The sequence below is a fragment of the Allobosea sp. RAF48 genome (genome assembly GCF_052114025.1).
Taxonomy (GTDB): domain Bacteria; phylum Pseudomonadota; class Alphaproteobacteria; order Rhizobiales; family Beijerinckiaceae; genus Allobosea.
In genome coordinates, this window is sequence record NZ_JBFRDZ010000010.1 from 57,182 (window position 1) to 114,852 (window position 57,671).

Annotated in this window: 51 protein-coding genes and 1 pseudogene (2 of these 52 running past the window's edge); 38 read left to right on the forward strand and 14 right to left on the reverse strand. The window is 65.4% G+C overall.

Annotated elements, in window-relative coordinates; genetic code table 11:
* The 11 genes from AB4Z10_RS18520 to AB4Z10_RS18570 form a co-directional block, all read left to right on the forward strand.
* Positions 1 to 201 carry the 3' end of a polysaccharide deacetylase family protein gene (locus AB4Z10_RS18520; protein ID WP_441471858.1) on the forward strand. 744 nt of this gene lie to the left of the window's left edge, so only the last 201 of its 945 coding nucleotides appear in the window; the start codon falls outside the window, past its left edge; the stop codon is at positions 199 to 201.
* A 3-nt stretch (positions 202 to 204) separates the two neighbouring features.
* Positions 205 to 2,250: a hydantoinase/oxoprolinase family protein gene (locus tag AB4Z10_RS18525; RefSeq protein WP_441471859.1), complete on the forward strand. Its 2,046-nt coding sequence runs from the start codon at positions 205 to 207 to the stop codon at positions 2,248 to 2,250.
* Positions 2,250 to 4,238 (forward strand): hydantoinase B/oxoprolinase family protein, encoded by a 1,989-nt coding sequence (locus AB4Z10_RS18530; RefSeq protein WP_441471860.1) that lies wholly within the window; start codon positions 2,250 to 2,252, stop codon positions 4,236 to 4,238. The genes AB4Z10_RS18525 and AB4Z10_RS18530 overlap by 1 nt, the downstream gene beginning before the upstream one ends.
* Positions 4,235 to 4,978, forward strand: coding sequence for an SDR family NAD(P)-dependent oxidoreductase (locus tag AB4Z10_RS18535; protein WP_441471861.1), 744 nt, complete (start codon positions 4,235 to 4,237; stop codon positions 4,976 to 4,978). Before AB4Z10_RS18530 ends, AB4Z10_RS18535 begins: the two co-directional genes overlap by 4 nt.
* Positions 4,979 to 5,001: 23 nt before the next feature.
* Entirely contained in the window at positions 5,002 to 6,570 is a 1,569-nt protein-coding gene (locus AB4Z10_RS18540; protein ID WP_441471862.1) for an ABC transporter substrate-binding protein, read from the forward strand.
* Positions 6,571 to 6,604: 34 nt separating this feature from the next.
* Entirely contained in the window at positions 6,605 to 7,609 is a 1,005-nt protein-coding gene (locus AB4Z10_RS18545; RefSeq protein ID WP_441471863.1) for an ABC transporter permease, read from the forward strand.
* On the forward strand, positions 7,609 to 8,448 hold the full coding sequence (locus AB4Z10_RS18550; RefSeq protein WP_441471864.1) for an ABC transporter permease: 840 nt from the start codon (positions 7,609 to 7,611) through the stop codon (positions 8,446 to 8,448). The genes AB4Z10_RS18545 and AB4Z10_RS18550 overlap by 1 nt, the downstream gene beginning before the upstream one ends.
* A 2-nt stretch (positions 8,449 to 8,450) precedes the next feature.
* Positions 8,451 to 9,455: an ABC transporter ATP-binding protein gene (locus tag AB4Z10_RS18555; RefSeq protein WP_441471865.1), complete on the forward strand. Its 1,005-nt coding sequence runs from the start codon at positions 8,451 to 8,453 to the stop codon at positions 9,453 to 9,455.
* A complete protein-coding gene (locus AB4Z10_RS18560; RefSeq protein ID WP_441471866.1) occupies positions 9,448 to 10,434 on the forward strand; it encodes an ABC transporter ATP-binding protein in 987 nt (328 codons plus the stop codon). Before AB4Z10_RS18555 ends, AB4Z10_RS18560 begins: the two co-directional genes overlap by 8 nt.
* A 71-nt stretch (positions 10,435 to 10,505) precedes the next feature.
* Positions 10,506 to 11,648, forward strand: coding sequence for an MFS transporter (locus tag AB4Z10_RS18565; RefSeq protein WP_441471867.1), 1,143 nt, complete (start codon positions 10,506 to 10,508; stop codon positions 11,646 to 11,648).
* Positions 11,649 to 11,914: 266 nt separating this feature from the next.
* Positions 11,915 to 13,129: a GGDEF domain-containing protein gene (locus AB4Z10_RS18570; protein ID WP_441471868.1), complete on the forward strand. Its 1,215-nt coding sequence runs from the start codon at positions 11,915 to 11,917 to the stop codon at positions 13,127 to 13,129.
* A 74-nt stretch (positions 13,130 to 13,203) separates the two neighbouring features.
* On the opposite strand, the gene AB4Z10_RS18575 is transcribed toward AB4Z10_RS18570, so the two are convergent.
* Positions 13,204 to 13,437, reverse strand: coding sequence for a glycine betaine ABC transporter substrate-binding protein (locus tag AB4Z10_RS18575; RefSeq protein ID WP_441471869.1), 234 nt, complete (start codon positions 13,435 to 13,437; stop codon positions 13,204 to 13,206).
* Positions 13,438 to 13,628: 191 nt separating this feature from the next.
* Here AB4Z10_RS18575 and AB4Z10_RS18580 point away from each other — a divergent pair, with 191 nt between their 5' ends.
* Positions 13,629 to 14,897, forward strand: coding sequence for a metallophosphoesterase family protein (locus AB4Z10_RS18580; RefSeq protein ID WP_441471870.1), 1,269 nt, complete (start codon positions 13,629 to 13,631; stop codon positions 14,895 to 14,897).
* 2 nt (positions 14,898 to 14,899) lie between these two features.
* Positions 14,900 to 18,400 carry an ATP-binding protein gene (locus AB4Z10_RS18585; protein ID WP_441471871.1) on the forward strand — a complete coding sequence of 1,167 codons (3,501 nt, stop codon included), beginning with the start codon at positions 14,900 to 14,902 and terminating at the stop codon, positions 18,398 to 18,400.
* 591 nt (positions 18,401 to 18,991) lie between these two features.
* Here the strand turns inward: AB4Z10_RS18585 and AB4Z10_RS18590 are convergent.
* On the reverse strand, positions 18,992 to 19,846 hold the full coding sequence (locus AB4Z10_RS18590; protein WP_441471872.1) for a LysR family transcriptional regulator: 855 nt from the start codon (positions 19,844 to 19,846) through the stop codon (positions 18,992 to 18,994).
* A 164-nt stretch (positions 19,847 to 20,010) separates the two neighbouring features.
* On the opposite strand from AB4Z10_RS18590, the gene AB4Z10_RS18595 reads away from it, so the two are divergent.
* Positions 20,011 to 21,540, forward strand: a complete 1,530-nt coding sequence (locus AB4Z10_RS18595) for an MFS transporter (RefSeq protein WP_441471873.1) — start codon at positions 20,011 to 20,013, stop codon at positions 21,538 to 21,540.
* A gap of 165 nt (positions 21,541 to 21,705) precedes the next feature.
* Here the strand turns inward: AB4Z10_RS18595 and AB4Z10_RS18600 are convergent, their stop codons facing one another.
* On the reverse strand, positions 21,706 to 21,996 hold the full coding sequence (locus AB4Z10_RS18600) for an ArsR/SmtB family transcription factor (RefSeq protein ID WP_441471874.1): 291 nt from the start codon (positions 21,994 to 21,996) through the stop codon (positions 21,706 to 21,708).
* 111 nt (positions 21,997 to 22,107) lie between these two features.
* On the opposite strand from AB4Z10_RS18600, the gene AB4Z10_RS18605 reads away from it, so the two are divergent.
* From AB4Z10_RS18605 to AB4Z10_RS18620, 4 genes are all read left to right on the forward strand, one after another.
* Positions 22,108 to 22,464 (forward strand): putative quinol monooxygenase, encoded by a 357-nt coding sequence (locus AB4Z10_RS18605; protein ID WP_441471875.1) that lies wholly within the window; start codon positions 22,108 to 22,110, stop codon positions 22,462 to 22,464.
* Between the two features lie 282 nt (positions 22,465 to 22,746).
* Complete coding sequence (locus AB4Z10_RS18610) at positions 22,747 to 23,067, forward strand: hypothetical protein (protein WP_441471876.1); 321 nt, start codon at positions 22,747 to 22,749, stop codon at positions 23,065 to 23,067.
* Between the two features lie 60 nt (positions 23,068 to 23,127).
* On the forward strand, positions 23,128 to 23,844 hold the full coding sequence (locus AB4Z10_RS18615) for a response regulator (protein WP_441471877.1): 717 nt from the start codon (positions 23,128 to 23,130) through the stop codon (positions 23,842 to 23,844).
* Entirely contained in the window at positions 23,841 to 25,184 is a 1,344-nt protein-coding gene (locus tag AB4Z10_RS18620) for an ATP-binding protein (protein ID WP_441471878.1), read from the forward strand. The genes AB4Z10_RS18615 and AB4Z10_RS18620 overlap by 4 nt, the downstream gene beginning before the upstream one ends.
* Positions 25,185 to 25,308: 124 nt before the next feature.
* Here AB4Z10_RS18620 and AB4Z10_RS18625 read toward each other — a convergent pair whose 3' ends face one another.
* A complete protein-coding gene (locus AB4Z10_RS18625) occupies positions 25,309 to 25,599 on the reverse strand; it encodes a hypothetical protein (RefSeq protein ID WP_441471879.1) in 291 nt (96 codons plus the stop codon).
* 378 nt (positions 25,600 to 25,977) lie between these two features.
* Between AB4Z10_RS18625 and AB4Z10_RS18630 the strand changes: the two genes are divergently transcribed.
* On the forward strand, positions 25,978 to 26,610 hold the full coding sequence (locus AB4Z10_RS18630) for an SGNH/GDSL hydrolase family protein (protein ID WP_441471880.1): 633 nt from the start codon (positions 25,978 to 25,980) through the stop codon (positions 26,608 to 26,610).
* 161 nt (positions 26,611 to 26,771) lie between these two features.
* Here the strand turns inward: AB4Z10_RS18630 and AB4Z10_RS18635 are convergent, their stop codons facing one another.
* Positions 26,772 to 27,641 carry a helix-turn-helix domain-containing protein gene (locus tag AB4Z10_RS18635; RefSeq protein WP_441471881.1) on the reverse strand — a complete coding sequence of 290 codons (870 nt, stop codon included), beginning with the start codon at positions 27,639 to 27,641 and terminating at the stop codon, positions 26,772 to 26,774.
* Between the two features lie 187 nt (positions 27,642 to 27,828).
* Here AB4Z10_RS18635 and AB4Z10_RS18640 point away from each other — a divergent pair, with 187 nt between their 5' ends.
* Genes AB4Z10_RS18640 through AB4Z10_RS18650 form a run of 3 tightly spaced genes read left to right on the forward strand, consistent with a single transcriptional unit; the run spans position 27,829 to position 31,151 of the window.
* The gene (locus AB4Z10_RS18640; RefSeq protein WP_441471882.1) at positions 27,829 to 29,529 is read left to right on the forward strand and encodes an FAD-dependent oxidoreductase; all 1,701 of its coding nucleotides are present in this window, start codon (positions 27,829 to 27,831) and stop codon (positions 29,527 to 29,529) included.
* Entirely contained in the window at positions 29,526 to 30,371 is an 846-nt protein-coding gene (locus tag AB4Z10_RS18645) for an SDR family NAD(P)-dependent oxidoreductase (protein WP_441471883.1), read from the forward strand. The genes AB4Z10_RS18640 and AB4Z10_RS18645 overlap by 4 nt, the downstream gene beginning before the upstream one ends.
* Positions 30,372 to 30,383: 12 nt before the next feature.
* Entirely contained in the window at positions 30,384 to 31,151 is a 768-nt protein-coding gene (locus AB4Z10_RS18650; protein ID WP_441471884.1) for an SDR family oxidoreductase, read from the forward strand.
* 15 nt (positions 31,152 to 31,166) lie between these two features.
* On the opposite strand, the gene AB4Z10_RS18655 is transcribed toward AB4Z10_RS18650, so the two are convergent.
* The 4 genes from AB4Z10_RS18655 to AB4Z10_RS18670 form a co-directional block, all read right to left on the reverse strand.
* Positions 31,167 to 31,997: a sugar phosphate isomerase/epimerase family protein gene (locus tag AB4Z10_RS18655; RefSeq protein WP_441471885.1), complete on the reverse strand. Its 831-nt coding sequence runs from the start codon at positions 31,995 to 31,997 to the stop codon at positions 31,167 to 31,169.
* 3 nt (positions 31,998 to 32,000) lie between these two features.
* Complete coding sequence (locus tag AB4Z10_RS18660; protein WP_441471886.1) at positions 32,001 to 32,900, reverse strand: NAD-dependent epimerase/dehydratase family protein; 900 nt, start codon at positions 32,898 to 32,900, stop codon at positions 32,001 to 32,003.
* 62 nt (positions 32,901 to 32,962) lie between these two features.
* Complete coding sequence (locus AB4Z10_RS18665; RefSeq protein ID WP_199087761.1) at positions 32,963 to 33,820, reverse strand: IclR family transcriptional regulator; 858 nt, start codon at positions 33,818 to 33,820, stop codon at positions 32,963 to 32,965.
* 4 nt (positions 33,821 to 33,824) lie between these two features.
* Positions 33,825 to 34,871 (reverse strand): Gfo/Idh/MocA family protein, encoded by a 1,047-nt coding sequence (locus AB4Z10_RS18670; RefSeq protein ID WP_441471887.1) that lies wholly within the window; start codon positions 34,869 to 34,871, stop codon positions 33,825 to 33,827.
* Between the two features lie 196 nt (positions 34,872 to 35,067).
* Between AB4Z10_RS18670 and AB4Z10_RS18675 the strand changes: the two genes are divergently transcribed.
* From AB4Z10_RS18675 to AB4Z10_RS18720, 10 genes and pseudogenes are all read left to right on the forward strand, one after another.
* Entirely contained in the window at positions 35,068 to 36,339 is a 1,272-nt protein-coding gene (locus tag AB4Z10_RS18675) for an ABC transporter substrate-binding protein (RefSeq protein WP_441471888.1), read from the forward strand.
* Between the two features lie 93 nt (positions 36,340 to 36,432).
* Entirely contained in the window at positions 36,433 to 37,302 is an 870-nt protein-coding gene (locus AB4Z10_RS18680) for a branched-chain amino acid ABC transporter permease (protein WP_441471889.1), read from the forward strand.
* Positions 37,299 to 39,821, forward strand: coding sequence for a branched-chain amino acid ABC transporter ATP-binding protein/permease (locus AB4Z10_RS18685; RefSeq protein WP_441471890.1), 2,523 nt, complete (start codon positions 37,299 to 37,301; stop codon positions 39,819 to 39,821). Before AB4Z10_RS18680 ends, AB4Z10_RS18685 begins: the two co-directional genes overlap by 4 nt.
* 23 nt (positions 39,822 to 39,844) lie before the next feature.
* Entirely contained in the window at positions 39,845 to 40,651 is an 807-nt protein-coding gene (locus AB4Z10_RS18690; RefSeq protein ID WP_441471891.1) for a shikimate dehydrogenase family protein, read from the forward strand.
* Between the two features lie 7 nt (positions 40,652 to 40,658).
* Positions 40,659 to 42,410 carry an FAD-dependent oxidoreductase gene (locus tag AB4Z10_RS18695; RefSeq protein ID WP_441471892.1) on the forward strand — a complete coding sequence of 584 codons (1,752 nt, stop codon included), beginning with the start codon at positions 40,659 to 40,661 and terminating at the stop codon, positions 42,408 to 42,410.
* Positions 42,410 to 44,128, forward strand: coding sequence for an FAD-dependent oxidoreductase (locus tag AB4Z10_RS18700; RefSeq protein ID WP_441471893.1), 1,719 nt, complete (start codon positions 42,410 to 42,412; stop codon positions 44,126 to 44,128). The genes AB4Z10_RS18695 and AB4Z10_RS18700 overlap by 1 nt, the downstream gene beginning before the upstream one ends.
* A gap of 14 nt (positions 44,129 to 44,142) precedes the next feature.
* Positions 44,143 to 44,757: an NIPSNAP family protein gene (locus AB4Z10_RS18705; protein ID WP_441471894.1), complete on the forward strand. Its 615-nt coding sequence runs from the start codon at positions 44,143 to 44,145 to the stop codon at positions 44,755 to 44,757.
* A 15-nt stretch (positions 44,758 to 44,772) separates the two neighbouring features.
* On the forward strand, positions 44,773 to 45,627 hold the full coding sequence (locus AB4Z10_RS18710; RefSeq protein ID WP_441471895.1) for a sugar phosphate isomerase/epimerase family protein: 855 nt from the start codon (positions 44,773 to 44,775) through the stop codon (positions 45,625 to 45,627).
* Positions 45,624 to 46,331, forward strand: coding sequence for an SDR family oxidoreductase (locus tag AB4Z10_RS18715; protein ID WP_441471896.1), 708 nt, complete (start codon positions 45,624 to 45,626; stop codon positions 46,329 to 46,331). Before AB4Z10_RS18710 ends, AB4Z10_RS18715 begins: the two co-directional genes overlap by 4 nt.
* A 314-nt stretch (positions 46,332 to 46,645) precedes the next feature.
* A pseudogene (locus AB4Z10_RS18720) lies at positions 46,646 to 46,921 on the forward strand (3'-5' exonuclease); the annotation flags it as partial.
* A 74-nt stretch (positions 46,922 to 46,995) separates the two neighbouring features.
* Here the strand turns inward: AB4Z10_RS18720 and AB4Z10_RS18725 are convergent.
* From AB4Z10_RS18725 to AB4Z10_RS18740, 4 genes are all read right to left on the reverse strand, one after another.
* On the reverse strand, positions 46,996 to 47,694 hold the full coding sequence (locus tag AB4Z10_RS18725; protein WP_441471897.1) for a hypothetical protein: 699 nt from the start codon (positions 47,692 to 47,694) through the stop codon (positions 46,996 to 46,998).
* 658 nt (positions 47,695 to 48,352) lie between these two features.
* The gene (locus AB4Z10_RS18730; protein WP_441471898.1) at positions 48,353 to 48,625 is read right to left on the reverse strand and encodes an NrsF family protein; all 273 of its coding nucleotides are present in this window, start codon (positions 48,623 to 48,625) and stop codon (positions 48,353 to 48,355) included.
* A complete protein-coding gene (locus tag AB4Z10_RS18735) occupies positions 48,601 to 48,822 on the reverse strand; it encodes a hypothetical protein (RefSeq protein ID WP_441471899.1) in 222 nt (73 codons plus the stop codon). Before AB4Z10_RS18735 ends, AB4Z10_RS18730 begins: the two co-directional genes overlap by 25 nt.
* 309 nt (positions 48,823 to 49,131) lie before the next feature.
* The gene (locus AB4Z10_RS18740) at positions 49,132 to 50,190 is read right to left on the reverse strand and encodes a GNAT family N-acetyltransferase (protein WP_441471900.1); all 1,059 of its coding nucleotides are present in this window, start codon (positions 50,188 to 50,190) and stop codon (positions 49,132 to 49,134) included.
* Positions 50,191 to 50,241: 51 nt separating this feature from the next.
* Here AB4Z10_RS18740 and argE point away from each other — a divergent pair, with 51 nt between their 5' ends.
* The 6 genes from argE to AB4Z10_RS18770 all read left to right on the forward strand — a co-directional run bounded on the left by argE (position 50,242) and on the right by AB4Z10_RS18770 (position 56,832).
* Positions 50,242 to 51,375 carry an acetylornithine deacetylase gene (argE, locus tag AB4Z10_RS18745; RefSeq protein WP_441471901.1) on the forward strand — a complete coding sequence of 378 codons (1,134 nt, stop codon included), beginning with the start codon at positions 50,242 to 50,244 and terminating at the stop codon, positions 51,373 to 51,375.
* A 24-nt stretch (positions 51,376 to 51,399) separates the two neighbouring features.
* Positions 51,400 to 52,323: a 2-hydroxyacid dehydrogenase gene (locus AB4Z10_RS18750; protein WP_441471902.1), complete on the forward strand. Its 924-nt coding sequence runs from the start codon at positions 51,400 to 51,402 to the stop codon at positions 52,321 to 52,323.
* 31 nt (positions 52,324 to 52,354) lie between these two features.
* Positions 52,355 to 52,708 (forward strand): cupin domain-containing protein, encoded by a 354-nt coding sequence (locus AB4Z10_RS18755; RefSeq protein ID WP_441471903.1) that lies wholly within the window; start codon positions 52,355 to 52,357, stop codon positions 52,706 to 52,708.
* Positions 52,709 to 52,840: 132 nt separating this feature from the next.
* Positions 52,841 to 54,304, forward strand: a complete 1,464-nt coding sequence (locus AB4Z10_RS18760) for an aldehyde dehydrogenase family protein (RefSeq protein WP_441471904.1) — start codon at positions 52,841 to 52,843, stop codon at positions 54,302 to 54,304.
* A 10-nt stretch (positions 54,305 to 54,314) separates the two neighbouring features.
* On the forward strand, positions 54,315 to 55,358 hold the full coding sequence (locus tag AB4Z10_RS18765) for a tartrate dehydrogenase (RefSeq protein WP_441471905.1): 1,044 nt from the start codon (positions 54,315 to 54,317) through the stop codon (positions 55,356 to 55,358).
* Positions 55,359 to 55,377: 19 nt separating this feature from the next.
* Positions 55,378 to 56,832, forward strand: coding sequence for an NAD-dependent succinate-semialdehyde dehydrogenase (locus AB4Z10_RS18770; protein ID WP_441471970.1), 1,455 nt, complete (start codon positions 55,378 to 55,380; stop codon positions 56,830 to 56,832).
* 64 nt (positions 56,833 to 56,896) lie between these two features.
* On the opposite strand, the gene AB4Z10_RS18775 is transcribed toward AB4Z10_RS18770, so the two are convergent.
* On the reverse strand, positions 56,897 to 57,671 hold the 3' portion of the coding sequence (locus tag AB4Z10_RS18775; RefSeq protein WP_441471906.1) for an NAD(P)/FAD-dependent oxidoreductase. Its footprint extends 503 nt past the window's final position; 775 of the gene's 1,278 nt are visible here — the last part of the coding sequence; its start codon lies beyond the right edge, outside the window; the stop codon is at positions 56,897 to 56,899.

The following is a 57,671-nucleotide window of genomic DNA, read 5'->3' on the forward strand; positions in this document are numbered from 1 at the left end:
GAGGGCGGGTTATTCCAGCTGACGATGCACCCGCACATCATCGGTCACCGCTCACGGATTTTCATTCTCGACGAAGTGATCAGGGCGGCGAAAGCAAAAGGCTCCGTCTGGTTCGCGACGCACGAAGAGATTTGCCGCTATTGCGCAGATGAAGCCGGTCTTAGCGCTCCTGTTCCGTCAGCCACCAACGGCCGGAGCTGACAGATGGCCTATCGCATTGGCGTCGACATCGGCGGCACCTTCACCGATTTCAGCGTGCTCGACGAAGCGACGCTGAATCTGCGGACGCTCAAGGTTCTGTCGCGCCCGGACGCTCCTGGAGCTGAGGTCCTTCAGGGGCTGGATGAGATCGAAAAGCGCTTCGGCATCGCGCCTTCGCAGGTCAGCTACTTCACCCATGGCTCTACAGTCGGCGTGAACAGCATCATTCAGGGCAAGGGCGCGAAGCTTGGACTGATCGTCACCGAAGGTTTTCGCGACGTCCTGGAGCTCGCGCGCCTGAAGATCCCGGATCCTTATGATCTGTTCTCGCGCCGACCGGTTCCTTTGGTGCCGAGAGAACGCGTGTTGCCGTTGCCGGAGCGCATCAATGCGGATGGCGTTGCAGAGGTCATTCCGGATCCGGCCGCGATCGCCACCGTTCTAGGTCGACTGGAGGCAAGCGGGGCCGAGGCGATCGTGATCGCCTTGCTGCACAGCTACAAGAACCCTGCACATGAAAGGCTGGTCAAAGCCGAAATCGAACGCCTGCGACCTGACTTGCCGGTTTTCTGCTCCGCCGACATCTGGCCAATTGTCCGAGAGTACGAGCGCACCATCACGGCCTGCATCCATGGCTCGGTGCAGCCTCGGGTGTCCCATTACATCGGCCGCCTCGAGGATGCTCTGATCGAGAGGGGGGTCGTTCCCGCCCCGATGATTACCAAGTCGAACGGCGGCGTCATGACCGCCGCGGCTGGCAAGGTGCGCAGCATCGAGATGCTGCTGTCCGGCACGGCTGCCGGTGTGATCGGTGCAGGCTTCACGGCCAAGCTGGCTGGCTTCTCCAGAGTCATGAGTCTCGACATCGGCGGCACAAGCGCCGATGTCGCGCTGCTCAAGGACGGGATGCCTGACTTCCGCTCCGGCGAACTCGTCGGGGAGTATCCGATCTATCTTCCGACAGTGTCGGTGTCCTCGATTGGAGCCGGGGGAGGCTCGATTGCCTCCGTGGACACGTTGGGTGTTTTGCGCGTCGGGCCTGAAAGCGCGGGATCGACACCTGGACCGGCCTGCTACGGCCGTGGTGGCGAGCGGGCAACGATCACCGATGCCTTCGCGACCATCGGCGTTCTGGGCGCTGGCGAGCTCGGATATGGCGCCGTCAACGTTGACCGATCCCGAGCGCTTGCGGCGCTTGAACCAATTGCCAGAGGCCTCGACCGCTCGTCGGAACGCGCGGCTGAAGCCATCATCCAGCTTGCTGTCGCCAACATGTACCGGGAAACCAGCCGGCTGTTCTCGCAGGTTGGCGAAGAGCCGAGCGGCTATGCGCTTCTGGCATTCGGTGGCGCTGGTCCCATGCTCGGCTGCCTACTGGCCGATGCCATGGGCATGCGGTCCGTCATCATCCCTCAAACACCAGGTGTGCTGGCCGCCCTTGGAGGCCTGCTTGCAGATCTGCGTTCGGATTTCGTGCGTGTGGTCTTCCTCGATGTCGGACCGCGCTCGTTCGACAGCTTGCGCCAGGCGATGGATGAGCTCGCCAGTGAAGCCCGCGCCTGGCTCTTCGAAGGGCAGGGCTATGCCGGCGAGGCCGCGCTGTCGATCACGGCCGACATGCGTTACCGCGGCCAATCCTATGAGATCGAGACGCCCTTGGAGGAGGCCTGGGTCGTCGACGGCGACCATGCCGCGATTGCTGCGGCGTTCCATAAGCGTCACGCCGAAATCTATGATCACTCGGACGATGCGGCAGATGTTCAGATCGTTGCGCTCCGTGTGGTCATTGCAGGGGGCACACCAAAGCCCGAGTTCGCAGAACAGGGGCTGAAGCTGCAGCAGGTGCAGCCCAGGACGCGGGTTCCGATCGTCCATCAAGGATCGACGATCGAGGCCGGTCTCTTTGATCGAAACGACCTGTCCCCGGGCGCGTCCTTCGCCGGCCCGGCCGTGATTTTGCAAGACGACACGACGACCTGGGCCCCGCCCGGTTTCGAGGGCCATGTCGATGGCTTCGGCAATCTGATCTTGAAGCGGAGTGCGATCTGATGGCGGCGCTAGATCCTGTCACGCTGCAGGTCCTGAAGAGCCATTTCGAGGCTGCGGCCGAAAGCATGGCATTCACGCTTCTGCGGACGGCGCATTCCGCCTTCGTCAAGGAGACGGAAGATTTTACCAGCGGACTGACGACGCCTTGTGGGCAAACCTTCGCCAGCCCGAAAGACCTCGGCGCGACCTGGTTCATCGGCCTCGACTACAAGGGCGCGATCGACGCTATCACGGATTACAAGCCTGGTGACATCTGCATCACCAACGACCCGTATTCCGGCTATGTCTGCACCCACGCTCCCGATATCCATCTCTGGATGCCGGTGTTCCATGAAGATCGGCTCGTCTGCTTCGCAGTGGGCCATATCCACAATACCGATATGGGCGGTGCGGTGCCGGCTTCGCTATCTCGCGCGCTGACGGAGGTGCAGCAGGAGGGAATTCGGATCCCGCCCATGAAGCTAGTCGAAGCTGGGGCGATGAACGAGAGCGTGCTGCGCATCATGCTGCGCAATGTCCGCATGCCCGATCAGAACTGGGGCGACCTCAAAGCCCAGATCGCCTCGCTGAAGACCGGCGAGCGCAAGATCCGCGATGCGATCGCCCGCTTCGGCGTCGAGACTGTCTGTGCCGCGACCTATGGCGTACTGGATCTGGCTGAGAGACAGGCGCGCCAGCTCTTCGCCTCGATTCAGGATGGGGATTACGAATTCACCGATTACATCGACGAGGATAGCCCCGGCGGCGTTCCATGTCGGCTGAAGCTGTCGGTCAGGGTTCGGGGCGACGAAGCGACCTTCGACTTCACAGGCAGCGACCCGCAGCTTCAGTCGGCGCTGAATATGCCGACTGGCGGCCTGCCGCGCCATATCCTGCCGCTCGTCGGCTACAACTATGTTGTCTACTCGCTCGATCGAACGGTCGCGCTCAACATGGGGCTTCTGCGTCCGGTTCAGTGCATTCTGCCGGAGGGCTCGGTCGTCAATCCGGTCTACCCGGCGGCCACGGGCATGCGCAGCCTGACGTGCGCACGCATTCAAGGCATGGTCATCGGTGCCTTCTCGCGTGCGATGCCCGATCGCCTGCCCGCTGGCCCGTCGGGCGGCGGCGGTATCCTGAACGTACGCACCACTGACAGTCGCACAAGTCGGCTGGCCATGGCCTCGATCAACCCCATCACCGGCGGCGGTGGGGGAAGCTCGTTCGAGGATGGGCAGGATGGTTCGAACTCGTTCCTGAAGAATACGCCTGTCGAGATCACCGAGGCGGAGGTGCCGATACGCGTCAGAAGCTACGAGCTGGTGCCCGATTCAGGCGGCCCAGGTCGCTATCGTGGCGGCCTCGCGGCTCAGATGACCTTTCAGATGTTCACGCCGAACTCGGTCGTGACAGCTCGAAACCGCGACCGCGTTCGCTTCTCCTGCTGGGGCCTCGAAGGCGGATTGCCAGGCTCGACCTGCAGCTTCCATCGCGCCAACGGCAACATGAAGCCGGAACACCTGGGGAACACTGACGTGGTTCGCTGCGGTCCGGGTGACGTGCTGACGATTTCAGCTGCAGGCGCAGGTGGCTGGGGCGACCCGTTCGAACGTCCGGATCACGAGGTCTTGCAGGACGTCCTTGGGGGCAAGGTCACCGAAAGCGGCGCCAGGGCCTATGGCGTGGTCGTCAAGGATGGTGTTGTCGATGAGGCCGCCACCAAGGCTCTGCGATCGGCGCCACGGGAACGCATGGGAGGCATGACCTTCGATCCCGAGAGGCTGAGCTTCGAGCGCATTTGGTCGGACGCCGTTTGGGACCGCCTGTCGCAGCACTTGTTTGCCCTTCCCGTCGAGTGGCGCTTCTTCGTCAAGCATGAGCTCTTCGCTGCGGTAAATGCCGATGCGGCCGCCAAGGATGATCCGGTTGCGGCACTGGAGCGGGCCTATGCCCGTGTTCTGGAACAGTACCCGCAGATCGTGCCTCGTCATCTGGAGGACGCGGCATGAATATCGAGTTCGTCAACCAGACCGTGCTGGTGGCTGGAGCGGCCCGTGGCATCGGCCGAGGCATCGTCGAGGAATTTGCGGCGAGGGGCGCCAATGTTTTCGCGGCAGACCGGCTCAAAGAGGAGATGGCCGGCCTGCCGGCGCATGCGACGCAGCTCGATCTGCTCGACAAGGCGGCCGTCAACCGGTGGGTTGTGGAGGTCGAGAGGATTGGCGGGCGAGCGCCTGACGTCCTGGTCTATGTGGCGGGCGGGGTGCTGGGGCAAAGCGCGAAGCCCCTGGAGGATGTCGAGGAGGCCGACTGGCGCGCTTTGCTCGACGTCAATTTGACGGGCGCCTTCTTGTCGTCCCAGGCGGTTTGCACCGGCATGAAGGCGCGCGGCAAGGGGCGGATCGTTCTGATCGCCAGCGGTGCCGGGCTGCGCACCTCGCTGACAGGGATTCAGGCTTATGCCTCCGCCAAGGCCGGTGAGATAGGGCTGGCGCGCCAGCTCGGCCAGGAGCTTGGACCGTTCGGGATCACGGTCAATGCGGTTGCTCCAGGGTTCCAGCGAACGAGCCCGGACTATGAGCGGCAGTGGCAGTCATATTCGGCCGAGCGGCAGGAAAACATGATTGCCAACACGGCGCGGCGTCGTCCGGGGACGCCGCAGGACATCGCCTACACGGTCATGTTCCTCGCCTCCGACTATGCGGACTTCATCACAGGCCAGGTCATTTCGGTGACCGGCAACCCTTGAAACGATAACAATGGAGGGACGGCATGACGACGACACGGAGAGACGCACTTAAAGCGGTTGCGGGATCGGTCGCCCTGGCATCGCTCTCGATCGAGGGAGTTTTGGCTCAGGCTGGCGGCAAGTTCGTCTACGCGAACAACAGCCCGTACGATAACCTCGACCCGCATACCATTTTTGATACAGCCCGTGCCGCGTCGCGTTTCAATCTCTACGACGGGCTCTACCGCTGGGTCGACAATCCCCCCAAGATGATCCCATGGCTGGCGGAGAGCCATACGGTCTCGGATGACGGCAAGGTCTACACGTTCAAGCTGCGGCAGAACGCCAAGTTCCACGATGGCAAGCCGCTGACATCTGCCGATGTCGTCTACTCGATCGAGCGCATCCTCGCCCTCAAAAAGGGGCCGGCCAGCCTGTACCTCGACAGCATCAAACCAGGATCGACACAGGCGCCCGATGCTCACACCGTCGTCTTCAACCTGAATGGCCCATCCGCGATTTTCCTGACCACCGTGCCCGACATCCTCGTGGTCAACAGCGCGCTGGTGAAGGCCAATGAGAAGGATGGGGACTGGGGCGAGGCCTGGCTCACGCGCAACGAGGCGGGCTCGGGATCCTATGCTCTTCGTCGGCATGACCCGGCCGTGGGCTTTACCGCACGCCGCTTCACCGACCATTTTGCGGGGTGGACCGGCCAGCCCTTCGACGACCTTGAATTCCGTACGGTCCTTGAGACGAACACCCGCGTGCTCGGCTTGATCCGCGGCGATTTCCAGGGCGCCGACGGCTATCTTCCCTATGATCAGATCCAGCGGCTCCGGCAGTCGAGCAACGTTCAGATCATCGAGCAGGAATCGATGAGGGTGTTCATCCTGGCGTTGAACTGCACCAAACCGCCGATGAACAATCCGAATTTCCGCCGCGCGCTGGCCTACGCCTTCGACTACGACGGTTTCATCAAGAGCATCATGAAGGACTCGGTCTCGCGGAATCCGGGACCCAACCCCAACAACATATGGGGCACGCCGGCCGGCCTGAAGGGCTACAGTTACAATCTCGAAAAGGCCCGCGAGGAGCTGAAGAAGGTGACGGAGCCGCTGCGCCCGATCACCATCAACGCCCTTGCCGGCTTCAGCGAATCCGAACAGGCGGCGACGCTGTTTCAGAGCACATTGCGCCAGATCGGGGTCGAGGTCGTGGTCGAGGTTTCGCCCTGGTCGCTCGTCTCCACCCGTATGCGCAAGGCCGACACCCAGGCCGATATCGTGCCGCTATGGAAGAGCACCTACTACGTCGATCCGAATAACTGGGTCGGCGAGCTCTATGGCACGCGTTATCACGGCACGCGCACCTTCTCGTACTACAGCAATCCCGAATTCGATAAGCGGCTCGACCGTGCCCTTGTCTCAAGTAGCCAGGAAGAACGCCGCAAGCTCTACGAGGAAATGACCGAGATGGTGAACGACGATGCCGCCGGCATCTTCGTTTACAACACGCGTTGGTACGGACCCTATTCGAGCAAGGTCGAGGGCATCCGCTTCTCCCCGGTCAGCAACGGCCAGGATATTCGCTGGGCATCTCTCAAGCGCTGAGCGGTCCTGACTTCTTCCAACCGGAGGCGTTGCCATGAACTGGCTGTCAATGGTGGCGAACCGATTGCTCTGGTTCGTACCGACACTCGTGGGGCTACTCGCGATCGTATTCGTGCTGTCGCGCGTCATTCCCGTCGACCCCGCGGTTTTGGCCGCGGGAGAGAACGCTTCCGTTGCGCAGGTCCAGCAGGTTCGGGAGCGCTTCGGGTTTGACAAGCCATTGCCGGTTCAGTTCGTGAACTACCTGCGCGACATCGCGCAGGGCAATCTCGGCACTAGTCTCTTTACCCAGCAGCCCATCGTCGACGACCTCGCTTCTCGTCTTCCCGCGACGCTGGAGCTGACGATCTTTGCCGTCCTGATCGCAGGCCTCATCGGCATCCCCTTGGGCGTGTTCTGCGGCCTGCACCGGAATTCATGGATAGACCACGTGCTTCGGGTCGTGACGGTTTCAGGCCTTGCTGTGGCATCCTTCTGGTTGGCGATGCAGTTTCAGTTCCTCTTCTCGATGAAACTCGGATGGCTGCCGCTTTCCGGGCGCATTGAGGGATTTCCGCCTGAGCCGGTAACGGGTCTCATGCTGGTTGACGCGATGATCGAAGGCGATCGCGAGATGATCGGCTCCGCACTCAGGCACATTGTCTTGCCGACACTGACCCTGGCTTTGCCCGCTGCGGCCACCGTCGTCCGCTTTACTAGAAACGGCGTTATCGGCGTGATCAACTCGCCGTCTGTGGCCTACCAGACCGCGATGGGGCTGCCTCGTCGCCTGATTGTCTGGAAATACGTGCTTCGCATGGCATTGACCGCAACCGTCACGCAGCTCGGACTGATTTTTGGTATCCTCCTCGCTGGCGCGGTTGTCGTCGAGACCGTCTTTGATTGGCCCGGCTTGGGCGCCTATGCCGTGCGCTCGATCCTGCAGTCCGACTACAACGCTGTGATGGGCTTTACCCTCTGCACGGGCGCACTCTTCGTCCTGATCAATCTGCTGGTCGACATGCTGCAGGCTGCGATCGACCCGCGAGGTGCGGCCTGATGGATCTCCTGAAACGCTTTGCCAAAGATAAAGCCGCATTCATCGGATTGAGTCTGCTGGGCCTTCTCGTGCTGACTGCGGTGTTTGCGCCGCTGCTGGCCCCATTTCCGAACGATGTCTTCGATTTCCACATCGGGAACCGGCTTCAACCGCCATCGGCCACCGCGCTTTTCGGCACAGACCGGATGGGCAGCGACATCTTCAGCCGAATGCTGTTCGGCGCCCGGATCACGCTGATGCTGGCGGGGATTGCCGTCGGCTCGGCGCTCGTCATCGGCGTACCGATCGGTCTTATCGCCGGCTATTATCAGAACTGGGTCAGCGATGCGCTGATGCGGATCGCCGAGATCTTCCTTGCGGTGCCCCAGATCGTTCTGGCCATCGCGATCGCGCAGACGCTCGGACCATCGATCGAGAACGTCATTCTGGCGCTATCTTTGACATATTGGCCGTTCTGGGCGCGGCTGGTCTATGCCGAGACGCGATCCATGCGGAATGAGGTCTTCGTGGAGTCTGCGGTCGCGCTCGGTGCATCGCCTTGGCGCGTCATCGTCCTACACATCCTGCCGAACATCGCTTCGCCCATCATCGTCCGGACGTCGATTGGCATGGGCGCGACGATTCTGACCGCGGCAACGCTTGGCTTCCTGGGGCTTGGCGCGCCGCCGCCCACCCCCGAATGGGGGCGGATGATTGCGGAAAGTCGTGAGTTTCTCCCCGAAGCCTGGTGGTACGCTCTCGCTCCGGGCATCGCGATCTTCCTGACGGTGCTGGGCTTCAATCTCTTTGGCGACGGCCTGCGCGACATTCTGGACCCGCGTACGCGGCGCAGTGTCTGATCATGAGCAATCTCCTCGACATTCAGGCCCTGTCCCTGGGCTTTCGAACGGAAAAAGGTCTCGCCAAGGTCCTCGATCGGATCGATCTCAGCGTGAAGCCTGGTGAAATCGTCGGACTGGTCGGCGAATCCGGCTGTGGCAAGTCAACGCTCGCCCGTGCGATCCTGGGAACGCTTCCCGAAGGCCAGACGGAGATCAACAGCGGGCACATCCGGCTGGACGGTGTCGATATGCTCTCGGGAGGAAAGGCGGCCGAGCATCTGCGGGGCCGTGTCGTTACCTTTGTCCCGCAGGACCCCTTTGCGAGCTTCAATCCTCTGTTTCGGATCGGCACCCAGATCCACGACCTGATGCGCTTCAAAGCCCCTCGGGACGAAAAGGGGAGCTTCGGCCGTTCGCGCAAGGCAGATGAAGCTAGCGCCATCGCCATGCTCGATGCGGTGCAGTTGCCGCAGCCGAAGGCGATTCTGGACAAGTATCCTCACCAGCTATCGGGCGGCCAGCGCCAGCGGGTGATGATTGCCATGGCGCTTCTTCCTCAACCTCGGATGATCATCGCCGACGAGCCTACAACTGCTTTGGATGTGACGGTCCAGGCGCAGATCCTGGGGTTGCTGCGGCGGCTGGCGGTCGAACGAGGCGTTTCAGTCCTGTTCACGACCCATGATCTCGGCGCGGCCTGGGAAATCTGCGACCGCGTGGTGGTAATGTATGCTGGGCAGACTGCAGAAATAGCGCCGCGCGAGCAATTCTTCGGCGATCCCCGCCATCCTTATACGCGCATGTTGCTCGATAGTTTGCCCGCGCCCGGGCGTGATCCTGTCGGAATTCCCGGCGGTGTTCCCAGTCCGCTCAACGCCCCAAACGGTTGCCGCTTCAATCCACGCTGCCCCCGCGCAACGGACGTTTGTCACGATAGCAGGCCGACGCTGATTGCCGAGCCCAATGGCCACGCCGTTGCGTGTCATCATCCCTGGTCGGCCGAGGCGGAGGCTGCGCATGTCTGACGCCAACAATCCCCCCATCCTCGAAGTCGACCACCTGGCCCGGCACTTCCCTGTCCGAGGGTTCCTGAATCGGAAGGTTGGCAGCCTACGCGCGCTGGACGATGTTTCCTTCGCCGTCGAGCCTGGCGAAATTCTGGGAATTGTCGGCGAATCCGGCTGCGGCAAGTCCACGCTCGGCAAGACGCTCATGGGCATCCACGAGCCAAGTGAGGGCGAAGTCCGGATGCTGGGCGAGAGGATTGCCTCGCCGGGCCAGAAGCGTGCTTCCAAAATCCGTGCGCGTCTTCAGTATGTCTATCAGGATCCGGGCGCTTCCCTCGACCCCCGCTGGACACTGCGCCGCTCGCTCCACGAGCCACTGATTATTCACACCGACTGGTCGAGGGAAAAGCGGGAGGAAAAGGTCAAGGAGATCGTCAAGGCGGTTGGACTGCCCGTTGAGCACCTGGATCTCTATCCGCATGAAATCAGCGGCGGCCAACAGCGGCGGGTTGGTCTGGCTCGGATCCTGGTTCTCGGGCCGGAACTGGTCATCTTCGACGAGCCCACGTCGGGACTGGACGTTTCGGTGCAGGCGACCGTGCTGCGGCTGTTCCGCGACCTCAAGTCAGAATTCGATCTGACCTACCTCTTCATCAGCCATGACCTAGCTGTCGTGGAGTCGATCTGCGACCGCGTCATCGTCATGTATCTCGGGAGGATCGTTGAGATCGGGCGGACCGCCGAGGTTTTCGCCGCACCGCGCCATCCCTACACACAGGCGCTACTGTCGGCTGCACCTCGGATCGGCGGGCCTCGCATTACTGAGAATTTCTCGCTGCAAGGTGAGCCGCCTGATCCGTCCAATGTTCCGAGTGGGTGTCGCTTCCGTACGCGTTGCCAGTACGCGACATCGGAGTGTGCCGACACTCAACCGGAACTTGATGACAAAGATGGTCACGGCGTTGCATGCTTGCGCTGGCGCGAGTTGAACGTGTGAGGCCCGGTCTCTTCAAAGCTGTAGCCGCTCCTTCATGGCAGCTTGCTCTCGCGACCATGGTTGCGGTTCAAATGGCCACCGCGTTCCTCAGCCGGATTCCCCCGACCATTGCACCCATTCTCGCCGAGGAGCGAGGCTGGTCGGCTTCGGTGGTGGGGTATCTTGCCAGCCTCAACACGCTCGGTTCGATCCTCTTTCTTGCCTTGGGTGCGCCCTATCTGAGAGCTCTCGGTTCAGTGCGAGCCCTCCAAGTCGGGCTGATGATCGGAATCCTGGGTCTGGCGCTCTTTCTGCCGAGCTGGACGGTGACGGCCTGCATTGCCGCGCTGCTCATCGGTGTGGGGTACGGACCATCGTCGCCCGCGGGCAACGATGTCCTGCATCGCACAGCACCTCATGGCCGTCGCAGCATGATTTTCTCGATCAAGCAGGCTGGAGTGCCGCTCGGAGGAGTCATTGCGGGGCTCGCACTACCTCCTCTCGCAGCAGCCTATGGTTGGCGCATCGCCCTCCTTGCTTCTGCGGTCTTTGTGCTTGCCATCATCGCCAGTGTCCAGCCGATGCGAGAGGCGCTTGATCGAGATCGGGAGAGGGGACTGAAGTTTGGATTGGGGGTGATCCTCTCCGTCTCCAATCTGGTGACACCGATCAGAACGCTGACAGCTTCGTCGACCTTGTTTCGTCTGGCGGCAGCGGGCGCTTGCCTGGCGATCGGGCAGGGGATCTGGTTCGCCTATCTCATGACGTATGCGGTCTCGCAGCTCGGCTACAGCCTCGAGACCGCCGGAGCGCTGTACGCATTGATGCAAGCAACCAGCATCGCCGGTCGTGTTTTTCTCGGTTGGCTCTCCGATCGGCTTGGAGTTCCACGATTGCTGTTGCGCTTGATCGGGTTGGCGTCAGGTGTGACCTCCCTGACATTGGCCCTGGCGACGCCCGAATGGCCTTTCCCGGTCTATTGCATCATCGCTGCGGTCGCGGGCATCACTGTATCTAGCTGGAACGGTGTCCAGTTGTCCGAAATCGCCCGGGCTTGTCCTCCTACACTCGTTCGGGAGGCTTCTTCCGCTGCCACCCTCGTCATTTTCCTCGGTTACGTCGTCGCGCCATCAGCATTTGCGATGACACTAAGCTTTACGTCCCGTTTCGACCTTGGCTTCTTCGCCTGTGCGCTTTCCGGAGTGGCGTGCTTGATCCTCGTGCCTGAGGAATGAAGCTCGCGCTTCAGAGGCTGCCTGTGGTGTGTCTGCTTTCAGCGAGAATCCCTGGGAGATATCGATCTCGCCATTTCCGCCGGACCCGGGCAACGTTGGTCCATCATGGGGCAACCGAAGGTCTGGCACCTTGCTGGCGGAATCGAGCGGCGAGAGGGGGCGATAAAGGACCTCTGAAACCGCACATGTGCGCGCGCCATTTTAACGCTTCCTAATCGCCGGCTCTCGCAGACTGACGTCCCAAGCTCTCGGACCGCGGACGCGCTGTGCTTCTCGATCAAGGTTCACTTTTCACGGCATTTTCGCTGTCGGCGCTCGGCCTCGCGGCGGCATTCTTCGTGAATTGGCTGGTCACTCGCAGTGAGCGTTTCCTCATCGTCTGGACGATCGGCGTCTCGCTCATGGCGTTGGGCGTATTTGGCTACAGCTCGTATACTCGCTCGCTTTCACCCGTTGTGGGCACAATGGGCTACACCGCCCTGCTGGTCGGTCTGGCATGTGTCTATGGGGCTGGACGAGAGTTTCGCTCGAAGCGCCTGCCTTGGAAGGTGATGAGCCTCATGGCTATCGGCTCCTCGACTGCGATGGCCGTTCCCATGCTATCCGGCTACAACGGCGCATCGATCATCATCTTGAATCTGGCTGCGGCAACAATCCTTCTGATCACCGCTCGGGATTACTGGCGTGGACGCGCCGAGGATCGCTTCGCGATAACGGCGCTGAGCGGCCTTTACCTCCTGACTGCCACCTCCTTCGTGCCCTGCGCGGCGCTTCTGCTTCTCGGCGGGCACTGGATCTTGGCGTCCGCGCCCGACAACTGGGCCGAGGATCTGAACATCGTCATTTGCCTGACGACACTCGCGGGCATCGGCGCGTTGTCTCTTGCTCTCAATCAGTCGCGGCTCGCCCGAGGGCACAAGCAGGATGCGGAAACGGATGCGCTGACGGGGCTGCTGAATCGGCGGGCGCTCCTCCAGCGCATGGCTGGCGAGATCACAGGGCCCGCGACAATCGTCTTATTCGACGTCGATCGGTTCAAGGGCATTAACGACAGCCATGGCCATGCGGCTGGAGATGAAGTCCTGCGCTTTTTCGGGAGCACCCTCGCGACCAATACACCAAGAAGTGGCCTCTCCGCCCGTATGGGGGGTGAGGAGTTTGCATTGCTGCTGCCTGATACGTCGCTCGTCATGGCTGCGATGTTGGCCGACGAAATCCGCCTGGGCCTTGGGAGCAAAATCTTTCACACAAGCCGCGGGGCCTTTGGGTGCACTGTGAGCGCGGGTGTCGCATATTCAGAGGGCATCGAAGCCTTCGAAGCGCTTTTGCATTCTGCCGATGAGGCCCTCTATGCAGCCAAGGGCAATGGCCGCAATCAGGTTGCGATCAGCTCCGGGGATGGGATTTTCCGGGCGCAGATGCATGGGCAAGCGGCCGGCCATCGCGGGCCAGTCGACCTTATCAAGTTGAAGGCGAGTTAGCCAAAATGATGAGCCGGGATCCTGTCCGCCGACGCAGCCCTTGACGCCTGGCACCAGGGCACTCGCTGAAACCTTCATGTTCGGGGGCACCGCGAGTCGAAGGGCGCCGGCAGCCAGACGACGTCCTTGCCGGGCACCAGCTTGCCCATCACCCAGGACGGGCCCCAGTCGTAGTAGAGCGTCGGCTCGCCGCGCATCACCCGCGCGATCACCTCGGCCATCAGCGCCTCGTATGCGCCGCGCGCTGACTTGACGGTGCCCTTCAGGCCGAATTTGTCGAGCTGGTGTTCGACGACGTAAAGGCTCACGCTTTCCCAGATCAGGAGACCGCTCCACCCGATCGAGCAACTTTCGCTTCCAAGCGCAGCGGAAGCGTCCAGATTCTGGCGCCTCGTGGGTAAGGCCATTCCAATCGAGACGTACCGGCTGCTTTGCATTGAAGAGCAAGCACCGGCCGAGATAATGAGAGTTGGCTAGAGCGCTGCAACATGGAGATCCGGTGACTTTTCGTTTCGTCCACGCCGCCGATATCCACCTCGATTCCCCGCTGCGTTCACTTGCGCTCAGGGATCCAGATTTGGCGGAGCTGGTCGGCAATGCGACGCGACATGCCTTCGTGCGGATCATCGATCTCTGCCTCGCAGAGAAGGTCGACGCGCTGTTGATCGCTGGCGACCTTTATGATGGCGATCAGAGCTCGATGAAGACGGCGCGCTTTCTGGCCGAGCAACTCCGGCGGCTCGATCAAGCCGGCATCGACACCTTCATCATCCGCGGCAACCATGACGCGATGTCGCGGATCACGAAGGAGTTGGTGCTTCCGGACTCGGTCAAGGTCTTCGGCGGTCGCGCCGAGGCGCTGGAGCTTCCCGGCCCGGCGGGGCGGGTTCCGATTGTGGTCCATGGGCTGAGCTTTGCGCAGCCGCATGCGCCGGACAGCCTGCTCGGCAAGTACCGGCCGCCGGTGGAGGGCGCGGTCAATATCGGCATGTTGCACACCAGCCTGGCCGGCACCCCGGGCCACGACCTCTATGCGCCCTGCAGCCTGGCCGACCTCCGGGCGACGGGCTTTCGCTACTGGGCGCTCGGCCATATCCACAAGCGCGCCATTGTCGACGATGCCTGCATGATCGCGGTGCCGGGCATGCCGCAGGGGCGCGATATCAACGAGGCCGGATCGAAATCCGTCTCGCTGGTCGCTGTCGGCGACGACCGTTCCATCAGCATCGAGGAACGCGTGACCAGCGTCGCGCAGTTCGAGCGGGTCACGGTCGACGCGACCGGGATGGAGGATTGGCGGGAGTTGGTGTCGGGCGTCGCGCGAGCTCTGGAGGCGACACGCAGCGCGATCGATTCCGCGCACCTGGTCGCGCGACTGCAGGTCGTGGGAGCGACGCCGCTGGCCTGGCGCATCCGCCGCGATATGGACCTGTTGAAGACCGAGGCCGACGACAGGGCTGCCGCCATCGGCTCATGCTGGGTGGAGAAGCTGGAGATCTCCTGCCAGCCGCCCACGCTTCCGGGGGAGACGCGCGGCGACCCACTCATCGATCTCCATCGCCTGATCGAGGAGCAGATCCTCGGCTCCGATGCCTTCACAGCCACGCTGGCCGGCATGGCGGAGGAAATCCGGGGCCAGCTCCCACAGGAATGCCGCGACGTGCTGGGCGCCGACGAGGACGCCTTCCGGGAGCGTGTCGCACGCCTCGCCCGCGACGGCGCGGAAACGGTGGTCGCGCGGCTGCAGGCGGCAGGCGAGGGGGGCTGAGCATGCGCCTTTGCCGCCTCGACCTGACGCGCTACGGCAAGTTCACCGATCACAGCATCGATTTCGGCGCGCGACGCGACGGCGAGCCGGATCTGCATGTGATCTACGGGCCGAACGAGGCCGGCAAGTCGACGACCTTCTCGGCTTTTCTCGATCTCCTGTTCGGCATGGGACCGCAAAGCGCCTTCGACTTCCTGCATCCCTATTCCACGATGCGGATCGGCGCGGCGCTGGAGTTCGATGGTGAGACGCGGGAATTCGCGCGCATCAAGCGACCGCAGAACAGCCTGCTCGATGCCGAGGATCGTCCGCTGCCCGAAAGCGCCATCCGCGCGGAGATTGGCGGGATCGAGCGCGACGCTTATCGCACCATGTTCTCGCTCGATGACGAGACCCTAGAGAAGGGCGGCGAGAGCATCCTGGCGAGCAAGGGCGATCTCGGGCAATTGCTGTTCTCGGCCAGCGCCGGCCTCGCCCATCTCAGCCACAAGCTTTTCGATCTGCGGGCCGAGACGGAGAGGTTCTACAAGTTCCGGGCTCGCAGCGGCTTGCTCGCGGAGCTCAAGGCACGGCTCGCGGGGCTGAAGGCCGAGCGCGAGCAGTTCGACACGCTGGCGTCGGACTATGCGCGCCTGATCGAGACGCGGGACCGTGCCACCGGCCAATATGACGAAGCGGTCGGAGAGCGCGCGCGCCTCCAGGCCCGCATGGACGAGATTCAGCGTCATCTTGCGGCATTGCCCCGGCTCGTCGCGCTGCGGGCCGATCGCGAGCGCCTCGCGCCCCTCGCCGGTTTGCCGGAAGCCCCGCCCGGCTGGGCGGCCGAACTGCCGGCGCTGCAGAAGGAAGAGATCGCGCTCGGCGTCCAGAGCCAAGCTAGCCGCGAAGAGATCGAGCGGTTGCGCCACGAGATCCGGGCGATCGTCATCGACGAGGCCGCTCTTCGGCAAGCGGAGGGGCTGGAGCGATTGACCGAGCTGCGGGCACGCTACATCACGGCGGAGAGGGACCTCCCCGAACGCAGATTGCAATTGCGCCAGCTCGATCTGCAGGTTTCCGGCATCCTGCAGCGGATCGAACGCGACGGGGAGGCCGAGCCGCAGCGTCTCGTCTTGACCGCCGCGACGACCGGCCGGCTGCGCGAGCTGATCGAAGCGAGGTCGGGCCTCGATGCCGCCCTGCGCAATGCCGGCGAAGAACTCGCCGAGACCCGACGACGTCTCGCGGAGACCGCGGCCAAGCTGCCGAAGGCGGATCGGGCCGAGCCCGCTTCCCAGGATCGAGCGCGCGCGATCGCGGCGCTGGCGGCCACGGTCGAGGCCTTGCGGTCGGCCGATCATCAGGTGCGCTCGCGCCTCGCCGAGCGGGCGCGGGCGGCGGCGCAGGAGATCCTCGACGAGCGCGTGCCGGCGCTGCGCCCCTGGCAGGGCACGGTCGATCAGCTCGCCGGCATGACGATCCCCAGACCGGACATGCTGCGGCGCTGGAAAGCGTCCCGGGGCGAGAGCGAAACCCTGCTGACCCAGCACCGGCGGGAGATCGAGCGGCTGACGACCCAGATGCGGCATGTCGAGGCTGAGCGGGCGGGCCTTGCCGCGACGACCGGCATCGTGACCGACCGGGAGGCGGCCGAGATCCGCGCCCGGCGCGAACAGGCCTGGGCGGTGCATCGGCGCGAGCTCGATACAACCTCGGCAGACATCTTCGAGACGGCCCTGCGCCATGACGACCTCGTCGGCGGCGGGCGTCTCTCGCATATGTCCGAGCTGGCGAGGCTGCATCAGAGCGGGCAGGCCTTGGCCGTCGCGCAGGCCGATCTCGCCCGCGCGGAGGAGCTGGCCGCGAACGCCGCGGCCGCTCTCGACGGCATCGACGCTGAGGTCGCGCAAGCTGTGCGTGTCATGGCGCCGTCCTGGTCCCCGGTGCCGCCCTTGCCGGAACTTGAGGATTGGCTGTCGCGTCGAGACCGGGCCCTGGAGGCGCGGGAGGCAGTGCGGGCCGCCGAACGGGATCTGGATGCAGCGCAGGCGGACATCCGCGAGGCGCGGGCTCAACTTTCGGCCGCGCTGGCGCGAGCAGGGCTCTCCGCTGTGGAGGACGCCGATGTCGGCACCCTGCTCGCGGAAGCCCAGGCCGGCCTGGAGAACGAGGCGCAGTTGCGGCGGCTCTACGCAGAGCTGGCGGACCGGCAGCGCGATGTGGCGATGCGCGAGCGCACGGCGGAACAGGCGGTGACGAAGGAGCGGGAGTGGGTCGAGGCCTGGTCCGCGACCTGTCGCAGTTGCTGGCTGGCGGAGGCGGGTTCGGTCCCCGCCCTCGGCGTCGTGCGCGAGATCCTGACCGCGATGGCCGATCTCGCGCCGACGCTGGAGAAGCGCGCGGGCCTCGTCGACCGCATCGACAAGATGGAGAAGGACCAGGCGGCGTTTCGAGAAGAGGTCGCGGTTCTCGCGCAGGCTCTGGGCATTCCGCGCGAGATGCCGGTGCTCGACAGCATCCGGGAGATCGTCGACAGGGTCCGGCAGGCCGGCGCCAGCGAGGACCGTCGCACGCAACTATCCGCCCAACTGGGGACCGCGGCGGATCGGCAGCGCAAGCTGGTCGAGAAGCATAGGATCCATGCCGGCCAAACGGAGCGGATGATCGCCTTTTTCGACGCGAGCTCGCTGGCCAATGTCGCCGAAGCGCTAGATCGGATCGCGCAGCGCCGGGCGCTGCTGGAGCGGGCGGGCGAAGCCGAGCGCGACATCTGCGAGGCGCTGCGCAGCGACGACCTCGCCAGTGCCGAGGCGGCGCTCGACAGCGTGGTCCGGCCGGCGCTGGAGGCCGAATGGAACGAGCTGAAGGTGCGGTTCGAGGATCAGGACCAGCGCTGCCACGAGCTCTTCGCAGCCCGCGCGACGGCGATCGATCAGGTCGAGGCCATTGGCGGCGATGCCAGGGTCGCCGAGATCGAAGAACGTCGCCGCACGACCTTGCTGGAGATCGAGGACGGAGCGCTGCGCTATCTGCAATTGCGCGCCGGCATCGCCGCGGCGGAACAGGCGCTTTCGATCTATCGGGAGCGCCATCGCAGCTCGATGATGGAGCAGGCCTCGGCCGCGTTCAGGACAATCAGTCGGGGCGCCTATTCCGGCCTTGCGGCGCAGCCCGGGAAGGATGGCGAGACGCTGATCGCCCTTGCTGCTGGCGGCGGCTCGAAAGCCGCGGACGAGCTGTCGAAGGGCACGCGCTTCCAGCTCTATCTCGCGCTGCGCGTCGCCGGATACCATGAATTCGCAAAGGCGCGCCGCACCGTGCCGTTCGTGGCCGACGACATCATGGAGACGTTCGACGATTTTCGCGCCGAGGAAGCGTTCCGGCTGTTCGCGGATATGGCGCGGAATGGTCAGGTCATCTACCTGACACACCATCAGCACCTTTGCGAGATTGCTCAGCGGGTCTGCCCAACAGTCCGTTTGCACAGGCTGGACGCGCCAGAAGCACCGCGTTTGATAGCCTGACGCCCCTCGACAACGTCTGCTTTCAGGCAAAACGTCAAAGTCGGCTTCTGGCGCATCGAGGGCGAGTCGCGCCCCGCCGCTTAGACCCTACCTAAGCCCCAGATCGCTCGTTCGATCGAGGGCCGACTAGGCGCCTCGAAAATCGGCTCCTTCTACGGAGAAGCGAGCAGATCGTCACCCGCCAGATTTTAGCGATCGACCATCGCTTCGCCTGGGTCCGTGATCGTCGCGGATTCTAATGGCTTAGGTCTGTGTATGAAGCACAACCGCGAGACCGCTTTTCCGGCTTTGGAAGATATGAAAACCAAAGCGGAGAAGATCCACGCGCTCGCGCTGGCAGGCTATTTCAGGACCGAGATCGCCGAGATGCCCGGCATTTGCATTTGTTCCATAATGTAAATTATCGGAATCGCTGGTGTCGCCAGGTGGGTTCAAGTTTGAAGCACGACTTGCGAACGACCCCAATGGGTTACCAGTCGCAGGAACGCAGCGAGGCAACCTCCGGCAGTTCTCGTCCCCTGGTGGAAAATTCCACCAGCTAGCATGCCTGGCATCGTGGAAGAGGACGAAGGTCCTCTTTGGCTTCCTCTCTCACGCGCCCGGACGGTGCTCCCGGAACCCGGCAGCCAGCGCACGGAGGGCCTCACGGGATTTCGCATCGGTAAGCGTGGAGAACATCACGATCTCGGTCGAGGGAAGTGGAGGCAGGCCAAAGCGCTGGCTGACCTCGATCGTGCCGGGAGGGACGAGACGACAGGAAAAGGCCGCGATGGCAAGGCCGGCGGAGACGGCTGCCGTCACCATGGATGACGTGCCGCCAAGGAAGACCTCCGTCCAGGGTATGGAAGCGGTGTCCAGCGCGCGGGCGGCGATGTCGCGCACGCCGCAGGCGGGCGAGAGCGCGGCCAGCCGCAAAGGCTCGCCCTGACGATGTTCGAATCCTGGGGCCGCGAACCAGCCGAAATGCTCCAGCCCCAGCACCTCGCCGTCGCGCCGGTCTTCCTCGCGCCGAATGATGGCGGCGTCCAGTTCGCCGCGATCGAAAGCGTCCAGCAGCACGCGCGAATTGTCCATCCGCACTTCAATGGTCAGGCCGGGATCATGGGCGTTGAGCCGGGCCAGAAGGGTCGGAACCTCCGGCCCGGCCACATGGGCGGCGATGCCGAGACCGAAGCGGCGGCGCCCCGCAACAAGACCCGCCATGGCACGGTCGTGAGCCGCGAGGAAGTCGCGCGCGCCCACGAGGAACACCGCCCCTTGCGCGGACAGGCGCACCGAGCGGGGCGTGCGTTCGATGAGGCGTTGGCCGAGCCGGTCTTCCAGTCGCTTGAGCTTCACGCTGATGGCGCCCTGCGTCGTCCCGAGCGCCTCGGCGGCCCGGGTGAAGCTCTGGAGATCGGCGATGGTGACGAACGCCTGGACGGCGTCCACGTCGAGCGCGGCCATTTAATGATCCGGATATGTTGTCTCTGAAATATACAACCATCCAGTTTTGGCATGGTCAAGGTTTCGCTAGCTTGCCTCGACTCCGCAACGCGCGAACCGAAGCACATGCGCCTTATGTCATGACCGGCTTCGCCGTTGCGCCCCCGACATCGAAAGACTGAACCATGACTATCGCCGTATCCGCACCAACCGGTAGCCGAAGTGCTGTCGCGCTCGCCGCCGTTTGCCTGTCTGCCCTGATGTTCGGACTGGAGATCTCCAGCGTCCCGGCGATCCTGCCGACGCTGGAGCAGGTGCTCCACGCGGATTTCCGGCAGCTTCAGTGGATCATGAACGCCTATACGATCGGCGTGACGATGGTGCTGATGGCTGCGGGCGCGCTCGCCGACCGCTTCGGGCGCAAACGCGTGTTCATCGCCAGCATCGTCGCCTTTGGCATGGCATCGCTCGCCTGCGGGGTCACGACGAGCGTCGCGGTGCTGATCGGCGCCCGTTTCCTTCAGGGCTTGAGCGGCGGGGCGATGCTGGTGTGCCAGATCGCCATCCTGTCGCACCAGTTCCGCACGCCCACCGAGCGTGGCATGGCCTTCGGCTGGTGGGGCATCGTCTCCGGTGTGGGGCTGGGGTTCGGTCCGATCATCGGCGGCGTCATCGTCGCGCTCTGGAGCTGGGAATGGGTGTTCCTCGTCCATGCAGTCCTCTGCATCATGACGGTTTTGCTGGCAGCCAGCGGCGTACGGGAATCGCGCGACCCGGACGCGATCCGTCTCGACTTCGTCGGCATCGTCACATTGTCGGCCGCCGTATATTGCCTCGCATTCTTTATCACTCAGGGACCGGTACTCGGCTTTGCCAGCCTGACAGCGCTTTCAATTCTCGGCGTGTCCTTCGCGAGCTTCATCGCCTTCGTCATCGCGGAAAAGCTTAGCCCGAGGCCGATGGTTGACTTCTCGGTGTTCCGCATCCGGCCGTTTTCCGGTGCGATCGTCGGCTCGGCCGCGATGAACATGAGCTTCTGGCCGTTCATGATCTATTTGCCGATTTGGTTCCAGGCGGGCCTTGGCTATGACAGCGTCGCCGCCGGTCTCGGGCTGCTCGCCTATACGCTGCCGGCCCTGGTCGTGCCGCCGCTGGCCGAGCGCTTGTCGCTGCGCTACCAGCCCCGCCTCGTGATTCCGGCCGGCCTGTTCACCATCGGGCTCGGCTTCATTATGATGAAGTTCGGCAGCGCGGCCGCGAGCGCGAACTGGTTGACGATGCTGCCGGGCTGCATCCTGGCCGGTGTCGGCCTTGGCCTGACCAATACGCCGGTCACCAACACGACAACGGGATCGGTTCCCCCTGCGCGCTCCGGCATGGCCTCCGGCATCGACATGAGCGCACGGATGATCTCGCTCGCCATCAACATTCCCATCATGGGCTTTATTCTGGTCGAAGGTGTGCTGTCTTCGCTCAGAACGAACCTGCCGCTGGACGCGGACCCGTCTGCTCTGCGCTCGCTCGCCGAAAGAATTGCTGCCGGGACCGCAGGCTCACCGGGACAGGGCATATCCGACACCATCGTCCGCCAGGCCCTAGCCGACGGCTTCGGACGGGTCATGCTCTATGGCGGCTTGAGCGCGTGGCTGCTCGCAGCAGTGAGCTTGATGGTGTTTGGCCAAGCCAGAAAGCTCTCCCGAGATTGTACGGCCTGACATCCGGAAATTCTGGCACACGCTCGTGGACGATGCGGCATACCGCTGGACAGCGTTATGCCGTGCTGTTCGGCGCGCTCAAGCCGCGTCCGCACAGAGGGCCCGGCGAAGAGAAGCGAGCCTGCGAAGGCCACGAGGCGGGCCGCGATAAAGAGCCGCGCGATTTCATGAGGCCTGCTCGGCCGCGACCAGATCGAGAAGATGAGGGAAAAGCCTGTCCAGTTCGGCCCGGCGCAATGTGGCCGCGCGGCTATTGCCCCGATTTACCTGCCGGATCAGGCCCGCTTCACGCAAGACGCGAAAATGGTGTGTCAGTGAAGCCTTGCTGACCGCAAAGCCGAACGACGCGCAGGTTCTCTGCGTGCCTTCGGGAGCGCGCGCGAGCTCCGCCACCACGCGACGGCGCAGCGGATCGGCGAGTGCCGCCAGGACCGGACCAAATGAGATCTCGGCCACTTCCGGATGTCCTTCTCCGTCCGGCAATCTTGCCCTCCATCCCCAGGTAAGGCTTGAGCCTTACCATAAATTCGATAAGGTACGATCAAAGACTTACCATAAGGAGAGGCGATGTCTCAATCCGCTGTTGATCTACCGCTGCCCGATGCGGATGAAACCGGACCTTACGCCCTGATGGGGACTGCGAGGGCGAAGCCCGGAGAAGCGGATGCCCTCGAAACGCATCTGCTGTCGCTGGTTGCGCCAACCCGCCTTGAGACGGGAGCGCTGGCCTATCATGTGCACCGCGATCGTAACGACCCCGACCTTTTTGCCTTCTACGAGGTCTGGAGCAGCCGCGAAGCGCTGGCGGCCCATCTGAAGCAGCCCTACATCGCCGCCTTCCTGGCCGATCGCACGCGCTATCTCGAGGGAGACTTGCAGATTCGCTGGCTTCGTATGGCGAGTCGTTATCCGACGCGTCTGTAGTCTCGCGTCCCGGCGAGGGCAACGAAACCGAATTGCGACAGGAAGGCGAGTATCGTCACATAGGTGCAGGGCGCACCGGGCTGCGGGGTGCGCGGTCCGGCGCGATGAACCCGAGGTCGCGCGGCTAGCCAATCGTGACCGGCTGATTTCCTTTCCGAAAGCCGCACCAGGTTCAGCCCGGGTGAACGCGGGAAATACCCGACACACCGCAGCTCACCGGAGTGTCGGGTTCCAAGATGCATTTGGATACAAGCGGAAACGTCCCAGCAACATCTGTCCGGCATGGCCGAAACAAAGACGGTCTATCCGACGATCATAGATATCGTCGGAACATCCATGTCGGGTACCAATTCATCATCAAAGCCGGGCTCTGCTGTGATGCGCGCCCAGCGGATCGCCGCGTCGGCGATCGGTGCTGTATGGATTATCGCCCTGCTGCTGCGCGTCCTCGATCCAGGCATCGTCGACAGCGCTTCGGCCTGCCGTCGCATGGTCTATCGCGACCCGGTGACGGGGCGAGAGCGAGGCATCGGAGCAGTTCGGATCACCGCGAACGGCACGATCAGATGTCGTGACGTCACCTATCAGCCCGGAACACGATGACGGCTGCGCGGGAACCGCGGGTCCGATATCCTCGCGCCGGTTGAAGCATGGGATGATGAAGTGAGCGTAACGGCGCATATCCTGATCGTCGAAGACGACCGCGAGATCAGCGCCCTCGTGGCACGCTACCTGTCGCAGAACAGCATGCGGACTTCAGCGGCGCGCGACGGGCGAGAAATGGACCGGATCTTGCGGGAGGGCAGGTTCGACCTGATTGTGCTCGATCTCAATCTGCCCGGCGAAGACGGACTGTCGATCTGCCGACGGCTGCGCCTGACGACGCAGATTCCGATCATCATGCTGACCGCCCGCAGCGAGGATGTGGACAGGATCATCGGTCTCGAAATGGGGGCAGACGACTACCTCGGCAAGCCCTTTAACCCGCGGGAGTTGCTGGCGCGCATCAGGGCGGTGATGCGACGACAAGGCGGCGGACAGGCCGATCCGAACGAGCCTCCCGGCGCCTTTGCCTTTGTGGGTTGGACGCTGAATGCGAACAACCGCGAGCTGACGAACCCGGACAATGTCCGGGTCGCCGTGACCGGCGCTGAGTTCGATTTGCTGCGGGCATTCTGCGAGCGACCCGGGCGCGTGCTCTCGCGCGATGTCCTGCTCGATCTGACGCAGGGCCGGACGGCTGCCCCGTTCGAGCGCAGCATCGATATCCTGATCAGCCGCCTTCGTCAGAAGATCGAACGTGAGCCGCGCGAGCCCGAACTGATCAAGACGATCCGCTCGGGCGGATATCTCTTCACTCCGTCCGTCGAGCGGCAATGACCCACCCGTTCCGCCTGCCTGCCCGGATCGGAAGCCAGATCGCGCTGCTTGTCGTTGGCGTGATCGGCTTGATCTATCTCATTCTCGCGGGCGTGCTGGTGTGGCAGGCACCGCGCGACAGACCGGGCCCGCCTGCATTCGAGGGTATTGCGGCCATCGCGAAACTCGTGGCGGCGGCGCCGCCGCAACAACGGCAGCTGATCGTGGAGGCGGCGAACAAGGCCGACGAGCGCTTCCGTTTTGCGTTGTCCGACAAAGGATTTGATCCGTCGCGATCGGCACCGCGCCCTATGGACGCCGACGGAATGGCGCCGCGCCTGGGAAGCGGCTTCACCGCATGGCCGAACGCGGCGACGGAACAAGACAGGCTACCGCGAGGCTTTTCGATCCAGCTTCCCGACCGCACAGGGCTCGATGTCGAGATCATCGCCGGTGCCATGGGAGCGCCGCCACCGCGCCCCTTCTCCATGCTGGTACTCGTCACGATCATCCTTGTCGGGCTCAATATCGGCGCACTGACCCTCTGGGCCTCCCGGGGCATCACTGCGCCGCTCGCGCGATTTGCCTCGGCTGCGGAAGAATTCTCGATCGACCGTGATCCGTCGCCGCTGCGTGAGGAGGGGCCGATCGAGGTTCGCACGGCCGCTCGCGCCCTCAACAGATTGAGAGATCGTATCCATGCGTTGTTCGCGGACCGCACGCGCATGCTGGCGGCGATCAGCCACGATCTGAGGACGCCGATCACACGCATGCGTTTGCGCGTGGAGTTCATCGAGGATGATGTCCTGCGCGGCCAGTTCACGCGCGATCTGGAGCACATGGACACCATGGTGCAGGGCGCGCTTTCCTATCTGCGCGGTGCCAGCCGCCGCGAAAAGCGTGGCGCTTTCGACCTTTCAAGCTTGCTCCAGACCGTCGCGGACGAGTTCAGCGATATGGGCAAGGCAACACGCTATGAGGGGCCGCGGCGGGCGGTCACAATCGGAGACGCACAGCAACTGGAGCGCGCCGTCACCAATCTCGTCGAAAACGCGGTGCGCTATGGCAACGACGTGATCGTCCGCCTCCGCGAGGAAGCCGGGCTCCTCCTGATCGAGGTGGCCGACGACGGCCCGGGTATTCCGGAAGTCGATCGATCGCGGCTTCTGGAGCCCTTCATGCGCGGCGACGAAGCGCGGGGGCGGATCGATTCGGAGGGGTTCGGCCTCGGCCTCGCCATCGCCCAGTCGATCGCGGCCGGGCATGACGGCAAGCTGACCTTACACGACAATCACCCGCGTGGCCTGCTGGTGCGCATCAGCTTGCCGAGGCAGTCGCCCCCTGCTTCCGCGAACGCCTGAGCGCTTACAACTTTCAACGCCCGCGAAACATTCGGCAACATTGGCGCCGGCATTTCGCCCGAACGCCCCGCGATAGTCCCGAGGAACCGAACGGGACACATATGGTCGCACTTGCCAGCTATCCTCACAGACTGACCGCGCTGATATTGTCAGCCGTCGCTTTAACATCCCTGATCGGCTTCGCCGCCTCCTTTGGCCCCGAAGCGCCGGCATCGCCGCAGCCCAGTCCTGCAACCCTGCAATTGAGCCCGTCCGGAAAGATCATCGACAGGCTTCCGAACAGCGCGCCAGCGACCGTCCATTTCGCCGATCCCCTCGCTTGTCCTGAGCGAGCGGAGCTGGCTGCGCTCGACATGCATGCCGGGCTGGTTTCGTCGATCGCAGGCGAGTTCATCATCCCGAAGGCACCGGCCATCGACGACCACCCTCTCATCGCCAAAGCGAAGGCCCACGAAGCCCGCGCGCAGAAGCCGCCCCGCGCAGCCGCTCGCCCTCGCAGACCGCCTGTCGCCTTCGCCGCTTTGCCGCCGACGAGGCCCGCTTCCCTGCACGAGCCTCAGAACGTTGGCGAAGGCGCGACCGTCAGAGAGAGGCACGTTTCCGTTGCGGGACGGATGATCGCTTTCGTTGGCTCGCTCGCCTCCCTGGCACGCGTCCTATGAGCGCCATCGTTGCCTTTGTTCTCCGGCCGCGATCGACCGGCCGCGCGATAAGCCGGCAGGCGCTGATCGGGACCGCCGTTCCCGCGCTTCTGCTTGCGCTCGCCGCTGGCTGGATTGGCCATGGCTGGCTTGTGGACATCCGCGCCCCACGCGCCTTCGAAGGCTTCCAGCAGGTCCGCCTGAAGACCATTCAGACCCAGCTCGACCAGGTCGAGGGGCCCTATATTATGGTGCTGGGCGACTCCCATGCCGAAAGACTCTATCTGCCGAGCCTTTGCGGTTTTCCGGTAGTGAATGCCGGTGTTTCCGGCGCGACCGTGAGCGATGTCCTCGATCTGGCGCGCAAGATTACGCCACCGCGCAAAGCACAGGCCGTGCTGCTTTCCGTCGGTACGAACGATATCTGGGCGAAGCGGAATCCGCAGTCCGCTGAAGCGGAAAGCGGCTTCCGAACAACGCTCGTCGCCCTCAAACAGAGACTGGCAAGCTGGAGCGGCCGCCATGCCCTGATCGCGATCCCCCCGGTCGCGAGCAAGGAGGAAGCGTTGTTCCCGCGGGCGGCAGCGACCCGCTATTCCGCCATGCTGGCTCAGTCCTGCGAACCGAAAGGTTGCCTGTATCTCGACTTGTTTGCCGGGGTGGCGCAGATCCCGGAGCCGCGCTCGGCATTCAGCGACGGCGTCCATCTGCGAAACTATGCACGTTTCGTGCGGGACCGGGAGGCGGAGATATGCCGCGGCCTCGGTATTCCGGCTCTTCCCTGAGCTTGGCCCGCAGCGCCTTCTGGCACCGCGGGGATGCAGTCGCCGGTCCTCGCCGTCCAAGTGATCGGGGCCCTGGCCGAGCAACGCGCATGGAGGGTCCGACGATCAGTGCTGGTGGATGCGGATGAGGCGCCTTGACCTGACGCGCTCTGGGCGCTTGCTCAATCGCCGCGTAGCCCGCGCGGGCTGATACCCAATCGCTTTGTGAAAAACCGCGAGAAATAGCCGGCGTCTCGAAAGCCGAGCGCCTCGGCGATTTGTCCGACTGGCGTCGAGCTGTACAGCAACCAGCGCTGGGCTTCGACCATGATGCGCCGATGGATGATCTGAAGTGGTGGAGCATCGAAGCGCTTTCGACAGACCATCAGCAGACGGTCTTCGGAGACCCCCAGCTTGCGCGCGTAAGCGGCGACAGGGAGATGGTCGGCAAAGTGCGCTTCCACGAGCGCGCGAAAGCGGCTCAGCAACCTGGATTCTGCGTCGGACAGCGACGCGGCCGCCACATCGGTCGCCACGACTGCACGGGTGAACGAGACCAGCAGCCTGAGAATCTCCCCTTCGATCGCAAGGTTGCGCGCGGCCCCGCCCCAGGTGAGCTCGTTGGATAGCGATTGGAAGCACTGGCCTATCTCCCGAGTGGCCTCGCCATCGATGGGGCCGACGCAGCGCGACTGATCCAAGAGCGTCGAGATCAAGCGATCGGAGCTCGCGGATGCGGGAAGAGCCGTCAGCGCGATCGAGATAACCCAACCATCCGTGCCGGGAGCAAAATCGAAGCCATGCACGGTCTCGGCCGGAATAACGAGGACTGCCGGCATCTTAACCGCGAAGCACTGGCCTTCGCTGATCATCGTGCCCCCACCCGCGGAGACCAGCAGGAGTTGATGCAGCTCGCGATGAGCGTGGGGCGCAATCTTCCATTGATGGTAGCCGCTGCGCTCGCGGATGGGCTCCACATGGATGAAGCGTGGCTCGACGTGCCTGACCGGCTCGCCATACAGCCTGTAGCGCTCGATCAGTTCGGCGGTCACAGCGTCTCGCGCCTCGGGATCAGTCGCGGGAAAAGTACAAATAGTTTCGTTCTGCGTCCATTGCTCTTCCGCGCCGACGATCTAGCCTTTCGCAGCAAGCTCCCGCAGCTCGTCGGGAGGAGGAAGCGCTATCTGACCGGACCAAAAGCCCCAATTGGCTGCTTGTCCGCGCCGGAAGGAGATCGGCATGACTGCTCAAGACGAGGAATGCGACGTGCTGGTGATTGGAGCCGGCGCGGGCGGATTATCAACTGCGGTGACCGCCCGCATTCACGGCCTGGACGTCATCGTCGCGGAAAAAGATCGGTACTTCGGCGGCACTATGGCCTATTCCGGCGGCGTGCTCTGGATCCCCGGCAACGCTCACGCGGCGAAGGCGGGCCTGTCCGACTCCCGCGAGGCGGCCCGCACCTATCTGCGGCAGGAGGCCGGGAACTCTTACGCCGAGGACGTCGTCGAGGCCTTCCTCGACACGGGTCCGCGCATGATCGACTTCTTCGAGCGCGAGACCGAGGTCCGCTTCCTGCTGTCGAACTACCCGGACTATCACCCGGATGCGCCGGGCGGCGTGCCGAAGGGACGGTCGCTGACGGCCATGCCCTATGATGCACGCGGCCTCGGTAAGGAGCTTGGGCGGCTGCGCCCGCCGCTTGAGACGATCACGTTCATCGGCATGATGTTCAACTCCTCCAACGAGGATTTGAAGCACTTCTTCCGGGCGACGCGCTCTCTGACCTCGGCCCTCTATGTCGCGCGCCGCCTCGCCTCCCATATCAAGGATCTCGCGCAGTACCGGCGCGGCGTGCAGGTGACCAGCGGCAACGCGCTGGCGGCGCGCCTGGCCAGAACGGCCTTCGATCTCGGTATCCCGATCCTGACCGAGATGCCGGCGGAAGGGCTCATCGTCGAGGGCGGACGAGTCGTTGGCGCTCGCTTTTCTTCGGGAGGGGAGAGGAAGCGCATCCGCGCGCGCCGTGCGGTGGTGCTCGCCTGCGGCGGCTTTCCGCACGATGCGGCGCGGCTGGCCGTGGCCTATCCCCATGTCGCCCGCGGCGGCCGCCATGTCTCGCCCACCCCGGCCGGCAACACCGGGGACGGCATCCGGTTGGCGGAGACCGCGGGCGGGCGTTGCGAGATCCGCTATCCCAACGCTGCCGCCTGGATGCCCGTTTCGGAAGTACCGCTGGCCAAGGGGCGCATCGGCGTCTTTCCGCACCTCGTGGATCGCTACAAGCCGGGCGTGATCGCGGTGAACCGCGCCGGGCGGCGCTTCACCAACGAGTCGGAGTCCTATCATGACGTCGGCGCCGCCATGATCGCCGACAATGCGCAGGGTGGGGCGACGGAGGCCTGGCTGATCTGCGATCATGTCGCGATCCGCAAATACGGCCTCGGCTTCGCCAAGCCCGCGCCGGTCCCGACCGGCCGCTATGTTCGCAGCGGCTATCTCAAGCGCGGCGGTACGCTGGCGGAACTCGCAAAGGCTGCCGGCATCGACGCGGTGGGGCTAGAGGCGACCGTCGAGCGCTTCAACCGCCATGCCGAACGCGGCGAGGACCCCGCTTTCGGTCGCGGGCGCAGCGCGTTCAACCGTTTCCTCGGCGACCTCGAGCACAAGCCGAATCCGACCGTCGCGCCGATCCGGAAAGCTCCATTCTACGCGTTGAAGCTGGTGATGGGCGACCTCGGCACCTTCGACGGGCTCTCGACCGATGTCATCGGGCGCGTGCTCACGGCCGGCGGCGAGCCTATCGAGGGCCTTTACGCCGTCGGCAATGACAGGGCGAGCATGATGGGCGGCAGCTATCCCGGCGCGGGGATCACGCTGGGCCCGATCATGACCTTCGGCTATCTGGCCGGCTGTCACCTTGCCGGCCGCGAACCATGAGCGGGGTGAAGACGATGGGCAACGACGCCATGGCCATGCCGGGCTTGAAGGATTCCGTCTGCGTCGTCACCGGCGCCGGCGGCGGGCTCGGCCGTGCGATCGCCCTCGCCCTCGCCGGGGCGGGCGCGCGGATCGCGATGCTGGATCGTTCACCGGCTGCGGCCGAAGCGACGCTTGCCGCCATCCGGCAGATCGGAGCGGGAGGCGCCGTCTTCGCCTGCGACGTCTCGGACCCTGCGAGCATCGAGTCCGCGGCCGAGGCCTGCCGGACGCAATTCGGGCCTTGCCGGGTGCTGGTCAACAATGCCGCATTGCTGCGGCCCGGCGCATTGGAAACCCTGAGCCTGGCGGAATGGAATGCTGTGCTCGCGGTCAACCTGACCGGCTACTTTCTCTGCGCCCAGGCCTTCGCACGCCAGATGCGTCCGAACGGTGGCGGCTCCGTGGTCCACATCGCCTCGGTCGCGGGGACGCATGCGCAAGGCTTTAGCGGCGCCTACAGCGTCAGCAAGGCCGGCATCGTCATGCTGTCGCGGCAGATCGCGCTCGAATGGGGGCCTCAGGGCATCCGCAGCAACGTCGTCAGCCCGGGCCTCGTGCTGACGCCGATGAGCCAGAACTTCTACGCCGACCCGGCCTTGAAGCGCCGACGTGAGGCGGCCGTGCCGCAGGGACGGATCGGGCAGCCCGAGGACATCGCCGATGCCGTGCTGTTCCTGGCGAGCGACCAGGCAGCTTACGTCAATGGCGAGGAGATCACGGTCGATGGCGGCTTCACGCGCGGATTGATGAGCCTGATCCCGCGGCCGGGCCATACGCCCGGCGGCGCGACGGCAGGCTGACGGAGACCGATCATGGCCAAGGAACCCGCCGCGATCATCACGGGCGCCGCCGACGGCATCGGCTGGGCGCTGGCCCGCCGCTTCGCCTCTGCCGGCTGCCGCGTCGCGCTCGTCGATATCGCGGGCGAACGAGCCGCGGCCCGCGCGGCGGAGCTCGGAGCCGGGCACATCGCGCTTGCCTGCGACGTCTCCGACGAGGCTTCCGTCCGCGCCACTGTGACGGCAGCAGCCTCCGCGCTGGGCGGCATCGACATTCTCGTCAACAACGCCGGCATCGGGGACACGCATCTGCCGACGCTCGAACAGGATATCGGCCATTTCGAGCGGGTGCTAAGAGTCCATCTCAACGGCACCTTCCTGATGTCGCGGGAAGTCTCGCGCGTGATGGCGGATCGCGGCGGCGCGATCCTGAACATCAGCTCGATCGCCGGGCTCGGCGGCCTGCCGCGCCGCAATGCCTACGGCGCCGCCAAGGCAGGCATTGCCCAGATCACGAAGAACCTCGCCTGCGAATGGGCCGGCCTTGGCATCCGGGTCAACGCGCTCGCGCCCGGTTATGTCGGAACGGCGCTGGTCAGGACGCTGGAGGCCGCCGGCCGCATCGACCGGGCAAAGCTGGAGCGCCGCATCCCGATGGGCCGCCTCGCAGAGCCCGAGGAGATCGCCGAGGCCGGCTGGTTCCTGTGCTCGCCGGCGGCCTCCTATGTCACCGGCGCGATCCTCAGCGTCGATGGCGGCTGGCAGGCCTTTTCCGATGCCGGCGACGCATCGTCCGGCTGAGCCGCTTTGGGGTTTTCACAACCGGGGCAGCGGCTCTTCGAAACGCCATCCATCCGCAACGAGCTTGCGCGCGCCGTCGAGGAGGCCCTTCAGCGGCTTCTCCGAGAGGATTTCGAGCGCAACCGCCCCCTTATAGCCGTGCCGTCGCAGCTCCCGCCCGATCGCGCCGAAATCGATGATCCCGCTGCCGATCGGGTCGTGCCGCCACTGCCCGGCCTGGCTGTCGGAAAGATGCACGATGCTGAGATGGGGAGCGAGCGTCGCCAGCCCTTCGATCGGGTCCTCGCCGATCGCGACAGCATTTGCGACATCGTAGATCGCCGTGACGTCCCCATAGCCCTCCTCCTCGATGAACCGGCGGATGGTGCCGGCACCGGCGAGCAGACCCTGCGGATGGTTTTCGAGCCCGACGGACAAACCATGGCGCCGGGCCTCGGCGACGATCTCGCGGAAGGCCGGGCGGAAGCTTTCCATCACCCGGTCGTTCGCCTTGGCAAGCAGGGCATGCCGTCGCCCGGAGCCGACGCAGACCGCAGCAGCCCCAAGCTCGGCGCAGCGCGCGATCAGCCGCTTATAGGCATCGACCGAGAAACTCACTACGTCCGTGGAAGCGCTCGCCAGATTGATGTCGCTGCTCGCGAGATCGCCGGCCAGCAGCTCGAGGCCGTATCGCGCGATCAATTCCCGCAAGCGCGCCGTGCGTGCGGCATCGTCGCGCCAGGGATCGAAATGCGGCGGCGCGGCCATGAGCTGGACATGACGGAAGCCGGCCGAGGCGATGGCCTCCAGCGCGGCCTCGGCGCTCTCCTGCCAGACGAAGCCGAAGGTATGGGCAGCAAGCCGCATCTGCTACAGGCTCCCGTCGCGATAGAAGGCGAAGGTTCGGGCGATGCCTTCCCGAAGCGATGTGAAGGGCACGTCGGCGAGGACCTCCCGCAACGGACCTTCCGCGATCTCCGGCGCCGAGGGCATCGGCGCGCCGCCACGGCGGATGTCGCAATCCGGGGCCAGCTTGAGCAGTTCGGCGATCACGTCTTCCGGCGCGGCCTGTTCGCCGATCATGTTGAAGACATGCGCTCCCGCGACCTGGTGGCGCAGCGCGCTGTCATAGGCCGCAGCGACATCGCCGGCATAGACGAGCCCCGCCATTCCTTCATAGGGAAAGACATAGGGTTCGCCACGCGCCGCGGCCCGGCAGGCAAGGGAAGGCCCGGCGCTGAGGCCGCTGTCCCTGCCCGGCCCGTAGACGACATAAGGCCGGAAGCCGATGCTGGAGAGGCCGTGATCGGCGAAATAGGCCCGCGCACTGCCCTCGCAGGCGAGCTTGAACGCCCCGTAATGCGAGGTGGGTACCGGAAGCTCACCGCTCTGCGGCCCATAGGCACCGGCGCTGCTGGTGTAGACGACCTTGCCGATGCCGTGGCGCAGCGCTGCCTCGAAGACGTTGAGCGTTCCGATCAGGTTGATCTCAGCGCCACGAACCGGATTCTCCTTGCAGGCCAGCGTCAGCACGCCGGCAAGGTGGATGATCGCGTCGCAGCCACGCGCAGCAGCCGCAACAGCCTCGCCGTCGACGATATCGCCCGTTACCCATTCGCAGGCCGCGGCGGCCTCGCTACCTGCGATCGCCGCGGTGGTCGCCCGGTTCTCGGCCCGGTCGAAGATTCGGATGGCGTCGCCGCGACACGACAGGCGCCGGCAGATCCAGGCGCCGAGGAAGCCGGCGCCGCCGGTGATGAGAACCTTCAATCGAACCTCCCGTCGTGTCGCCGGCCTGCCGGGCGGTTCCTCCTCGACGGAGCGAAGCCGGCTCAGCCGAAGAACGGCCCTCGCGATTGCCGGGAGGCGAGGCTGGGGCTCGCTCCCATCGCCAGCGACAATTCCCGCGCGGCGCTGAGCAGCATCGGCGATAGCGCCAGCATCTTCTCTTCCGTCAATCGGATATGCGGCCCCGCGATCACCACGGCGCCGACCACGTCCTTCGTCTGCGGATTGCGGATCGGAGCGGCGGTCGCGTTCATCCAGGGCGAATAGGTCTGGACGACGATGCTGAAGCCGCGCTTGCGCGCCTGGCGCAGATATTTCAGCACCGCCGCTTGCGTCTGCGGCGCGCGCGGGCCGAACTCCTCGCGCGAGCCATAGCCCTGCCGCTCGATGAGCGCGATCGCCTCCTCCTCCGGCAGGCAGGACAGCCAGGCATGCCCGCTGGCCGAGCAGGACAGCCGGCCCGCCTGCCCCATATCGGGATCGTAGCGCAGCCCGAAGGGCGAGCCCTGCGATTTCGCCACCCAGACGAGCTCACGTCCGTCGATCAGGGCGAGGCGCACCAGCTCCGCCGATTCCCGCGCGAGATGATCGAGGATCGGCTGGGCGAGATCGGTGATGCCCGTCCCCGCCAGGAAGCTGAAGGCGAGCGATGCGATCTTGGCGGTCAGCTCATAGGTGCCGTGATGGCGCTCCTGCCTGACATAGCCATGATCGGCGAGGCTGGAGAGCACACGATGGGTGGCGCTGCGCGGAATCTTCAGCCGCTCGGCGATCTCGAAGAGCGGCAGCCCCCGCGCATTCTGCGCGAGCAGTTCGAGAACGCCGAGAGTGCGCTCGAGGAGGCCGCTCGGGGCCTGCTCGGTATCGTCCAGCCCTGCCTCGTCCTCGATCCGCTTTGCCATCGCCCTATCCAAACTGCATCTCCAGACGCTGTCTCTGGCGCGCCGCGTCCTGGACGGCAAGGGTCACTTTCAGCGTACGCGTCGCATCGGCGGCATCGATCAGCGGCCGGGCACCGTGGCGCACGACGTCGAAGAGGTGACGGAGCTGGCGTATGTAGGGGCTTTCGCGCTCGATCGGGATCGCCTCCTGCGTGATCGGGGCGAACCAGCTCTTTTCGCCGTCATAGCGCCAATGGTCGAGGCTGGGCAGCGCCAGCGAACCTTCCGTGCCCGAGATGAAGTGCGAGTTCACCGGCTTCTCCTGCCGGGGATAGTTCGGCAATTCGCCCGAAACCAAATCCCAGCTCCAGGGCGTGACCGCGGTGTCGGACAGGCTGACCGTGACGAGCGCGCCGTTCTCGAGTTCCAGCAGCACCGCCGCCGTATCCTCGACCGGCAGGCCCCGGACGCGGCCCGACGTCACCGCCTGCACGGCCGCAACCTCGCCGCAGACGAAGCGGATCAGGTCGATCTCGTGGATCAGGTTGATGAGGATCGGCCCGCCGCCCGGCTCCCGCCGCCAGGCCAGATCGAAATAGGCGTCGTGCTTGAAGAACGTGTAGAGCACCGTCGCGTTCGTCAGCCGCCCGAGCGCGCCCTGCCCCACCAGTTCGCGCGCCTTGGCGATGATCGGATTGTGCCGGCGGTGATGCCCGACGAGGATCGGCACGCCGGCCTTGGCCGATGCCGCCGACAGCTCCTCCCCTTCCGCCACAGTGACCGCGACCGGCTTTTCGATCAGCGCGGGGACGCCATGGGCGATCGCCGCCAGACCGATCTCCAGATGGCTCTGGTTAGGCGTGGCGATGATGAGCGCTTCGACGCCGCCCGCTTCGAGCAGCGCGTGGTGGCTTGAGCACCAGGGCAGCCCACGCTCCAGGCAGTAGAGGCGGCCGGCCTCGGTCGGATCGGCGACGGCAACGATCTCCGCGAAGCCGCTGCCTGCAATCACATCGGCATGCATGCGGCCAATGGCACCGGCTCCGACGAGCCCGATCGATAGCGGTTTCATGCGTTTCTCTCCCACCCCCGTTTATGTCGGCCGCACCGGGGAGCGTCAACACAAATCAGAATAGAATTCCAATTCTGAAATTAATAGTGGAATTAGATTCCAGTTATGTTACAGCCTTCGCCGCCGCACGCCGCCGAAACGGACGGACCGACAAGAAGATCGACGCGGCAAGGGAACGCCAGACAGGGAGGACGTCGTGACAGACGCTCGCAAACCATCATTCACCAGCGCCATCGGGCGCCGCAGCCTGCTCCTCGGCGCCGGGTCACTAGGCGCCAGCGGCATCGTCTCGGCCAAGCTCGGGATGCCCTATATCGGCAATGCCGCTGCGGCCGAGCCGATCAAGATCGGCATGATCTGGGCCAAGACCGGCACCATCGTCGATCAATCGGAGTATCTCGCCCAGGGCGGCATGCTGGCGCTGGAACAGCGCAACAACATGCTGCTCGGCCGCCCCGCCGAGATCGTCTGGCTCGACGAGCCCAACCCGCAAGGCGCCCAGCAGAATGCCGAGCGTCTCGTCGGCGAGCACAAGGTCGTCGGCATGGTCGGCGGCGCGCTCAGCTCCTTCGCTCTCGCAATCTCGGCGGTCGCCAAAAAGGCCAAGGTGCCCTACATCGCCGCCAACGCCGCGACCGGCGAACTGACCGGCAAGTCCTGCAACAAATACACCTTCCGCCTGCAGCCGCCGGTCGACGTGCATGTGCGGGTGCTGGCGCCCTACTGCGCCGATGTCGGCAAGAAATGGTATCTGCTGACCGCGGCCTATGCCTTCGGCCAGGACATCAAGCGCTCCTTCGAGGAATACGCGAAGGCCAACGGCATCACCATCGTCGGCGCCGATGAGGTGCCGGTCGGCACGCCCGACTATTCCTCCTTCATCCTCAAGATCCGGCAGGCCAAGCCCGACGTCGTCATCGGCGGCATCGCCGCCAGCGACCTCACCACCTTCCTGAAACAGTGGAACGAGCTCGGCATGAAGGGCCGCATACCCTTCGCCGAGATCTCGGTCGGCAACACCGATCTCTGGGGCGTCGGCCCCGACGCGGCCGACGGCCTCTACACCATCACCTGGTACTACAAGAACCCCAACAACCCGCCCGAAGAACAGGCGATGGCCGCCGCCTACGAGAAGAAATACGGGCGCCCCGCCGCCGACAAGGCCTGGATGGGCTGGATGGGCATGAAGACCCTGCTCGACTCGATCGAGGCGGCGAAGTCGACGGATTCGGCTGCAATCGTCGCGGCACTCGAAAAGTGGTCGACCAAGCGCGACGGACTCGACGTGCACTATCGCGACTTCGATCACCAGATGATCAGTCGCCTTCTGGTCGCCGGCATCAAGCCGAAGATAACCGACAAGTGGGACTATTTCGACATCAAGGCCGAACTGCCAAAAACCACGGCCGATATCGAGAAAGCCTTCGGCAGCCAGGCCGACAGCGCCTGCAAGATGGACGCCGTCTGAGGCAGCCATCCCCGACGTCGATGCGGCCGCGCAGTATCGTGCGGCCTGCCCGTCCCGCGCGTCCCTCGCGTCCTTTGCAGGAGCGGCCAATCCATGTTGGACATGATACTGTCCCAGACCGTCAACGGTCTGATCCTCGGTTTTCTCTACGTCCTGATCGCGATCGGGCTGTCGATCATCTTCGGCCTGCTCGGCATCGTGAACTTTGCCCACGGCGCCTTCTTCGCGCTCGGCGCCTATCTCGCGCTGGTCCTCGCCCGTGAATTCGGCTGGTGGGCCGCGCTGCTTGCGCCGCTGTTGACGGGCGGCATCGGAATGGTGGTCGAGGTCGTCCTGATCCGCCATCTCTACGGCAAGGAACCTCTTCTCGGCCTGATCCTGACCTTCGCGCTGGCGCTTCTCATCGAAGCCATTCTGCGGATGATCTTCGGCGGCGCGCCCCTGCCGTTCAGCGCACCGCGCTTCCTCGCAGGCTTCGTCGAATACGGCCCGATCCTGCTGACCAAGTACCGGCTCTTCGTCCTCATGGTGACGATCGCAGCCCTCGTCGCCTTCTGGGCCTTCCTCACCTACACGCCCTTCGGCCGCATCATCCGGGCGGGCTCCCGCGACGCCGAGATGGTCGGCCTCCTCGGCATCAACCTGCCCGTCGTCTTCAGCTTCGTCTTCGGCATCGGCTGCCTGCTCGCCGGCCTCGCCGGGCTGTTGGCGGCACCGCTCTGGACGGTGACGCCCTCGATGGCGGCGAGCGCCATCATGCCGGCCTTCGTCATCGTCACCATCGGCGGGCTCGGCTCCTATGCAGGCGCCATCATCGCCGGGCTGCTCGTCGGCATCACCATCGCCATGACCATCCAGTTCCAGCCGGAATGGTCGGGCGCGGCCATGTACGTGCTGATGGCGGCCATCCTGCTCGTGCGCCCTCGCGGCCTCTTCGGCGAAAAATGGGAGCGCTTCGAATGAGCCTTCGCACCCTCTTCACGCATCCCGCCCTCTGGGTCGGCCTCGTCCTCTGCGCCCTGACCGGACTGTGGCTGATGCTCGGCGCACCCGTGGGGCTGATCACCCAGATCGCCATCTACACGCTCTACGGCATGGGGGTGAACCTGCTGGTCGGCTATACCGGGCTCGTCCCCTTCGGCGCCTCCGTCTTCTTCGGCTGCGCCAGCTATGCCGCCGCCTTCTTCATGCTCGGCCGGATGTCGAACGACATTGGCGGCATCCTGCTCTCCGTGCTGTTCTCGCTGGCGCTCGGCCTCGTGCTCGGCGCACTGGTCCTGCGCCGCAAGGGCCTCTATTTCTCGCTGCTGACCCTGGCCTGCTCCCAGATCGCCTTCGAGGTCGCCTTCAAATGGACGGCCGTCACCGGCGGCGAGAACGGGCTGCAGGGCGTCGCGCGCCCGACCTTCCCAAACGATCTCGCCTTCCATGGCTTCGTCATCGCCTGCGTCGTGGCGGGCGTCTGGCTGCTCTGGCGCATCGTGCATTCGCCCTTCGGGCGGGCCTTGCAGGCGGTGCGCGACAATGAGCAGCGGGCGCGCAGCCTCGGCTTCAACGTCTATCTTCTGCGGCTCGGCTCCTTCGTGCTGATGGCGGGCTTCGTCGGCTTCGCCGGCTCGCTGCTGACCTTCCTGCTGCAGGGTGTCTACGCCAATAATCTGAGTTGGCAGCATGCGGGCGACGCCCTGCTCATGACGGTACTCGGGGGCGTCCATCACTTCCTCGGCCCGCTCTGGGGCGCGATCAGCTTCATCATCTTGGAGAACCGGCTTTCGGCCGTCACCGAGAACTGGTGGCTGATCTTCGCGCCGATCCTGATCCTGTTCGCGCTGCTCTCGCCCGAAGGCATCACCGGGCTCGTGCAGCGCCTCAGTGGGCGCCAGCGCTGGACGCTGACGCGCAACACGATTCCGCCGCGCCCGGCCGTGATCGAGCCCTATGTCAGCGCCGCACAGGCCATGGACCCGGACAAGCCGGTCCTGGAGACACGCAAGCTCTCCAAGCAGTTCGGCAGCCTGGTCACCGCCAGGGAGATCGATCTTCAGATCAGGCCCTTCGTCCTGCACTCGATCATCGGCCCGAATGGCGCCGGCAAGACGACCTTCTACAACATGCTCACCGGCGTGCTGCCGCCGAGCGCCGGCCAGGTCTTCTTCGAAGGCCGCGACATCACCAGGCTGCCGATGCATGCCCGCGCCCGGCTCGGCATCGCCCGCTCCTTCCAGATCCTCTCGATCTTCCCGAACCTGACCGTGTTCGAGAATGTCCGCATCGCCGTGCAGGCGCAGCGCCTCGGCGCCCGCGGCCTGCTGCGCGACGCCCATGACATCGAGGACATCAATGCGCGCAGCTGGTCGCTGCTCGATGCGGTCGGCCTCGTCGAGCAGGCTGCCGAGACCAGCCAGGACCTGCCGCACGGCGCCAAACGCCTGCTCGAGATCGCGGTGACGCTGGCGATCGAATCCAAGCTGCTGCTGCTAGACGAGCCGCTGGCCGGCCTCGCCGAGGCCGACCGGATCGTCGTCGCGGACCTGATCCGTCGGCTCGCCCAGCGTCATGCCGTCCTGCTGATCGAGCACGATATCGACCGCGTGCTTGCCATCTCCGACCGCATTTCGGTGCTGCATCAGGGCCGCATGATCGCCGACGGCAAGCCGGCCGACGTCGCGCGCAACCCGGAGGTGATCGCCGCCTATCTCGGCGCCGCCAAGGATGGCGAGCGCGCCACGGCGCCGGCCGTGAACCGCAGCAAGGGCGCGGCAAGCCCCGTGCTGCTCGATGCCTCGGACATCGCCGCCGGCTATAGCGGCAGCACGGTCCTCTCGGGCATCGACCTGACGATCCGTGAAGGCGAGGCGGTGGCGCTGCTCGGCCGCAACGGCGTCGGCAAGACGACGCTGCTGCGGGCGCTGACGGGCAGCCTGCCACTCGACCGGGGCAGCATCCGCTTCGCCGGCACGGATCTGCGCAAGCTTCGCCCCTTCGAGATCAACCGGCTCGGCGTCTCGCTGGTGCCGGAGGGCCGGCGCCTCTTCCCGAACCTGACCGTGACCGAGAATCTGCTGCTCGCCCAGCGCCCGGGCGGCATCAGCCTGGAGGAGGCCTTCACCCTGTTCCCGCGCCTCAAGACGCGGCAGGCGGCCAAGGCAGAGAACCTCTCCGGTGGCGAGCGCCAGATGGTGGCGATCGCCCGCGCCCTAATGGTCCCGAGCAAGCTCATCCTGCTCGACGAGCCCTTCGAGGGGCTGGCGCCGGCCGTCGTCAACGAGGTCATGGAGGCCTTGGTGAAGCTGCGCGGGCGCGTCGCGATGGTGATCGTCGAGCATCATGCCGAGCTGGTGCTGCCGATCGTCGACCGGGCCTATGTGCTGGTCAACGGGCAGGTCGCCTTCGCAGGCGATGCCGCAGAGCTCGAACATGACGAGGCGATGCAGGCCCGCCTGCTCGGCGTCGTCGAAACCCAGGGACAATGCGCGGCCTGAGGGGCCGCGAGAGGAGAAAGACCGTGGATTTCCAGATCACCGGGGCCACCCGCCTCAACGTCATCGTCGGCGAGCCGATCGCGCAGGTGAAATCGCCGGGCGGCATGACCGCCGCTTTCGCCGAGCGTGGCCATGACGGCATCGTCGCTCCCGTCCGCGTCGCGCCCGAGCATCTCGAAGCCTTCCTCAAAGCCGCCGACCACCTGCCGAATCTCGACGGCATCATCGTCACCGTCCCGCACAAATTCACCTGCCACCGCCACTGCGCCAGCGCGACCGAGCGCGGCGATTTCCTCGGCGCGGTCAACATCATGCGCCGCCGCAAGGACGGCGCCTGGCATGGCGAGATGGTCGACGGGCTCGGCTTCGTCGGGGCGGTCAAGGCCAATGGCGGGGAGCCCGCGGGCAAGCGCGCCTTGCTGATCGGCGCGGGCGGCGCCGGCTCGGCCATCGCGCTCGCACTCGTCGATGCCGGCGTCAGTGAGCTCGCGATTCATGACGCCGATACGGCCCGGCGCGACGAACTGATCGCGCGGCTGAACCGCAAGGGCAAGGCCAGGGTCTTCGCCGGCTCGCCGGATCCGACCGGCTTCGGCCTCGTCGCCAACGCCACCCCGGCCGGCATGAAGGCGGGCGACGCACTGCCGGTCGAGGTCGAAAAGCTCTCACCGGACACCTTCGTCGGCTGCGTCATCACCGTTCCCGCCATCTCGCCGCTGATCGAAGCGGCGCGCGCTCGGGGATGCCGGACTTCTACGGGCACGCAGATGTACCAGGCGCTGCAGAGCGCGATGGTGGACTTCCTGCTCGCCGGCGAGCGCATCGGCTGAGGTCGCCATGTTCACGACGCTGAAGGCCCTGCCCGAGCAGGGGGAATACGATCTCATCGTCGTCGGCTCGGGCGCCGCCGGCCTGTCGGCCGCGGTCTTTGCCGCGATCGAGGGCCGCTCCGTCCTCGTGATCGAGCGGACCGAGCATGTCGGCGGTACGAGCGCGCTCTCGGCCGCCACGACCTGGATCCCCAATTCGATGCACGCGGCGAAGGTCGCGACCGGGGACAGCCTCGAAAAGGTCTCCCGCTTCCTCGACGGCGTCGTCGGCAACCGCTCCTCCGCGCGCCTGCGCGACGCCTTCCTGCGCGCCGGGCCCCAGGCCATCGCGACGCTGGAGAGCCGCACCGACGTCCATTTCCGGCCCTATGCGACCCATCCGGACTATGAATCGGATGTCGAGGGCTCGACGCTGCGCGGCCGCGCCCTGGAACCGGCGCCCTTCGACGGACGCCGGCTCGGCGCCGACATGACCCGCATTCGTCCGCCGATCCCGGAATTCACGCTGTTCGGCGGCATGATGATCGACCGCACCGATATCGGCCACCTGCTCAACCTGCGCAAATCCTGGAAATCGTTCCGGCATGCGGCCGGTATCCTCGGCCGTTACGGGCTGGACCGCCTGCACGGGCATCGCGGCACGCGGCTGGTCATGGGCAACGCCTTGATCGGCAGCCTGCTCCTGACCCTGAAGAAGCACGGCGGCACGGTGCTGACGGACGCCTCGGTGACGGAACTTCTAACGGGGTCGGCCGGCGTCAACGGCGTCGTCGTCGCGCAGGACGGCGCCCACCGTTCCATCGCGACGCAGCTCGGCGTCGTGCTCGCCTCCGGCGGCTATAACCGCCATCCCCAGCGGCGCGGCGAGATGCTCAATGCGCCCACGCCTGCCGTCAGCCCGGCCGCCCCCGGACATACCGGCGCGATGCAGGATCTCGCGCTGAAGCTCGGCGCGCGCTTCGGCGAAGGCAATCTCGACAACGCCTTCTGGGCTCCGGTCTCGACCCGCAAGCGGCCGGACGGGACGACCGCGGTCTTCCCGCATTTCGTGCTCGACCGCAGCAAGCCCGGCACCGTCTGCGTCGACCAGACCGGCCGCCGCTTCGTCAATGAATCGACCTCCTACCATCTGTTCAGCCGGGCGATGTTCGAGGCCAATCGCAACCGCCCGACGATCCCCTGCTGGATCGTCACCGATGCCGAGGGCCTGCGGCGCTACGGCCTCGGCATGGTCCGCATGGGCACGAAGAACCTGCAGCCCTTCCTGGCCGACGGCTATCTGATCGAAGGTGCGACGATCCCCGATCTCGCGACCAAGCTCGCGATCGACCCGGCAAAGCTGTCGGAAACCGTCGCCCGGATGAACGAATACGCCCGCAGCGGCGTCGACCCCGAATTCGGCCGCGGCACGACCGACTACCACCGCATCAATGGCGATGCCTCGCGCGGCTTCCCGAACCCGACGCTCGGCCCGATCGCGACCGCACCCTTCTACGCGGTCAAGCTGACGCCCGGCGATATCGGCGCCGCGACCGGGCTCGTCATCGACGAGGATGCGCAGGTGCTGGGCGAAGGCGACCGGCCGATCGGCCATCTCTATGCCTGCGGCAACGAGGCGAATTCGATCATGGGCGGCACCTATCCGGGGCCGGGCATCACGATCGGCCCGGCGATCACCTTCGCCTTCCGCGCCGTCCGCCATGCGCTCGGCCAGGGCGCGGACCGGCAAGCCACTCCGGCGCCGGAACGGGCTGCGTGATGAGCGAGGCGCTGCCGCAATCCTGCGACCTGCTGGTGATCGGCTCGGGCGCCGGCGGCCTCGCCGCCGCCGTCACCGCCGCCGCGCTCGGCCTCGACGTCGTCGTGGTCGAGAAGGATAGCCATTTCGGCGGCACCACGGCCTGGTCCGGCGGATGGATGTGGATTCCGCGCAACCCGCTCGCCCGGGCGGCCGGGATCGACGAGGACGAGGAGATCATCCGCACCTATCTGCGCCATGAGCTCGGTGCGGATTACGACGAGACCTTCGTCACCACCCTGCTGGAGCAGGGGCCGCGCATGGTCTCCTTCTTCCAGCGCGAGACGGCGGTCGATTTCGTCGACGGCAATCTCATCCCGGATTTCCATGGCAAGTCTCCGGGCGCCGGCACCGGCGGGCGTTCGCTCTGCGCCAAGCCCTTCGACGGGCGCGCGCTCGGCGCCCGCCTCAAGGATTTGCGCCCGCCCCTGGAGGAGGTGGCGCCCTTCGGCATGAATATTGGCTCCGGCGCCGATCTGCGCCATTTCCTCAATGCCACGCGCAAACTCCCCTCCTTCCTGCATGTGCTGCAGCGCCTCGCACGGCATTTCGCCGATCGCGCAGGCCACGGCCGCGGCCTGCATCTGGTCAACGGCAATGCGCTGGCGGCGCGTCTCCTGAAATCGGCCGATGATCTCGGCGTGACGCTACGGAGCAACACGGCCGCGATCGAGATGCTGCGGGAGGGCGACCAGATCGCCGGAGCCGTGGTCGAGGCCGGCGGACGGCGGCAGAGCATCCGGGCGGCGCGCGGCGTGGTGCTCGCGACAGGCGGCTTTCCCCACGATACCAAGCGCAAGGCCGAACTGTTTCCGCATGCGCCGACCGGCCGGGAGCATTGGTCGGCAGCGCCCTCCGCCAATACGGGCGACGGCATCAGGCTCGGCGAGGCGGTCGGCGGACATGTGGAGCCCGGCCTGCCCAATGCCGGCGCCTGGGCGCCGGTCTCGCTCGTGCCGAAGCCGGACGGTTCCGTCGGCCGCTTTCCGCATCTGATCGAGCGCGCCAAGCCGGGCGCGATCATGATCCGCCGCGACGGCCAGCGCTTCTGCAACGAGGCCGATTCCTATCACGACGTGATGCAGGCGCTGTTCGCTGCCACGCCGCCCGGCGAGCCCGCCGAATGCTGGCTGATCTGCGACCACGCCTTCTTGCGGCGCTATGGACTCGGCCGCGCAAGGCCCCGCCCCTTCCCGATCGGCTCTTGGCTCCAGAACGGCTATCTGCGCCGCGGCGACACGATCGAGGCGCTCGCCGCCGCCTGCGGCATTGATGGCGCCGGCTTGTCCGAGACGGTCACACAGTACAATCGCGAGGCAGAACAAGGCCGCGATCCCGCCTTCGGCCGCGGGGACACGCCCTATAACCGCATGCAGGGCGACCCCGAGCATCGACCCAACCCTTGCGTCGGCCCGATCGGACCCGGCCCCTTCTTTGCCGTGAAAATCGCCCCCGGCAGCCTCGGCACCTTCGCCGGGCTGAAGACGGATGCCTCGGCGCGCGTGCTCGACGGCGAGGGAGCGCCGATTCCGGGCCTCTATGCCGTAGGCAACGACATGTCGAGCATGATGGCCGGGCGCTATCCGGCCGGCGGCATCACGCTCGGGCCGGCCATGACCTTCGGCTACGTCGCCGCCCATCATGCCAGCGGCGTGCCGCTCGCCAACAACCGTTTCTGATGCCGGAGAGAGCCATGCGCTACGAAATCGCCACCTTGACCATCCGCCTCGGCAAGGCCGCCGCCGTCACCGCCGCGATCGACGCCGCCTTCAAGGCCGGTGAGGCGAAGGGAGAGCTCCATGGCTGCTGGGCGAGTGAGATCGGCACGCTGAACCAGATCATCCTCCTGCGCGGCTTCACGGACGAGGCGGAGCTGCGCCGGGAGCGCGAGCGCATCCTCGCCAGCGGCAACCCCTTCGGCTGCGGCGAGGATATCGTGACGCTCGCATTCGACAGCTACGCGCCCTTCCCTTTCCTGCCGCCGATCAAGCCCGGCCGTTACGGGAGCGTCTACGAGATCCGCACCTATATGCTGAAGCATGGCGGCGTGCCTCCCACGATCACCGCCTGGGAGGCGGCAGTGCCGGCTCGCGTCGAACTCTCGCCGCTCGTCATCGCGATGTATGCTCTCGATGGCCCGGCACGCTTCACCCATATCTGGCCCTTCGCCAGCCTCGACCAGCGCGCCGCCATCCGCGCCGATGCCGTGGCGAAGGGGCTCTGGCCGCCGAAGGGCGGCCCGCAATGGCTGACCGGCGAGATGTATTCGACGATCGCGCTCCCCACCGCGATCTCCCCGCTCGCCTGATCGGGAGCACAGGCCATGCCAACGATCTCGCTCGCCTATCTCACCAGCGTCCCGCTCAGCCCGCCCGACGCCATTCGTCTCGCCACCGACCTCGGCTACGACGCCGTCGGCCTGCGCGCGCTTCCCGCGGCTCCGGGAGGCGACGCCAGCCCGCTCATCGAAGATGCCCCATTGAGCGCAGAAACCCGCCGGGCGCTCGCCTCGGGCGTGCCGATCTTCGACGTCGAGATCGTCCGGCTGGGCGCGGATTTTTCGGTTGAGACCTTCCGGCCCTTCCTCGATCTCTGCGGCGAGCTCGGTGCGCGTGCGATCCTCGTCGCGGGCGACGACCCCGACGAAGCACGGCTGACCGCATCCTTCTCGGCCTTCTGCGAGGCCGCCGCCCCTTTCGGCTTGACCGGCGATCTCGAATTCATGCCCTGGACGAAGGTGCCCGATGCTCGCTCCGCGCTGCGGATCGTCACCGCCGCGGCCCAGCCGAACGGCCGCGTGTTGGTCGATGCCCTCCATGCTGGTCGTTCTCAAACCACCCTCGCCGATATCGCCGCGATTCCCGCAGCGCGGCTGAGCTACGCCCAGATCTGCGACGCGCCGGGCGAGATTCCGGCGACCGACGAGGGGCTGATCCACACCGCTCGCCAGGCGCGGCTCCTGCCCGGCGAGGGCGGCATCGATCTCACCGGCATCTTCAGCCAATTGCCAGCCGAGCTACCGATCAGCGTTGAAATCCCCCACCTCGAACGCTCCGCGCAGCTCGGCGTCCGCGAATGGGCGAAGCAGGCCCTGGCCGCGACACGCATGGCGCTGGCCGCCCGCGACGTTGCGATGGCCAACGGAGCGTCACTGCGCCGGCCGGAGGCTGCGCTGTGAACGCGATCGACCTGCAGGGGCGCATAGCCCTGCTCAGCGGTGGTTGCGGCGGCATCGGCCGCGCCGTGGCCGAACGGTTTTCCGCCTCGGGGGCGACCGTCGTGACCTGGGACCTGGCGGAGGAGGCGGGCGATCACGTCGACGTCACCGACGAGGGCGCAGTGTCGCGGGCGACAGCACGCTTGCTCGACCGGCATGGCCGTGTCGATATCCTCGTCAATTGCGCCGGTATCACCGGCCCCAATAGGCTGATCGAGGACTATTCCTTCGCAGATTGGCAGCGCACCGTCGACATCAGCCTGACCAGCACCTTCCTGTGCTGCCGGGCCATCGTGCCTACCATGCGGGCGCAGAACAGCGGCCGCATCATCAATCTCGCCTCTATCGCCGGCAAGGAGGGCAACGCGACGATGACGGCCTATTCGGCTGCGAAAGGCGCCGTCATCGCCCTGACCAAGTCACTCGGCAAGGAACTCGCGGATACGGACGTCCGTGTGAACTGCGTTGCGCCCGCGGTCATCGCCACGCCGATGAACCAGCAGATGACACCGGATGCCTATGCAGCGGTCGTTGCCAAGATCCCGCTGGGACGCCCCGGACGACCGGAGGAAGTCGCCGCGATGATCGCCTGGCTGGCGTCCGACGAATGCTCGTTTTCGACCGGTGCCTGCTTCGATCTCTCCGGCGGTCGCGCGACTTACTAAAAGTGCTTGATCCACGCATAGAACCGACCTTGTGGCCAGCTCTCGTCGCGATGTTCAGGATGGCTAGGTCAATGCGGAGACTGAAGATGCGACACATCCTCGGTCCGCTGCCTCCATAGGCTGAAGAGTCCCATTCAGGGCATCCCAACGCTCGCCCCTTTGTTCGGCGCTCTCCGGGTCAGCCTCTGCAGCAGATCCAGACCCGGGACCGTCGTGCCGCCCTGGCGCAGTGTCAGTCCGCCCCCTGAGAGAAAACGTCCCTTTGGGAAAACCTCGCGTAGGCGGGCATTGGCAGCCTCCGCGCGGGGCCGAGCGGGGCGCGACCGTTCTCGGAGCTATTGCTATCGAGCGTTCGGAGCAGAGCTCGCGTCTACGCTGAGAACGCGCCTTTCGATATGAAGGATCACCTCAAGGCGAGAGGCTACCGATGGTCGGAGGGGAGTGACGGAAGGCCGCGCGCCTGGTGGATAGAAATCGACGAAGAGCTCTAAGACGACGAGCTCCGTTACCTCTGTTCTGACAGTTACTGCTGGGAGGACGCCGAGCCACTGACGCGACGACTGACGGCTGTTGATCGGTTTCGGGCGTGATCTGTTGCGCCTCGAGGAGGCCGTCGTCCAAGGCCGCAGTCGGCAGCACCCAACAGGTATCCCGCGAAAGCGCGCTAAAGGGCTCGGACCTCAACGAGGTCGGGCGTAGGTCGAAATCTCTGCAGTTTGAACCAGGCCTCCGGCAGCCCGGCTTGCTCGATCATCAGCCGTCCGAGGCCTACCTTGTCGTCTGGTGCCTGCTTGTGCCAAGCCTCCAGCCGGTCAACATTCGCCGTGATACCGATCGCCCCGGCCATTTGTTCGGCATCGCGCCTGACTGCCGAGTTGGGCAGAACGGCACGAAGAAAGAGCAAATGCCTCGATAGATCAGAAGTTACATGGTCTGAGTTCGGCACGCCTTTGAGAACTTCGGAGTAAAGCGCTTCCCAAAACTCACCGGCGCCCGGGAGCACGAGTTCGAACGGCACAATCGTCAAATGCTCCAAGTCGTTATCGAGTGCCGCGACTTGACGCCGTTGCGGTACCGGCAATGCTTCGGCGGGAGCGAACTGCCAAACCCGATCAACCAGATAGCGCTCCAGGTGACGCAACTCGTGAGCTTCAATTCGATGGTCGAGCTCGCCACTGACTACGACATGAGCGGCTCGCGAATTGGGATCGACCTTGGCAAATGAGCGGTTCCAAACGTCGAGGAACCCCGCTTCACTGGGAACCGGCCGACGCATTCTGACAAGGTAGCCTGATTGCCCCTCGATATATTTAGCAAGAGTCCGGGCCTCTTGGCTGACTCTAAGACTGGAATCGATCCGCACCCGTCATCCCCTACCGCGCGCGACCGCCGCGCTCGGAGGCATTGATAGGGCCGAAGCAATAGATGGTCGAGCCGGCCACCGTCTGCGCTCTATCGCCTCGATCCGCGTCAGCATCCCGCCACTTGTAGAAGCCGATTTCGTTCGCAAATTCACGGCCGGCCGCCAACTCGACGTCCTCGAGCGACGATAGCTTGAAGTTTAGGCCGATAGGTGTCGCGGCCGATGCACTTGGACACTGACTGTGCCAGGCCGTGCGAAACTTGAGAGGGCTGCGCGATAGGCCCCCTGGCTCAACAGCCGTCACAGAGGCATCACCCAATGTGCGCCCGCAGATCGAGATCCTGCCTTTGGCGAATGCGGCGGAGGTCTATCAGCGAACGCAATCGAGCGACGCCAAATTTCGCATGGTTCCGATGATGGTGGTCCTCAGCGCTGATCCGTTGGCGCCCCAAATCCTAACATTGGATGCTTGCCCGAAAGCGGACGCCTGCCGAGCACCCACCTGGAACGCTCCAAGGCTGGTGCCAGAAGAGATGCCGGAAGCTGAATCATCGTGACTGGCTGCTTCCGTGCGTTGGAAAGCTTCATCTCACCAGTGCAGAAGGCGTGGAAAGATAAGCGCGCCGAGCGCTGCAACGATCACGGTCGCTATAGTGTATCAGGTTGCTAGAAAGGCCGCCGTATCATCCGGGCAATGCAGGCCGTAGGCGACAGTAGCAAGGCCAGCCGAGGCGAGGCCGGCAAAGGCCCCTGTCAGGACTCGATCTACAGGCGCGCCGCGGCGCGCCAGCAGCAGCAGCAGGATGAGCGGAAGCAGCGCGTAAAGCGGCACCGCGATCAGGCAGGCTCGCCAGTAGCGGCCGAAGATCAAGGCATGCCATTGTTCGGCCGGCGCCTGCATCAGCGTCAGCAGCGCCCAGCCAGCCGCCACGAGGAGCGGAGCCGCGATAACGCGGCCTTGGCGATGACCGACAGCGTCGTCCAGGCGCTGGTGAAATCTGGCCTGGCGCCGAGCGTGAGCAGCACGAGCCCAACCGTGATCGCGAGTGCTGCGAGGGCACAGAGCCGCGTCGTGCGGCGCAGCCAGCCGCCATCTCGGAAGATGGCAGCGGCAGCGGTGCAGGGCAAGGGACGCAGGCCGAGTTGGCCCAGCTATGTCGAGCCCGCCGGTCTGTCTCGGATGTCGGTTCGTCGCTGAAATCATCGCTTTTGCAGAATGTAGTGAACTGCCCAGCATTGGCGTCTCACGCCGCACATGGCAATCTTGCCCTAGCGAGGCGCGTGCATTTCTCCGATGGGATTTACCTCGATCGAAAGATCAATCTCGGTTCCTCCCCTTCAGACGCCATCGCAATGGGCCGCCTATGCGGAGGATTGCTTATTGCGAATTCAGCACGCCACCGACTTTGCCAAAGTACTGGACCTTTGACTGTAGCTCTAGCCGATTGCTTGGCTGGCAAGTGCGATACGGCGCGGACCGAGAGCCGATAGCGGCGCGAACGGCGTCCGTCCCAGCCCCATCGACGTGGCGCTGTCGTGGATTTGCATTCCGCTTGCAACCAGAAAGTTCGTAAAGGCGGCATTGCATGCTGGCGTGTCGGCACGCAGGAATCGCCCGGCATGCGCCTCGACATGCGGGCGCGAGACGACGATCGCATCATCCTCGCTCGCAGCGACGACAGGGCCGATGACATGCCCTCGGCCGAAAGGCCGGCACAGGGCAAAGGCGACGATATCGTCATTGCGAACGAGGACGTACCCTCGCGACACCGGCAGCAAGGCCTGGAAGGCGACGGAGCGATCATGGCCGGTCGCGGCATGGTCGAGCCGCAGAAGACTGTCGTGATCGCTCTCGGCGAGAGGGCGAACCAAGCCTTCCACCTTTGCCGAAGGCGCAACCATCCCGGGAGTCGGCGCTTCCAGCGTCGCCTCTCCCTGGCACCGCAGAATCTTCTGTTCGTAACCATATCCGAGCGAACGATAGAGCCGCTTTGCCTCTCGTGTCGCGTTGAGGCCGAAGACGGCCCCCTTGTTCAGCTCATGCGCCTTTTCCATGAGCCAGCGGCCCGCGCCCTGTTCCTGCAGCCGAGGCAGGGTGATGAGCATGCAGACCATGGCGAAATCCGCGTCGTAGCGCAGCCACATCACAGTTCCGACCACCCGCCCGATCTCGTCAACGGCGGCGAGCCCCTGCCCCAGTTCGAGCAGCATTTGCCAGTCGCTGTCCCGGTGCGGCCATCCCACCGAAACGGAAAGCGCATGCAGCAGCTTGGGATCGACCTGCTTGATGTCGCGCAAGGTGAGCTCGAACGTGTCGATATGCAGTCGAGCAATCGTCTCCAAAGCGCGGCCTCCGCCGTGTCCACGGCTCTGTCCGGCCTGGGATCCGGCCGGTTTACCGATCGGTTGTAAACCAATCTTGCAACAGGAAGCACCGTTCTTCCGGGGCATTTCGGCAGGGAAGTCCGTCAGACCGCGATGAAACGATCCGACCACCGGCGCACCGCCCCTATCCTGTCGCGAGCGCAGCTGGAACCGGAGCCGTCCGTGACGCCGGAAGAGATCCTGAAGGCATTGATCCGATTCCCCTCCGTGGTGGGGCAGTCCAACGCCGCCATCGCGGGCTGGGTCGTGCAGTATCTCGGCGACTTCGGCATCGAAGCACAGCTACTCCCCGGCCCGGAAGGCGACCGGGCAAACCTGTTCGCCACGATCGGCCCGCGCGATGTCGCCGGCCTCGTCCTGTCCGGCCATATGGACGTCGTCCCGGCGCAGGAGCCGCAATGGAGCGCCGATCCGTTTCAGCTGCGCGCGGAGGGCGACAAGCTGTTCGGGCGCGGCACGAGCGACATGAAGGGGTTTCTCGCCGCGGTGCTCGCGATCGTCCCGGCTCTGGTTGCCCTGAAGTCCGCCCGGCCAATCCACCTCGCCTTCTCCTATGACGAGGAGGCCGGCTGTCGTGGCGTTCCCCATCTCATCGCCCGGTTGCCCTCGCTCTGCGCCATGCCAGCGGCAGCCGTCATCGGAGAGCCGAGCGGGCTCCGGCCGATCCTCGCCCATAAGGGCAAGGCCGCCGCGCGCGCCGAGATTCACGGCCGGTCCGGCCATTCCTCCCGCCCCGATCTCGGTCTCAATGCCATCCATGCAATGGGGCGGGTGATCGCGGCAGCGGACAAGGCTGCCTCGAAGCTGAGCGACGGCCCGCTCGATCCCGTCTTCGAACCGCCCTACTCCACCATCCAGATCGGCACGATCCGTGGCGGCGACGCGCTGAACATCATCCCGGAAAGCTGCATCGTCGAGATCGAGGCGCGCGCCATCGCCGGCGCTTCGCCGGCGGCCTTGCTCGAACCGGTTCGCCAGGCGCTCGAGGCCCTGAGGGCCGAGGGCTTCGGAACCAGCTGGCAGCCGATCGCCGGCTACCCTGCCCTGTCCCTCCCCTCCGATGCGCCGATCGCCCGCCTCATGACCCGGATCACGGGCGAAGCGCCTCTCGCGGCAGTGAGCTATGGCACGGAGGCCGGCCTCTACCAGGCTGCCGGAATCGACGCGATCATCTGCGGGCCTGGCGACATCGCCCGCGCCCACAAGCCCGACGAATACATCACGCGCCGCGAGCTTGCGGCCTGCGTCGGCATGCTCGAACGGCTCTGCGCGCAATTCGCGCAGGAAACACTCTGATCTCCCGATCTCAAGGAGCTCGCCTTGACCTTCCTTTTCAATTCGACTGACGAGCGGGCACGGGTGTTCGCAGCGCGGTTTGCCGAAGAGCTGCCCGATATCCGCTTCATCAGAACCAGCGATCCCTACGACCCCGCCGAAATCCGCTACCTGATCACCTGGACGGCGCCGGAGAATCTCGAGCGCTTCTCCAATCTGGAGATCCTGTTCTCGATCGGGGCCGGCATCGACCAGATGAACACGGATGGCTTGCCGGCCGAGGTCCTGGTCGTGCGGATGGTCGACGAGGGCATCACCCGGATGATGCAGGAATACGTCACGCTCGGCGTTCTCGCCCTGCACCGGCAATGGCCGCTCTACATCGCCCAGCAGAGAGCTGCACACTGGGAACCCTACGATCTCGTATCCGCCCCGGACAGGCAGATCGGCGTGCTGGGGCTGGGCATGATGGGGTCGGCGGTCATCGAGCGCCTGAAGCCCTTCGGCTTCCCGATTTCCGGTTGGAGTCGCTCGCCGCGGACGATCGACGGGATTCGCTGCCTTCACGGATCGGCGGGCCTTGCGACCCTGCTCGCCGAAACCGACATCCTGATCTGCCTGCTGCCGCTCACGCCGGAGACCGTCGGCATCCTGAACGCGGAACTCTTCGCGCAGCTGCCTGCCGGCGCCGGCCTCGTGCATGTCGGCCGCGGACAGCATCTCGACCACGCCGCCCTTCTTGATGCCCTCGACAGCAGCCATCTCTCGGCTGCCGTCCTCGATGTCACCGAGCCGGAGCCGCTGCCGGTCGATCATCGCCTGTGGAGCCATCCCAAGGTGATCCTGACACCGCATATCGCCAGCAAGGTCGAGGCAGCGCCTGCGGCCAAGGCCGTCATTGAGAACCTCCGCCGTCATCGCTCCGGCATGCCGCCGATCGGCCTCGTCGATCGCAGGCGTGGCTACTGAATCTCCCTAGTACCGAACGAAAGGCTCTCCCATGTCCCTCCTCATCAAGCTCGACCTTGCCCCGACCAGCGAGCCCAAGCACTCGAAGGCGGCCGCCGACCGCCTGATCTCCGGCGATCCCTCGTTCAAGACCTGGGCCCAGGACCAGTCCCGCAACGAGCCCGTGCGCACCGGCGTGTGGGAAGCGACACCCGGCGAAACCCGCTCGATCAAGGGCGAGACCGTAGAGTTCTGTTACATCCTCTCGGGCGTCGTCGAACTGACCGAGCAAGGCCAGCCGCCGCGCACCTTCAGCGCCGGCGACAGCTTCGTGATGAAGCCCGGCTTCGTCGGCGTCTGGAAGACGATCGAGACCGTCCGCAAGATCTACGTGATCGTCGGCTGACGTAAGCGTACCGAAGAATCGGCCGCCCGGGACCTCGCAAACAGGATTTCCGGTCGGCGGGGCGGCCCTCACAGGCGCAAACTTCGGGCCGGGCGGAACTAGGCTCGGTCGACCACCATCCGGAGATACGCCGTGCCGCTGAGTTTCGATCCCGCTTCGGTCACGCTCCCGCGCGGCCATTTCATCGCCGGCGAATGGGTCGACGCCAGGGATGGCATTGATCTGCATCGCCCCTCCGACGCGATTGCCTTTGCCGCCTGCCCCGTTGCCGATGCCGATATCGTCGACCGCGCCGTGGCCGCCGCCAAGGCAGCCCTCGCGCAAAGCGGCTGGGGACGGCTGGCGCCGCGCGAGCGTGCCCGCGCGCTCCACCGCTGGGCCGATCTCATCGAGGCGGAAGCGGAAACCCTGGCGCGGCTGGAGTGCATCGCCTCGACCCGGCCGATCTCCGAGCTGATGGCGGGCGACGTCCCCGTGACGGCCGAGCAAATCCGCTTCTTCGCCGAATTCGCCGATAAGGAAGGCGGCGATCTTGTCCCGACGGGCTCCGACAACTTCGGCATGATCGCGACCGAGCCCTATGGCGTCGTCGGCGCCATCACGCCCTGGAACTTCCCGATCAACATGGCCGGCTGGAAGCTCGGTCCCGCGCTCGCGGCCGGCAATGCCGTCGTACTGAAACCATCCGAGATGACGCCGTTCGCGACGATCTACCTGGCGGAGTTGTCGGTTCGGGCCGGATTGCCGGCCGGCTTGATCAACATCGTGCTCGGCGACGGTCGGACGACCGGCACCGCGATCACCGGCCATCCCGATATCGCCAAGGTCAGCTTCACCGGCTCGACCGCCGCCGGCGCCGCGATCATGGAGAACATCGCCCGCACCGGCATCAAGCCGATGACGCTGGAGCTCGGCGGCAAGAGCCCGCAGCTCGTCTTCGCCGATGCCGATCTGCCGCAGGCAGCCGCCGCCATCGCCCGCAGCATCCTCGGCAATGCCGGGCAGGCCTGCGTCGCAGGCTCGCGCCTGATCGTGGCGGAAAGCGTCGCGGAGGAGCTGGTCGACCTCATCGTCGAACGTATGCGCGCGGTCCGGCCCGGCCCGACCTGGGATGCGACGAGCGCCTATTCGCCGATCATCTCGGAGCGGCAGATCGCTCGCATGGAAAGCATCGTGGATGCGGCGGTCGCGCGCGGCGCCAAGTGCCGGCTCGGCGGTGAACGCCTCGACCGCGCGGGCTATTTCTATGCGCCGACCGTGCTGGAGGGCGTCGACGCCATCTCGCCTGCCGTGACCGAGGAAATCTTCGGGCCGGTCCTGACCGTCCAGACCTTCCGGGAGGAAGAGGAAGGGCTTGGGCTCGCCGATCATCCGACCTACGGGCTTTGCGCCGGCCTCTACACGCGCGACCTGTCGCGGGCGCTGCGCGCGATCAACCGCCTGCAGGCCGGCACCGTTTGGGTCAATCGCTACGGGCGCTCGCGCGACCACATCCTGCCGACCGGCGGCTACAAGCAGTCCGGCCTCGGCAAAGACCTCGGGCGCGAGGCCTATCTTGCGAACCGGAAATCGAAAAGCGTCCTGATCGCGCTGTGAGGAGCAAACCGTGACATCCTACAAGATCGCCCTGATCCCAGGTGACGGCATCGGCAGCGCCGTCATCGACGCGACCTGGGAGGTGCTGACCAAGGCGGCTTCCGGCGCGGGCTTCGCGCTCGACGGCACCAGCTTCCCCTGGTCCTGCGACTTCTACGAGGAGACCGGCGCGATGATGCCGGCCGACGGCATCGAGACCCTGCGCGGCTTCGACGCGATCCTGCTCGGCGCGGTCGGCTGGCCCAAGCGCGTGCCGGATTCGGTCTCGCTGCACGGGCTGCTGCTGCCGATCCGCAAGGCCTTCGTGCAATACGCCAATATCCGGCCGCATCGCCTGCTGCCGGGCGTCGAGGGACCGCTGCGCGCGGGCGCCTTCGACATCCTGTGCATTCGCGAGAACACGGAGGGCGAGTACGCAGGAGCCGGTGGACGCGTCCATAACGGCACGGCCGATGAGGTCGCCGTCGAGACATCGATCTTCACGCGCAAAGGCGTCGAGCGCATTCTGCGCTTCGGCTTCGAGCAGGCTCGCAAGCGCCGCGGCAAGCTCGCCTCGGTGACGAAGTCCAACGCCCAGAAATATTCGATGGTGTTCTGGGACGAGATCACCGCCAAACTCGCGGCGGATTATCCCGATGTCGAAGTCGCGAACTACCACATCGACGCCATGGCGGCCCGCATGGTGATGGCGCCCGAGAGCCTCGACGTCGTGGTCGCCTCCAACCTCTTCGGCGACATCCTCACCGATCTCGGCGCCGCCATCCAGGGCGGCCTGGGCTATGCCGCCTCGGCCAACATCAATCCGGAGCGCGACGCGCCTTCGATGTTCGAGCCCGTGCATGGCTCGGCGCCGGATATCGCGCATCTCGGCATCGCCAACCCGATCGCCGCGATCTGGTCGGGCGCGATGATGCTGGAGCATCTCGGGCAGGCACAAGCCGCCGCAGCCGTGATGGGCGCCATCGAGACCGCCACCGGCCGCGGCATCGGCACGAAGCCGGGCGAGCACAAGACCACCGAGATCACGGCCGCCATCCTCGCGGCGCTGAACTGACAGGAGAGCCCACATGACCATCGATGGCCTTCGCGATCCCGGCCTCGTCCGGGAGGCCTGCCTGATCGGCGGCGCGTGGGGCGCCGGCGCCTCCGGCCGCACGCTCGACGTGATCGATCCGGCGACCCAAAGCGCGCTGGGCACGGTGCCGGATGCCGGCACAGCCGAGACGCGCGCGGCGATCGAGGCCGCAACCGCCGCCTTCGACAACTGGCGCGCGAAGACGTCGGCCGAGCGCGCCGCGCTGCTGGAAGCCTGGCATGCGCTGATGATCGAGCATATCGAGGATCTGGCGCTGATCCTGACGCGCGAGCAGGGCAAGCCGCTGGCCGAGGCGCGCGGCGAGATCCGCTACGGCGCCTCCTTCGTGAAATGGTTCGCCGAAGAAGCCCGCCGGATCTACGGCTCGACGATTCCCGCGCCGACGGCCGACCGCCGCATCCTCGTGCTGAAGCAGCCGGTCGGCGTCTGCGGCATCGTCACGCCGTGGAACTTCCCAAACGCGATGATCACCCGCAAGGTCGCGCCGGCACTCGCCGCCGGCTGCACCGTGGTGATCAAGCCCTCCGAGCTGACGCCCTACTCGGCGATCGCGCTCGGCGTGTTGGCCGAGCGGGCCGGCATCCCGGCCGGCGTGATCAACATCATCACCGGCATGCCGAGCGAGATCGGCGCCGAGCTCACCGGCAATCTCGCCGTGCGCAAGATCTCCTTCACCGGCTCGACGCGCATCGGCGCGCTGCTGATGAAACAGGCCTCCGACAGCATCAAGCGGCTGAGCCTCGAACTCGGCGGCAACGCGCCTTTCATCGTCTTCGACGATGCCGATCTCGACATCGCGATCGAGGGCGTCCTGGTTTCCAAGTTCCGCAATGGCGGCCAGACCTGCGTCTGTGCCAACCGCATCTTGGTGCAGGACGGCATCTACGACCGCTTCGCCGAGAAGCTTTCGGCCCGCGTCAACGCGATGAAGGTCGGCCCCGGCACCAATGCGGGCATCGACATCGGCCCGATGATCAACGCCGCCGCACTCCAGAAGATCGAGCGCCATGTCGAGGACGCGCTGTCGAAGGGCGCCACGCGCCTCGCCAGTGCCGCCGACATGCCAAACGGCAAGCAGTATGCGACGCCGACCGTGCTGGGCGAAGCGACCACCGAGATGCTGCTGGCGAGCGAGGAGACCTTCGGGCCGGTCGCGCCGCTCTTCCGCTTCCGCAGCGAGGAGGAGGCGCTGGCCATCGCCAACGGCACGCCGTTCGGCCTCGCCGCCTATTTCTTCACGCAGGACATCCGCCGGTCCTGGCGCGTCGGCGAAGCGCTGGAGTTCGGCATGGTCGGCCTCAACACCGGCGCGATCTCGATGGAGGTAGCTCCCTTCGGCGGCGTCAAGCAATCGGGCCTCGGCCGCGAGGGCTCGCAGCTCGGCATCGAGGAATATCTCGAGGTCAAGGCCTTCCATATCGGCGGTCTCTGAAACGCCAAGGGCGCCGGGAGAAACCTCCCGGCGCCCCCTTTCCGTCCACCGTCGGCGATGCGATTCACTGAATCCGGTCGAGCAGCTTGTAGTAAAGGCCGACCAGCGGCAGGAACCAGGGTTTGCCGAAATGGCCCGGCACCGCTGGCCAGGCGAGTCCCTCGAGCGGGTTGCGATTGGGGCGGCCGAGGATGGCGTCGGCCATGATCATGCCGAGATGCGTCGACATCTGCGCGCCGTGGCCGGAATAGCCCATCGCATACCAGACGCCGTCCTCATAGCCGGCGCGCGGATAGCGATCCTTGGTCATGTCGACCAGCCCGCCCCAGCAATAGTCGATCCCGACATCCTTCAATTGCGGGAAGATGCCGGCGAGGCTCGCGCGCAGGATGGCGCCGCTCTTGGCATCCGAGGTCTGGTCGGAGCTTGCCGAAAAGCGCGCCCGCCCGCCGAAGATCAGCCGATTGTCCGGCGCGAGGCGGAAGTAGTTGCCGATGTTGAGCGAGGTCACGGCGGTGCGGTTGCCCGGCATCGTCATGGCAACCTCGGCATCGCTCAACGGCCGCGTCGCGATCAGGAAGCTGCCGACGGCGACGATCCGGCGCCGGAACCAGGAGAAGGGTCCGGCCGTATAGGCGCCCGTGGCCACCAGCACATCCTTCGCCGAAACGCTTCCGCGCGGCGTCTGGAGGACATGCCGCCGGCCCTCCTGCCGCCGCTCGGTGACGGGCGCGTGCTCATGGATCACCGCGCCGTGCCGGACGGCCGCCGCGGCCAAGCCTGTCACGAAGCGGCCCATATGCATCATGGCGCTCTTCTTCGAGAGCATCGCACCATGG

What these genes read in the sequence shown, in the direction of transcription:
- AB4Z10_RS18640 (WP_441471882.1), top strand. Translation starts at nt 27,829, where the DNA reads ATGACTGCTCAAGACGAGGAATGCGACGTGCTGGTGATTGGAGCCGGC.
- AB4Z10_RS18700 (WP_441471893.1), top strand. Translation starts at nt 42,410, where the DNA reads ATGAGCGAGGCGCTGCCGCAATCCTGCGACCTGCTGGTGATCGGCTCG.
- AB4Z10_RS18695 (WP_441471892.1), top strand. Translation starts at nt 40,659, where the DNA reads ATGTTCACGACGCTGAAGGCCCTGCCCGAGCAGGGGGAATACGATCTC.
- AB4Z10_RS18655 (WP_441471885.1), bottom strand. Translation starts at nt 31,997, where the DNA reads ATGCGGCTTGCTGCCCATACCTTCGGCTTCGTCTGGCAGGAGAGCGCC.
- AB4Z10_RS18535 (WP_441471861.1), top strand. Translation starts at nt 4,235, where the DNA reads ATGAATATCGAGTTCGTCAACCAGACCGTGCTGGTGGCTGGAGCGGCC.
- AB4Z10_RS18550 (WP_441471864.1), top strand. Translation starts at nt 7,609, where the DNA reads ATGGATCTCCTGAAACGCTTTGCCAAAGATAAAGCCGCATTCATCGGA.
- AB4Z10_RS18645 (WP_441471883.1), top strand. Translation starts at nt 29,526, where the DNA reads ATGAGCGGGGTGAAGACGATGGGCAACGACGCCATGGCCATGCCGGGC.
- AB4Z10_RS18555 (WP_441471865.1), top strand. Translation starts at nt 8,451, where the DNA reads ATGAGCAATCTCCTCGACATTCAGGCCCTGTCCCTGGGCTTTCGAACG.
- AB4Z10_RS18530 (WP_441471860.1), top strand. Translation starts at nt 2,250, where the DNA reads ATGGCGGCGCTAGATCCTGTCACGCTGCAGGTCCTGAAGAGCCATTTC.
- AB4Z10_RS18705 (WP_441471894.1), top strand. Translation starts at nt 44,143, where the DNA reads ATGCGCTACGAAATCGCCACCTTGACCATCCGCCTCGGCAAGGCCGCC.
- AB4Z10_RS18625 (WP_441471879.1), bottom strand. Translation starts at nt 25,599, where the DNA reads ATGGCCGGTGCCTTCGGGATGATGAACTCGCCTGCGATCGACGAAACC.
- AB4Z10_RS18565 (WP_441471867.1), top strand. Translation starts at nt 10,506, where the DNA reads ATGGCCACCGCGTTCCTCAGCCGGATTCCCCCGACCATTGCACCCATT.
- AB4Z10_RS18670 (WP_441471887.1), bottom strand. Translation starts at nt 34,871, where the DNA reads ATGAAACCGCTATCGATCGGGCTCGTCGGAGCCGGTGCCATTGGCCGC.
- AB4Z10_RS18710 (WP_441471895.1), top strand. Translation starts at nt 44,773, where the DNA reads ATGCCAACGATCTCGCTCGCCTATCTCACCAGCGTCCCGCTCAGCCCG.
- AB4Z10_RS18540 (WP_441471862.1), top strand. Translation starts at nt 5,002, where the DNA reads ATGACGACGACACGGAGAGACGCACTTAAAGCGGTTGCGGGATCGGTC.
- AB4Z10_RS18680 (WP_441471889.1), top strand. Translation starts at nt 36,433, where the DNA reads ATGTTGGACATGATACTGTCCCAGACCGTCAACGGTCTGATCCTCGGT.
- AB4Z10_RS18590 (WP_441471872.1), bottom strand. Translation starts at nt 19,846, where the DNA reads ATGGCCGCGCTCGACGTGGACGCCGTCCAGGCGTTCGTCACCATCGCC.
- AB4Z10_RS18685 (WP_441471890.1), top strand. Translation starts at nt 37,299, where the DNA reads ATGAGCCTTCGCACCCTCTTCACGCATCCCGCCCTCTGGGTCGGCCTC.
- AB4Z10_RS18650 (WP_441471884.1), top strand. Translation starts at nt 30,384, where the DNA reads ATGGCCAAGGAACCCGCCGCGATCATCACGGGCGCCGCCGACGGCATC.
- AB4Z10_RS18755 (WP_441471903.1), top strand. Translation starts at nt 52,355, where the DNA reads ATGTCCCTCCTCATCAAGCTCGACCTTGCCCCGACCAGCGAGCCCAAG.
- AB4Z10_RS18585 (WP_441471871.1), top strand. Translation starts at nt 14,900, where the DNA reads ATGCGCCTTTGCCGCCTCGACCTGACGCGCTACGGCAAGTTCACCGAT.
- AB4Z10_RS18605 (WP_441471875.1), top strand. Translation starts at nt 22,108, where the DNA reads ATGTCTCAATCCGCTGTTGATCTACCGCTGCCCGATGCGGATGAAACC.
- AB4Z10_RS18560 (WP_441471866.1), top strand. Translation starts at nt 9,448, where the DNA reads ATGTCTGACGCCAACAATCCCCCCATCCTCGAAGTCGACCACCTGGCC.
- AB4Z10_RS18620 (WP_441471878.1), top strand. Translation starts at nt 23,841, where the DNA reads ATGACCCACCCGTTCCGCCTGCCTGCCCGGATCGGAAGCCAGATCGCG.
- AB4Z10_RS18595 (WP_441471873.1), top strand. Translation starts at nt 20,011, where the DNA reads ATGACTATCGCCGTATCCGCACCAACCGGTAGCCGAAGTGCTGTCGCG.
- AB4Z10_RS18545 (WP_441471863.1), top strand. Translation starts at nt 6,605, where the DNA reads ATGAACTGGCTGTCAATGGTGGCGAACCGATTGCTCTGGTTCGTACCG.
- AB4Z10_RS18610 (WP_441471876.1), top strand. Translation starts at nt 22,747, where the DNA reads ATGGCCGAAACAAAGACGGTCTATCCGACGATCATAGATATCGTCGGA.
- AB4Z10_RS18665 (WP_199087761.1), bottom strand. Translation starts at nt 33,820, where the DNA reads ATGGCAAAGCGGATCGAGGACGAGGCAGGGCTGGACGATACCGAGCAG.
- AB4Z10_RS18525 (WP_441471859.1), top strand. Translation starts at nt 205, where the DNA reads ATGGCCTATCGCATTGGCGTCGACATCGGCGGCACCTTCACCGATTTC.